The sequence below is a fragment of the Actinacidiphila polyblastidii genome (assembly GCF_036353415.1).
Classification (GTDB): Bacteria; Actinomycetota; Actinomycetes; order Streptomycetales; family Streptomycetaceae; genus Actinacidiphila; species Actinacidiphila polyblastidii.
On record NZ_JAZEWV010000009.1, the window covers coordinates 1 to 57671 of the forward strand.

The following is a 57671-nucleotide window of genomic DNA, read 5'->3' on the forward strand; positions in this document are numbered from 1 at the left end:
GGGGTTCGCGCTCTCCCCGCGCGAGGTCTTCGAGCACCGCACCGTCGCCGCCCTCGCCGCGGTGGCCGCGCCGCTGGCCGGCCCGGCGGCCCCGGCCGAGCCCGCCGGTGCGGCCGTCGGCCCGGTCCCGCTCACCCCGGCCGTCGCCGCCCTCGCCGAACTGGGCGGCCCGGTCGCCGGGTTCAACCAGTCGGCGGTCGTCGTCACCCCCGGCGGCCTGCGCGCCGAGCACGTCCGGACCGCCGTCGGTGCCCTCCTCGACCGCCACGACGCCCTGCGCACCCGCCTGTCGGGGGCCGACGGCACCTGGCACAGCGGGATCACCCCCGGCGACGGTCGGGGCGCAGAGGTCCACCGAGTCCCGGTCGCCGGGATGGCGGGCGCGGAACTCGCCGCCACCGTCGCCCGTGAGGGCGAGGCCGCCCGACTGCGCCTCGACCCCTTCGCGGGCGCGGTGCTCCACGCCGTCTGGTTCGACGCCGGACCGGCCGAGGGCAGGCTCCTGCTGGTCGCGCACCACCTGGTGGTCGACACGGTGTCCTGGCGGATCCTGCTTCCCGACCTGCACGCGGCCCTCGACGCGGCCCGCGGCGGACACGCCCCCGAACTGGCTCCCGTTCCGACCTCCTTCCGGCAGTGGGCGCTCGGGCTCGCGGACGCGGCGCGGGCGCGCACCGAACAGGCCGCCCTCTGGCGGGAGATGCTGGACGGTGTCGACGAACCACTTCTGGGCCGGGTGCCGTTCGATGCCGCCCGTGACACCCTGCGCTCCGCCGGGACCCTGCGCACCGTCCTCCCCGCGGACGTGACGAAGCGGCTGGTCACGGCCCTTCCGGTGGCTTTCCGCACCGGGGTGCCGGAGGCGCTGCTGACGGCGCTCGCCGCCTCCGTCGCCCAACTGCGCGTCCACCGCGGCGGTTCGGGGCCGACGGCCGTCCCGGTGCTGGTGGACGTCGAGGGGCACGGCAGGGAGGAGGGGCTGGTGCCCGGCGCGGACCTCTCCCGGACCGTCGGCTGGTTCACCACGACCTACCCGGTGGCGCTGACCCCCGGTGGCACCGACTGGCCCGCCGCGGGCGCGGGCGGCGCCGAAGGAGCGCGGCTGCTCAAGCGGACCAAGGAACAGCTGCGGGCCCTCCCCGAGAACGGCGCGGGGTTCGGCCTCCTGCGTCGGCTGAACCCGGACACCGCGCCGGCCCTCGCCGCTCTGCCCCGCCCGCAGATCGGCTTCACCTACCTCGGACGCACCGGCCCCGGCGGCGCGGACGTCGGCCCCCGCCCCCTCGGCGCGGACCTGGACATGCCGCTCGGCCACGCGCTGGAGATCATCGCGGAGACCCGCGAACTCCCCGACGGCGCACTTGCGTTGGAGGCCACCTGGGTATGGGCCTCCGCCCTCCTCGACACGGCTGAGGTGACCGCCCTGGCCGAGGTGTGGACGCGGGCCCTCACCGCACTCGCCGACCCCGACACGTACACCGCCCACGCCGGGCGGACCCCCTCGGACCTGCCGCTGGTCGCGCTCGGCGAGGAGCGGATCACCGCCTTCGAGGCGGAAGGCGCCCTCGACGACATCCTCCCGCTCTCGCCGCTCCAGCAGGGACTGCTCTACCACGCGCTGCTGGACCAGCGGGCCGACGACCCGTACGTCGCCCAGCTCACCCTGGACCTGGAAGGACCGCTCGACGCCTCGGCGATGGAGGCCGCGGCGCACGCGCTGCTGCGCCGACACCCCAACCTGCGGGCCGAGTTCCGCCAGCCCGCGGACGCCGACCCCGTCCAGGTCATCCGCACCCGGGTCCCGTCGCCCTGGCGTGCCGTCGACCTGCGCGGCCTGGACCCCGAGGCCGCGCACGCCGCCGCCGACCGGGTCGCGGACCTCGAACGCACCACCCGCTTCGACCCGGAACACCCGCCGCTGCTGCGGGTGGTGCTGGTCCGCCTCGCCGACGACCGCAACCGGCTGGTGCTCACCCACCACCACATCGTCCTCGACGGCTGGTCACTGCCCATCGTGCTCGGCGAGCTGTTCGCCCTCTACGAGCGCGGGGGGGACCTCGCGGGACTGCCCGCGGTCACCCCGTACCGCGACTACCTGCGCCGGCTCAGCCGGCAGGACGGCGCCGCCACCCGGGAGGCATGGGCCGAATCCCTGCGCGGACTCGACGGGCCCACCCGGCTCGCCCCCACGCCCGCCGGCCCGCCGGACACCGCGCCGGGCCGGGTCCGCCACGAACTCGGCGCCGAGCACACCGCCGCTCTCGACGCCCTCGCCCGATCCTGCGGGGTCACTCAGAACACCGTCGTCCAGGCGGCGTGGGCACTGCTGCTCAGCCGGCTCACCCAGCGCCACGACGTCGTCTTCGGCGGCACGGTGTCCGGCCGGCCCGCCGAACTGCCCGGTGTGGAGCGGATGGTGGGTCTGTTCATCAACACCCTGCCGGTACGGGTCAGGCTCGACCCCCACGAGTCCGTCGCCGCCCTGCTCGGCCGGGTCCAGCAGGAACAGATCCGGCTGCTGGACCACCAGCACGCGAGTCTCGCCGACATCCAGCGCGACGCCGGCCTCGGTGTCCTCTTCGACACCATGACCGTCTTCGAGAACTACCCGCTCGACGCCGTCACGGGCGGATCGCTGCCCGGCGGGCTCGCCGTGACCGGCTCCACCCACCACGACGCGACCCACTACGCGGTGTCCCTGGCCGTCCTGCCCTCCTCGCTGCCCGGCGGCCACGACGGACTCACCCTCCAACTCACCCACCGCCCGGACCTGTTCACACCGCAGGAGGCCGAGGCGCTGGCTGCCCGGCTCGCCCGTGCCCTCAGCGCGTTCACCGCGGCACCCCACGCCCCGGTGTCCGCGGTCGACCTGCTCTCCCGCGCCGAGCACGACGACCTCGCCCGGTGGAACGACACCGCCGCCCCCTTGCCCGGCCCCACCCTGCCCGCCGTCTTCGAAGAACGCGTCCGCCGCGCCCCGGACGCCGTCGCCGCGGTCTTCGAGGGCACCGCACTCAGCTACGCCGACCTGAACGCCCGGGCCAACCGGCTCGCCCGGCTGCTCGCCGCCCGCGGCGCCGGGCCGGAGACGGTCGTCGCCCTCGCCGTGCCGCGTTCGGCGGACGCGGTCGTGGCCCTGATGGCCGTCGTCAAGACCGGCGCGGCCTACCTCCCGGTCGACACCGCCTATCCCGCCGAGCGGGTCGCGACGATGATCGGCGACACCCGGCCGGTACTGGCGGTCACCACCGCCGCAGGCGGCCCGCTGCCCGGCGCGGGCCCCGCCGCCGTCGTCCTCGACGACCCCGCGACCGTCCGGGCGCTGGCCGTCCTCCCCGCCCACGACCTCACCGACGACGAGCGCACCGTCCCGCTGCTGCCCGGCCACCTCGCCTACGTCATCCACACCTCCGGGTCGACCGGCCGCCCCAAGGGTGTGCAGATCACCCACGAGGGCGTGGTCAACACCGTGGCGTGGATGCAGGAGGACTTCCCCCTCACCGGTGACGACCGCGTGATGCACAAGACGTCCTACGCCTTCGACGTCTCCGTGTGGGAGGTCTTCTGGACCCTGCTGTACGGCGCCGCCCTCGTCGTGGCCGTGCCGCACGGGCACATGGACCCCCGCTACCTCGGCCGTCTCATCCGCGGGGAACGCGTCACCGTCGTCCACTTCGTCCCGTCCATGCTCGGGGCCTTCCTCGCGGAGGCGGTCCCGGCCGACTGCGGCAGCCTGCGCCGGGTCATCTGCGGCGGCGAGGAGTTCCCGCTCTCCCTCGCCCGGCGGTTCTTCGACCTCTTCTCCCTCCCGCTGGCCAACATGTACGGGCCCACCGAGACCACCGTGCAGGTCACCGGCTGGAACTTCGAAGCCCCCCCGGCGGCCGTCCTCATCGGCGGCCCCACCCTCAACACCCGCCTGTACGTGCTCGACAGCGCCCTGCGCCCGGTGCTCCCAGGCACCCCGGGCGAGCTGTACGCGGCCGGCACCGGCCTGGCCCGCGGCTACGGCGGCCGCCCAGGACTGACCGCCGAGCGCTTCGTGGCCAGCCCCTTCGACCCCGGCGCCCGCATGTACCGCACCGGCGACCTGGTCCGCCGCACCCCCGGCGGCGCGCTGGAGTTCCTCGGCCGCGCCGACGGCCAGGTCAAGATCCGCGGCTTCCGCATCGAGATCGGCGAGGTCGAGGCGGTCCTCGAACGCCACCCCGCAGTGCTGCGTGCCGCCGTCGCCGTCCAGGAGGACGCCTCCGGCGACAAGCACCTGGTGGCCTGCCTGGTGCCGGCGGCGGCCGGTCCCGCGGCCGACGGGCCCGGGGGCGGCGCTCCGGGCGACGCGTCCGCGACGTCCGCGCTGGACCTCGCCGCCGTACGCGAGTTCGCCGCCGCGGTGCTGCCCGCGCACATGGTTCCCGCGTCGATGGCGGCCGTGGAGCGGCTGCCGCTCACCCCGAGCGGCAAACTCGACCGCCGGGCCCTGCCCGGCATGGTCCGGGCCGAACCCGCCCTGCCCGCGCGGGCGCCGGGGACGGAACTGGAGGCCCAGCTGTGCCGGATCGTCGCCGACGTGCTCGCCGCGCAGGACGCGGGTCCTGACGACTCGTTCTTCGAAAACGGCGGCACCTCGCTGTCGGCGATCCGGCTGGTCGCCCGCGTCCGTACCGCACTGGGCGTCGACCTCCCGCTGCGGGCCGTCTTCGAGGCGCCGACACCCGCGCTGCTCGCCGAGCGCGTCGCGGCCGCCCGGACCGCCCCCGCGCTGCCGCCGCTGCTCAGTGTGGTGCGGCCCGCCGCACTGCCCCTGTCGCCCGCGCAGCGCCGCCTGTGGTTCCTGGAGCGGCTGGAGGGCCCGAGCGCCCTGTACGGCATGCCGTTCGCCTTCCGGCTGCGCGGCGCACCCGACACCGCGGCCCTCGCCGCCGCGCTGCGGGACCTCGCCGCCCGCCACGAGACTCTGCGCACCGTCTTCCCCGACGTGGACGGCGCCCCCCGCCAGCACATCCTGCCGCCCGACGGCACCACCCCGGTCCTCACGCTGCGCGACGTCGCCCCCGACGAGCTGTCCGCGCGGCTCGCCGAGGCGGCGGGCCGGCCGTTCGACGTCCGGCGGGAGGTGCCGCTGCGCGCGGAACTGCTGAGCCTCGCCCCCGACGAGCACGTCCTGCTGCTGGTCGTGCACCACATCGCCGCCGACGGCCTGTCGATGGACGCGCTGCTCTCCGACCTCGCCGCCGCCTACCGGGCGCGGCTGGGCGGGCACGGCCCCGCCCTGCCCCCGCTGCCGGTCCAGTACGCCGACTACACACTCTGGCAGCGCGACGTCCTGGGCTCGGAGGACGACCCCGCGAGCCTGTCCGCCCGCCAACTGGACTACTGGAGGCGGCAACTGGCCGGCCTGCCGGAACGCCTCACCCTGGACACCGCTCTCGGCGGCGACCGCCGCACCCGGGCCGGCGCGGCGGGAGCCGGGGTGGAGGTACGGATCGGCGCGCGGCTCCACCACGGCCTGCGGCGACTCGCCCGCGCCGAGGGCGCCACCGTCTTCATGGTGGTGCACGCGGCCTTCGCGGCCGTCCTCGCCGGACTGGGAGCCGGCGGCGACATCCCCGTCGGCACGCCCGTGGCGGGACGGCCCGACGGGGCGCCCGACGGCCTCGTCGGCATGTTCGTCAACATGGTGACGCTGCGCACCGACGTCTCCGGCACCCCCACCTTCCGTGAACTGCTGGCCCGGGTGCGCGAGACCGACCTGGCCGGGTTCGCCCACCAGGACATCCCGTTCGACCGGGTGGTGGACGCCCTGCGCCCCGACCGGTCGGCGGCCCGGCACCCGTTCTTCCAGGTGATCCTCGCCTTCGGCGCCGCGGGCGCCGGGGAGTTCGCCCTCCAGGGGCTGGACGTGAGCGCCGAACCCCTGGAGGCCCGCACGGCCCGCTTCGACCTCGGCCTCAACCTCGCCGAGCGCTTCGGGGCCGACGGCGCCGAAGCGGGGATCGAAGGCCGTCTGCAGAGCGCCGCCGACGTGCTCGGCCCCGAGCAGGCCGCCGACGTCGTGGACCGGCTCCTGCGGGTGCTCGCAGCGGCGGCGGCCGACCCCGACCACCGCATCGACCTCCTGTCGCCGCAGGAGCGCCGGACCCTCACCGCCCCCGTCACCCCGGCGCAGGACCTGGCGCCCGCCACCCTGCCCGAGCTGTTCACCGCCCAGGCCCGCCGCACCCCGCAGGCCGTCGCACTCGCCGCCGGGGACGAGCGGCTCACGTACGCCGGACTCGACGACCGCAGCGACCGTCTCGCCGCCCTGCTCGCCGGGCGGGGAGCGGGCCCCGAGCGCGTGGTCGCGCTGGCGCTGCCCCGCTCCGGCGCGATGGTGGTGGCGATGCTCGCCACCACCAAGACCGGGGCGGCCTATCTCCCGCTCGACAGCGGGCAGCCCGCCGAGCGCGTCGCCCGGCTGCTGGACGAGGCCCGCCCGGCCGTGGTGGTCACCACCCGCGCCGGCGCCGCCCACCTCCCCCCGGAGGCGGCCGCCACCGCTCTGCTGCTCGACGCCCCGGGCATCCGTGAACTGCTGTCCTCCCGCTCCCCGGGCCCGCGACCCGCCGGCGTCCGGCCGCTCCCCGACCACCCCGCCTACGTCCTCCACACCTCGGGGTCGACCGGGCGGCCCAAGGGCGTCATGGTCACCCACCAAGGCATCACCCACCTGGTGCGCCGTCAGATCCGCGTCCTGGACGTCGGTCCCGGCAGCCGGGTGCTGCACCTCGCCTCACCGGGCTTCGACGCGGCGACCGGCGAGGTGTTCCGGGCGCTGCTCTCGGGCGCGACCCTGGTGGTCCCCCCCGCCGGCCCCGTCGGACCCGACCTGGTGCGGCTGCTCGCCGAGGAGGAGATCACCCACGCCTTCGTGCCGCCCGCCCTCCTCGGGGCGCTGCCCGCGCGGGCGGCCCGGAGCCTGCCCGCGCTGCGGACGCTGACCATCGGCGGTGAGGCCGGGAGCCCGGCGCTCGCCGTATGGGCCCACGGGCGGCGGATGTTCAACGGCTACGGCCCCACGGAGGCCACGGTCGTCGCGACCTACCACCGGGTCCTTCCCGAGGACGGCGCGCGGGACACGCCCTCGCTGCCGATCGGCAGCCCCCTGGACGGCACCGCGGCGTACGTCCTGGACGCCCGGCTGCGGCCGGTGCCCCCGGGGGTGACCGGCGAGCTCTACCTGGCCGGCGCCGGACTCGCCCGGGGCTACCTCGGCCGCCCCGGCCGCACCGCCGCCGCCTTCGTGGCCTGCCCGTACGATCCCGGCACCCGGATGTACCGCACCGGCGACCTCGTCCGCCGCGGCGCCGACGGCGCACTGCGGTTCCTCGGCCGCGCCGACGACCAGGTCCAACTGCACGGCGTCCGCGTCGAACTCGGCGAGGTCGAACACGCCCTGCGCCGCCACCCCGACGTCCACCAGGCGGCGGCCGCCCTCCACACCTCCCCGTCCGGCGCCCGCCACCTCGTCGGCTACGCCGTCCCCGGTCCGGCCGGCGCGGAGCCCGCGTCGCTGCGGGAGTGGTGCGCCGGCCTGCTTCCCGCCCGGACGGTCCCGGCGGCGGTCGTGGTGCTCGACGCACTGCCGCTCACCCGCAACGGCAAGGTGGACCGGCGGGCGCTGCCCGCGCCCGACTTCGCCGGGCGGGCAGCGCCGGGCCGGCCGCGCACCGCCCGGGAGGAAAGGACATGTGCGGTGTTCGCCGAGGTGCTCGGGCTGCCCGATGTCGCCGCCACCGACTCCTTCTTCGACCTCGGCGGCAACTCGCTGCTCGCCGTCACGCTCGTGGCCCGCCTCACGGAGGCCCTCGGCACCCCGGTGCCCGTCCGTGCCCTCTTCGCCACGCCGACCGCCGCCGGGATCGCCGCGGCCCTGCCGGAGCGGACGGCAGGCCCCGACGGCTTCGGGCGGCTGCTCCCGCTCAAGCCCACCGGCGGCCTGCCGCCGCTGTTCTGCCTCCCCCCCGCGGGCGGACTGAGCTGGTCCTACGCCGCGCTCGTCCGTCATCTGCCCGCGGACCGGCCGCTCTACGGGCTCCAGGCCCCGGGCCTCGCGGATGACGCGCAGCCGCCGCACAGCGTCACCGAAGCCGCCGAGGCGTACCTGCGGGAGATCCGCGCCGTCCGGCCCGAGGGCCCCTACCTGCTGGCCGGCTGGTCCTTCGGCGGCGTGGTCGCGCACGAGCTGGCGGTCCGCCTCCAGGAGGCGGGCGAACGGGTCGAGACGCTGGCGCTGCTGGACGCCTATCCCGGCGCGGCGGCGGACCTGCGGGACCCCGGACCGGAGGAGGCCGCACTCGACGGGCTGCTCGGGACCTCCCGGTCACCCGGCGACTGCGCCGAGCAGGAGGCGGTCCAGGTGGTCGGGGCGCCCATGCTCGCCGCGATGCGCGACCACGCCGACCTCGCACGGCGGGCGCAACGCGCCCACACGCCGCGCCTGTTCCACGGCGACCTGGTCGTGGTGACCGCTGCCCGCACCGCCCCCGCCGGCACGACCGGCACGGACCGGTGGGCGCCCTTCGCGACCGGCCGGATCACCGAGACCGTCCTCGACTGCGGCCACCACGACCTGATGCGGCCGGTCCGGTCGGCAGCCGTGGCGGGAGCCGTGCTCGGCGCGGCGGTCCCGGCGCCCGCGCCGGCCGCCGTCTGACCGCCCCTGCCCCGCACCCCTCCACACCCCCCCGCGCTCTGTCGCACCCCCGGTCCCCTCCAGCACAAGGAGCCCTGCCATGCCGCACCCGATCCTGTTCATGTGGAGCACCCCCCGCGCCCTGTCGACCGCCTTCCTGCGCATGATGGCCGAACGCGGCGACTTCCTCGTGGTGCACGAACCCTTCTCCAGCATCGTCGCCGAGGGCCACACCACGATCGACGGCGTACGTCTCCACCACTCGGCGGACGTGACCGACCTCCTCCGCGAGAAGGCACGGGAGACGGGGGTCTTCGTCAAGGAGGTGACCGACGCCCGCTATGACCTGCTGGACGACCCCGGCTTCCCCTACCTCGGGACGCACACCTTCCTGCTGCGCCACCCCGAGCAGACGATCGCCTCCCACTACGCGATGAAGAACGAGGTGACCTGCGACGAGATCGGCTACGGCCATCTGCTCGACCTCTTCGAGACCGTCCGGCCGCCCTTCGGCGACCTCCCGGTGGTCGTCGAGGCCGAGAACCTGATCACCGCCCCCGAAGCCGTGGTGCGCGACTACTGCCGGCGCACCGGCATCCCCTTCGTGCCGGAGGCGATGGACTGGTCCCCGCAGGACCGCCCGGAGTGGCAGCGCACCGCCGCCTGGCACCGTGACGCCGCCCGGAGTTCCGGCTTCAACCCGGTGGCCAAGCAGTACCCGGTGAACATCCACAACGACGGACGGCTCGCCGCGCTCTACGCGGCACACATCGGGGCGTACGAGCAGTTGCGGGCGTACGCGGCCGGTGCGGTCGGCACGGCCGTCCCGGCGCGCAGGCCGGAACGTCGCGAGATGACAGCGGCCGACGCGCGCTGACCGCTGTCACGGGCCGGGCGCCCTCGGCGCCGCGGTTCGTGCGGCGGCCCCGGATGCCGGTGGAGCGCCCGGCGACCCGTACGATCTGCTGTCGGCTCGGCCGGGCCTGCGTGAGCGTCAGCGGGGAGAAGCCGCTGATCGAACGAGTGAGGGTGGGGATTGTCCCAGCACAGATTGTCCAGAAAGGGCCGCTACATCGCCTGGAGCACGGCGGGAGCGGCCGTCGTGGCAGCGGGTGTGATCATGGCGCAGACGTCGATGGCCGCGACCACCTGGCCCGCGCAGAAGACGTTCACCGGGCGGGCCTTCGACGCCTGCTCGGCCCCGTCGCTCTCGGCGATGAAGGCGTGGAAGGGCGACGGCTACTACGGCGGCGCCGCCGTCTACGTCGGCGGCAGGAACCGGGGCTGCACGCAGGCCAACCTCACCGCGTCCTGGGTGAGGTCGGTCAGCGCGTCGGGGTGGAAGCTCATCCCGATCTACGTCGGCGCCCAGCCGCCGTGCCAGACCGGCTCCAGCAAGGAGAAGATCACCGCGGCCACGGCTGCCGCGCTCGGCACCGGTGACGGCAACGACGCGGTCGCCAGCGCCGCGGCGCTCGGGATGAAGGCCGGCTCCGCGATCTACCTCGACATGGAGCCGTACGCCCTCACGAACACGTCGTGCAACAACGCCGTGCTGACGTACGTGCGGTCCTTCACCAAGGCGCTGCGTGCCAGGACGTTCCGGGCCGGCTACTACGGCTTCGCGACGTCCAGCGCCAAGGCGGTCGCGACCGCGACGAACAGGACGGACCTGCCCGGCAACCTCTGGTACGCCCTGTACGACGGCAAGGCCAGCACGACCACGGACTGGCCGTGGGCCGCCGGCCTGTACACCGACCACAGTCGGGGCCACCAGTACACGGTCGACAGCAGGGAAACCCGCCAGGGGTACACCCTCACGGTGGACCGCGACGCCTGGGACGGCCCGGTCGCCGTCGTCGGCTGACCCGCCGGGCCGCCGGGCCCGCCCGGCCGGCGGCCCCGGCCCCGTCATGCGGACGGCCGACCGTCTGCCGCCTCGGCGTCAGGCGCGGGCCTGGCGGCGGGTGAGCAGGGCGGCGCGCCGTTCGTCGAAGCGCACCGCCTGCTCGTTGAGCCCGCTGATGAACAGCCCCAGCTCCTCCTGCGCGCGCAGCCCTTCGGGGCCGAGCCCGCCGCGGTCCGGCACCTTGAGATGGCGCAGCACCGGCAGCAGCACGTCGTCGTGGTGGACCCGCAGGTTGTAGATCCCCCCGATGGCCATCCGGGCCGCCGCCCGCTCGAACCCGGGCATCCCGTGCCCCGGCATCCGGAAGCCCACCACGACGTCGCGGATGGCGACGAGCGCCAGGTCCGGGGCCAGCTCCAGCGCCGCGGCCAGCAGATTCCGGTAGAAGACCATGTGCAGGTTCTCGTCGGTGGCGATCCTGGCGAGCATCCGCTCGCACACCGGATCACCGGACTCGCGGCCGGTGTTGCGGTGCGACACCCGGGTGGCCAGCTCCTGGAACGCCACGTACGCCACCGAGTGCAGCATGCTGTGCCGGTGGTCGTGCTCGAACCCCTCCGACATGTGCTGCATCCGGAACCGCTCCAGCTCGCACGGATCGACCGCCCGGCTGGCCAGCAGGTAGTCCCGCATCACGATCGCGTGCCGGCCCTCCTCGGCGGTCCAGCGGTGCACCCACGTCCCCCAGGCGCCGTCGCGGCCGAAGAGGGTGGCGATCTCGTGGTGGTAGCTCGGCAGGTTGTCCTCGGTCAGCAGGTTCACCACCAGCGAGATCCGGCCGACCTCGGAGACCTTGGACTGCTCCGGCGCCCACGCCTCACCGCCGAGCACACCGTCGAAGTTGCGGCCGTCGCTCCAGGGTACGTACTCGTGCGGCATCCACTCCTTGGCCGCCCCGAGGTGCCGGTCGAGTTCGCGCGCCACGACCTCCTCCAGGGCCTGGAGGAGACGTGCGTCGCTCCAGGAGTCGGAGGGGGCGAGGTACGGCGAAGTGAGGGGCACGAGGACTCCTGTGGGGGTGCGGGTTGGGCCGCGGTGGCGACGCGACGGAAGCGGACCTGCGGGTCGCAGCGAGCGCCGGCCTGCTTACGCAGCGCCGCAGTCTGGACCCGCGGCGAACGGCGGACCCTCCGCACACTATTACAGGATGTAGAAATACGGGATGGCGGCAGCTCGACCGCTGCCCGCGGGGCGAGCCGCTCCGGGGCCCGCGCCGCCCGCCCCGCCCCTCGCGGACCGCCGGCCGGCGGGCGGCGCGGGCGGCGCGGTCAGTGCGCGAGAAGCTCCGACAACTGGGGGGAGTAGGTGGCGTGCAGGACGAGCGCCGCGCCGCCCACCACGGCGGCGTCGGTTCCCAGCGCCGAGGGGACGACGTCGACGACCCTGATGTGGCGGGACAGCGGCCGGGCCGCCAACGCCGACGCGACGGTCCTGACGTATCGCTCCTCCACGTGCTGGATCCCGTGGCCCCCGAGCACGATGAGGTCGACGTCGATGAAGTTGGCGATACTGACGGCGACCGACGCGACGTGCTCGGCGGCCCTGTCGACGACCTCGGCGGCGACCGGGTCCCCGGCCCCGGCGGCCAGGCGGACGGCCGGGTGGTCCACCGAGCCGGGGTCGCGGGCGAACGCGTTCGCCAGCATGCCGCCGCCGCGGGGTCCCGCGGCGAGCCGCTGGTGCACCTCGGCGACGATCGCGGAGGGGTTGACGAGCAGTTCGAGGCAGCCCCGGTTGCCGCAGTAGCACTCCGGCCCGTCGGGCAGCACGCTGGAGTGCCCGAACTCGCCCGCGTTGAGCGAACCACCCCGGTAGACCTGGTGGTTGAGGATGAGACCGCCGCCGATACCGGTGCCGAAGAAGAAGTAGGCGAAGTTCGCCACCCCGCGGCCCACGCCGGACCAGCGCTCGCCGACGGCGGCCGCGGTGGCGTCGTTGTCCAGCGTCACCGGCAGGCCCGTGGCGTCGCTGAGCATCCTCTGCAGCGGCACCCGGGACCAGTGCGCGAGCTGTGGCGGGGCGACGATCATGCCGAGTTCCTGGTCTATCGGCCCCGGAGCGGCGAGGCCCAGCCCCAGGACCCTGCCGCGCGGGACCCCGGCTTCGTCCAGCGCCTCGTCGACCACGTCGGCCATCGCCTTCACGACGTGGGACGGGTCGGTGCCGGCGAGCGAGGAGCGCTTCTTGACGACCAGCGGCCGGCCCAGCAGGTCGACCACGGCACAGGTGAGTTCGACCGGGTCGAAGTGCAGGCCGACGGCGCAGCCCGCTTCCCCGTTGATCCGCAGGGTGGTACGGGGCTTGCCCCCGCCGGCGACCCGGCTGGCACCGTCCTCCCGGACGATCCCCTCGTTGAGAAGGCGGCGCACGATCCCGGAGACCGTCTGCGGGGTGAGGCCGGTGTACTGGGCGATCTCCACCCGGCTGATGCCGTCCGCCAGTTGGATCTGATCCAGGACCACCGCCCGGTTGTACCGTCCGACTCTCGGGAGATTGGCCCCTGCCTGCCGCACGCGCGGTCCTTCCTCGTGGTTCCCGGCAAACATACATCAGCTTCTCGCAGCGGCACCGGCGGCCGATCCTTCCCCGCGCCTGCCGGAAAGGGCGCACGCACGACTCCCCGAGAGGTCCGGAGGCGTCTCGGGGAGTGGCGGAAGGCTCTTGGGGGCGGCGGCCGGGTCTCTCCCCGGAGCTACTTGGTGAGCGGCGCCAGCTTGGGGTCGCTGGCGTAGGCCTCGGCGGCGTTCTCCTTGGTCACGATGACCGGCGGGAGGAGGTAGGACGGGACGACCTTGACGCCGTTGTTGTACGACCTGGTGTCGTTGATCTGCGGTTTCCCGCCCTTCTGCAGGGCCTTGACCATCTCCACCGTCTGCGCGACGAGCTTGCGGGTGTCCTTGTTGATGGTCGAGTACTGCTCCCCGGCCATGATCGACTTGACCGACTCGACCTCGGAGTCCTGACCGGTGACGATCGGGACCGGCTTGCCGGCGCTCTTCACCGAGGTGATGATCGCGCGGGCGAGGGTGTCGTTCGGGGACAGCACGCCGTCCAGCGTCTTCCCGCCGGTGTAGGTCGACGTCAGCAGCGAGTCCATGCGCTGCTGCGCGTTCTCTGCCTTCCACCCCTGGATCGCGGTCTGCTTGATGTCCTTCTGACCGGAGCCGATAACGATGTCACCCTTGTCGATGAGAGGCTGGAGCACGCTCATGGCGCCGCCGAAGAACACTTTGGAGTTGTTGTCGTCCGGCGAGCCGGAGAACAGCTCGATCGTCCACGGCCCTTGGGGCTTCTTCGTCTTCATGCCGTCCAGCAGGGCCTGGCCCTGCAACCGGCCGACCTTGTAGTTGTCGAAGGCGATGTAGTAGTCGAGATCCGGGGTGTTGGTGATCAGCCGGTCGTAGGCGATGACGGTCGCGCCGGCCTGCTTGGCCTGCGCCACCTGCGTGGACAGCTGCGAGGCGTCGGTCGCCCCGATCACGATCACCTTGGCGCCCTTGGTGACCATGGAGGAGATCTGCTCCTGCTGGTCGGCGACAGTGGTCGAGGCGCCCGCGTACGCCACGTCGGCCTTGAAGCCGGCGGTCTTCAGGTCGTGGGTGAAGAGGTCACCTGCCAGGACCCAGTTCTCCGAGGTCTTGGCCGGCAGGGCGACCCCGACCAGTGCGTCCTTGGCGAAGCCCTTGGCGTTGCCACCGGAGTCGCTGCCGGACCCCTCGCGGTCGTTGGAGCAGGCCGTGCCGACGGTGAGCAGCGCGACGGCGCCGATCGCGGCGATGGCCCGTGGAATGAATCTGCGCATGGTGAAGGTGCCCTTCTTGCCGATGGTCGGGGAAAAGGTGGGAGCCGGCAGGTCCCGCCGCCTTCGGCGGCGGGCGCTCAGCGAGCGACCGGAGCCTTGCCGGGATCGGACGTCGCGAAGGACTCCTCGACCGGGTCGCCTCGCTCGCCCTGCCGGAAGGGCCGCATCAGTGCCGCGATGACCGAGAAGCGCCCCTGGCTCTTGCTGTAGACGTCGAACGCGACCGCGAGGAGGAGGACCAGGCCCTTGATGATCTGGACCATGTCGGAGCCGACGCCCTCCAGTTGCAGGCCGTTGTTGAGCAGGGCCATGACGAGACCGCCGACGATCGAGCCGCTGACCGTGCCGAGTCCGCCCGAGACGGCCGCGCCGCCGATGAAGACGGCCGCGATGGCGTCGAGTTCCCAGCTCAGACCGTCCTGCGGCCCGGAGGCCGCGGAGCGGGCGACGAAGATCATGCCGGCCAGGGCGGCCAGAACGGACATGTTCATCATGACGAAGAAGTTGACCCGCTTGAGCTTGACGCCCGACAGTTCGGCCGCGCGGGCGTTGCCGCCGACCGCGTAGATGCGCCGGCCGCCCACGGTATTGCGGGTGTAGAAGGAGTAGCCCAGCACCAGGACGATCAGGATGATGCCGGAGATCGGCACGCTGGTGCCCACCCGGCCGCCCGCGAAGCGCAGCGTCGTGAAGACGACGATCCCGATCATCACCACCAGGCGCAGCGCGGTGATCCACACCGGCGCCATGTCGGCGTCCATCTCCCGCCGGGTCCGGCGTGCTCTCCACTCCCGCCAGAGCACCCCCGCGCAGGCGGCCACGCCGAGCAGGAGCGTCAGGTTGTTGTACCCGGTGTCGGGTCCCACCTCGGGCAGGAAGCCGGCGCCGATCTTGCGGAAGCCCTCGGGGACCGGGACGGTGTCGGCGTTGCCGATGTACTGGTTGCCCCCGCGGAACAGCATCATCCCGGCAAGGGTCACGATGAACGCGGGAACCCCCACGTAGGCGACCCAGAAACCCTGCCAGGCCCCGATCGCCGCACCGACGAGCAGGCCGAGCAGGATGCCCACCGGCCAGGCGAGCGAGTGCTCCTGCATCGCCTTGGCGACCACGATTCCGGTGAACGCCGCCACCGAGCCGACCGAGAGGTCGATGTGCCCGGCGACGATCACCATCAGCATCCCGATGGCCAGGATCAGGATGTACGAGTACTGGCTGACGACGGCTATCAGGTTGCCGGAGGAGAGGGTGAGGCCGTCGGTCCATATCTGGAACAGCACGACGATCGCCACCAAGGTGGTGATCATGCCGAACTGGCGGGCGTTGGAGGTCGTGCCCCCGAAGAGGCTCTTCCGGAGGTCTGTGAATCGGCTCATGAGGTCGGGCTCTTCTTCGTCGCGGTCATCTGCTTCATCAGGAGTTCCGGATCGGCGTCACGGCGCGCCACCTCACCGGTGATCGTGCCTTCGAACACCGTGTAGATGCGGTCGCACAGGCCGATGAGCTCGGGCAGCTCCGAGGAGATGACCACCGCGCCCTTGTGCTGGCTGACGAGCCGCTGGATGATCCCGTAGATCTCGTACTTGGCGCCCACATCGATGCCGCGGGTCGGCTCGTCCAGGATCAGCAGGTCCGGGTCGGTGAACATCCACTTCGCCAGGACGACCTTCTGCTGGTTGCCGCCGGAGAGCTTCACCACGCCCTCGTCGACGCTGGGGGTCTTGATCTTCAGGCTGCCGCGGTACTCCTCGGCGACCTGGTACTCGCGCACCCCGTCGACGACGCCTCGCGTGGCGATCTTGGACGGCTTGGCCGCCACGATCGAGGTCTTGACGTCGTCCAGCAGGTTCAGGCCGATCGACTTGCGGTCCTCACTGACGTAGGCGAGGCCGTGCGCGATGGCGTCCGCCACCGACTTCAGCTCGACCTCCTCGCCCTTGACGAGGACGGCCCCCGACACGTAGGTGCCGTAGGAGCGGCCGAACAGGCTCATCGCGAGTTCGGTCCTGCCCGCGCCCATCAGACCGGCGAGGCCGACGATCTCGCCCCGCCGGACGTGGAAGCTCGATCCCTTGCAGACCAGCCGCTCGTCCGACGCCGGGTGCCGTACCGTCCAGTCGCGGACCTCGAAGAACACCTCGCCGATGTCGGGCGTGCGTTCCGGGAAGCGGCTGCTCAGCTCGCGGCCGACCATCCCGCGCACGATGCGGTCCTCGTTGACGCCGTCCGCCTCGACATCGAGGCTCTCGATGGTGCGGCCGTCCCGCAGGATGGTGATGGTGTCGGCGATCGACTCGATCTCGTTCAGCTTGTGGGAGATGATGATCGAGGTGATGCCCCGCTCGCGGGTGCCGCGCAGCAGGTCCAGCAGGTGCTGGGAGTCGTGCTCGTTGAGCGCCGCGGTCGGCTCGTCGAGGATCAGCAGCCGTACCTCTTTGGCGAACGCCCGCGCGATCTCGACGAGTTGCTGCTTTCCGACGCCGATGTCCCTGATCAGCGTGTCCGGGTCCTCCTGAAGGCCCACCAGCTTCATCAGCTCCCGCGCCCGGCGCTGGGCGGTCTTCCAGTCGATCGCGCCGTGCCTGCGCGGCTCGTTGCCGAGGAAGAGGTTCTCGGTGATCGACATGTTGGGTGCCAGCGCCAGTTCCTGATGGATGATGACGATCCCGGCCCGTTCGCTGGCACGGATGTCGTGGAACCGCACCGGCTCGCCCCGGTAGACGATGTCACCGCTGTAGGTCCCGTACGGATGGACGCCGCTGAGGACCTTCATCAGGGTCGACTTGCCGGCCCCGTTCTCCCCGCAGACGGCGTGGATCTCTCCCTCACGCACGGCCAGGTTGACGTCGGCCAGCGCCTTGACGCCGGGGAAGGCCTTGGTGATCGATCGCATCTCCAGCAGGGTCGGTCCGCGGGTCACGAGCGGGGCTCCGCGCCGCGACGGCCGCCTCGTAAGCCGGTGCGGGGACATGCGGTGACGCGGCATGCGATGGACATCAACTTGCCTCCGATGGCGACGCGGTGGCTCATGGCCTCGGTGTGGCCTGCAGGAGGGGACATTAAATCCATTTGTTTTACTAGGTCAAGAGTGCGGTACGACCCGCGTTCGCACGCCCGCGGCCGAAGCTGACGGAGTGTCACAAGCGGTACAGCGGGGGCGTCGACGGCGTCATGGGCGCCGGGTGCGCCGAGGATGCCCGAGCGGCAGGCGGCCTCGTGCGCCCGCGACACGGCGGTTCCCCGGCGCGGGGCGTGGACCTGCGGTGCATCGCCGCTCTCGGCTGTTCGAATCTGTTTCTTCGTCGTGAGGGTTGACCTCAGAAGAAACACGAAAGCACACTGTGCACCATCTTCTCGGCGGGGACCTGTTGCGCAACCCCCTCAGTGACCGTGTGTCAGCCCGCAGCCCCCCGCGAAGGGCACCCCTATGCGACGACTCACGCGACTCGTCCCCCTCGCCCCCACCCGCACCTGTCGAGCAGCCCATCGTTCCGCACACGCGAGAGACCCGGCCACGCGCTCAAACAGCGGGGCACCCCCGCGACGAAGGAAAGATATGACGTATCACGTACCACCGCGGCCCTGGCGGCTGCTGCTGCCGGGGGAGCCGTAGCCCTGCCGGCGACGTCCGTCGGCGCCGGTTGCGTCGGCCGCGGCCGGCGGCCTCGCCGGGCCGGCAGCACCGGCGAACGCCTCGACGACGCCGCGTTCCCGACCACCCCACCCGACCCCCCCACCGGCCCTCTGGGACCGCAACGAGTTGAGGGAACATGAATCGGACCAGCACCTTGGTGAGTGTCGTCATGGCGTTGCTGCTCGGCCTGTTCTGGTCGACCGCCGCCAACGCCGGCAGCCCGCTTCCCCGAGCGGCCGCGGCCGCGGCCGTGTTCAACGTCAAGGACTACGGGGCCGTGGGCGACGGGCACGTCAACGACAGCCCCGCGATCCAGAAGGCGATCACCGCTGCCAACGCGGCGGGCGGCGGGATCGTGGAGTTCCCGGCCGGGAACTTCAAGTCGAAGAACACCGTCCACCTCAAGAGCAACGTGACGATCAACCTCGACGCCGGCTCCACCATCCTGGGCTCGGTCGCCGACACCTACGACAACGCCGAGCCCAACCCGTACGACGCCTACCAGGACTACGGGCACAGCCACTTCCACGACGCCATGTTCTACGGCGACAACCTGACCGACATCGGCTTCACCGGGTCGGGAACCATCGACGGCATGGGCTACCTGGTCACCGCCACCCGGGACCCGGGGCCCGGCGAGGCCGACAAGATCATCTCGCTGACCCGGTGCCACCACCTCACCCTCAGCGGGATCACGATCCGGCACGGCGGCCACTTCGCCGCACTGATCAACGACTGCGACCACGTCGTCTCCGACCACCTCACCATCGACACCGCCAGTGACCAGGACGGCTGGAACATCATCTCCACCACCGACGTCACCGTCACGCACGCGAACATCTCCGCCAACGACGACGCGCTGGTCTTCAAGAGCGACTACGCGCTCGGCGCCAAACTGCCCAGCGGGCATGTCACGGTGACCGACTCCACGCTGTCCGCCCGGTGCTGCAACGCGCTGATGTTCGGCTCGGAGACCTGCGGCGACTTCACCGACTACCAGTTCCAGGGCATCACGATCAACGGCGCGAACAAGTCGGGCCTGGGCATGGTCTCGATGGACGGCGCGAACATCTCCGACGTCCACTACCGCGACATCACCATGACCAACGTGCACTCGCCGATCTTCCAGAAGATCGCCACCAGAAAGCGCTGCGGCAACAACCCCGGCGTCGGGCACATCAGCGACGTCACCTACGACGGCATCACCGCGACCGGCAGCAGCCCCGGCGTCACCCCCACCCTGTGGGGCGAGTCGGGCGGCAACCACATCAGCAACGAGACGTTCACCAACGTCACCATCACCGTCCCCGGCGGCAGCCAGGCCGTCAACACCGCCCTGCCGACCAACAACGTCACCAACTACGACCCGACCAGTATCGGCACCCGCCCCTCCTACGGCTGGTACCTTCACAACGCCGACGACATCCACTTCGTGAACTCCTCGGTGCGCTTCGCGGCGAACGACAACCGCCCCGCGGTGATCGCCAACGGCGGCGGACCCGTCACGTTCGACCACTTCACCGCCCAGCGCGGCAGCGGCAGTTCCTACGACCTCGGCTTCCAGGCGGTCGCCGGCTACTGCGCGACCAGCAGCACCGACACCGCAGGCGGCGCCCTGCGCGTCAACACCACCAACTCCACCCGGAAATGCTGACCTGACCGCCTGACTCCTCCGCGAGAGCCCGGGACACGCAGGGCGTTCCGTGTGCGGCTGCACGGGCCGGGGAGCGCACCCCGGCGCAGATCCGCTCAGAGGCGGCCGACCGCCGGTGCACAGCGGCAGCGCCCGGCCGCCCCGAGGTGGGGGAGCCGGGCGCTGCCGGTGCGGGAACGCGCGCCGCAGGCGCGTCAGTCGGCGTAGACCTCGAACTCCGCGATCTGGAGGCCGGGGGCTCCGTTGTTGGCCGTGCCCTGGACGCGGACGTAGCGGCGCTCGGCGGTGGGGATCGCGATGTCGACGGTGTTGTTGTCGCCGGTCGGGTCGAAGACGTAGTCGGCCGCGGGGACGTCGGTCGTGAAGTGCTCACCGTCGCTGCTGCTGAGGACCTCCAGCCGCTGGGTGCGTCCGCCCCAGCCGCCGTTGAGCTTCAGCGTGACGCGGGAAGTGGCGACGGGGGCGCCGAGGTCCACGGTGAGGGACTGCGGGGCGGTGAGCGCCTCGCTCTCCCAGTAGGTGTTGGTGTCGGAGTCCACCGCGTTGGCGACGGGGAAGCCCTCGTGGGAGCTGCTCGCGGTGACCGGGCGGCCGGCGGCGAGGTTGCCGACGGTGCTGCTGACCACGCGGCCGCTGACGTGGACCTGGTAACGGCCCGCGGACGTCCCGTCGGACACGGTCAGCGAACCGTTGCGGTCGCCGCGCTGGGTGGGCGCGAAGCGGATGCCGACGGTGCAGGACGCGCCGGGTGCCAGGAAGGCGCCGCAGGTGTCGGCGAGGGTGTAGACGCCGGTGATGCTGATCGACGCGATCCGCGCGGGCCTCGCGGTGGGGTTGGTGAGGGTGACGGTCTGCGGGTCGCTGGTGCTGCCGACCGCGTCGGTCTGGAACGACAGGGTCTGGTCCAGGCCGCTGACCTGGAGCGGTCCGGGCGCGGGGTAGCCGCAGCGGCTGTCGGACCAGCCGTGGTCGCCGTGGCCCCGGGCGAGGGTGAAGCCGGAGCCGCAGTCGTACCGGCCGCCGGCGCCCAGGCCGAAGGCGTTCACGGAGTCGGCCTCCGCGGACCCCGGCGCGTTGAACTGGAAGGCGAAGGTGCCCGCGCGGGCCACCGTGTCGCGGGCGAGGTGCACGTGGTCGACCGAGGAGCCGAGGAACTGGACGGCCTCGTAGGCACTGTCCTGGATCACGTTGTCGTGCACCTCGACGTCGCCGTCCAGGGGCGCGTCGGCTGCCCAGAACCACAGGGCTCCCTCGCCGATGTGCGAGAAGAGGTCGAGCGTCCCGGTGCGCTGGAGCAGGTTGCCGGCGATGGTCGTGGTGCCGGACAGCGGGACGGCTCCGAAGCGGTTGCCCACGTGGATGCCGCCGCCCTGGACCAGGGTGTCGGAGACCGCGTTGCCGATCACCTGGTTGTCGCCGCCGCCGTACACGGCGATGTTGTTGGCGAGGGCGGGGTTCTTGACGGTGTTGTGCGCGAAGACGTCGCCGGTGTCGGGGTGCTGGTCGGACCACATCGCCAGGCCGTCGTCACCGGTCCCGCGGACGTAGCTGTCGGTGACCGAGGAGTGGGTGACGCCGTCGTGGAAGTTGACGCCGTCGGCGGTCTGGTCGAGGACGCGCAGGTGCGACAGGGCCAGCCCGTCGAACGGGCCGTCCATCCAGACGCCGACCTTGGTGTGCTGGATCCACAGGTCGTCGACGGTCGAGTGCGCCAGCGCGCCGCCGATGCCGTTGACCTGGTCGGCGTCGTCGCGCTCTGCGACCTCGCCGAAGAGCGCGAAGTCGGCCAGGTGGACGTCGGAGCTGACATCGGGCGCGTACCTGCCGTAGACGCCGACACCGTCGCCGCGCAGGACGCTGTACCACGGGCCGCTGCCGCGCACGGTGACCCGGTCGACGATCAGGTGCCGGGTGACCTTGTACGTGCCCGGCGGTATCCACACCGTCCGCCCGGTGCCGGAGGCGGTGTCGATGGCCTTCTGGATGGCGTCGCTCGCATCGGTCCTGCCGGTCGGGTCGGCGCCGAAGGACGTGACCGGCAGGGCGCCCCGGGGCTGCCGCGCGGGGGCGGCGACCTGCTCGAAGTCGGCGGTGTCGACGAGGTACCAGGGGGCGGTGTCGCCCTTGCCGATCTGGAGCCGCACGGTGCTGCCGGCCGGCAGGGTGCGGCCGAACATCAGCCGGGCGTCGTCGTAGATCTGCCGCCGACCGCCGTCCGCGGGGTCGTTGGACCACGGGTACTGGCCGTAGTACCAGCTGTAGCGCGAGGTCACCGGGAGGGAGGCGGCGAACCGTCCGTCGACGTAGGCGCCGAGCGTGGCGTCGATCCCCCGGCCGTCGGCGGAGTCCGGGACGCTGTAGCGGACGTTGACCGCGTCGGCGGCCTTCTTCAGGCGGAACTCCACGTACTGTCCGGGCTTCTCCAGCCGGACGGCCCGGCGGCCCACGGCTTCGGCCGCCGGCGTTCCGTAGGCCCAGTCGGGACCGATCACGGTGCCGTTGGTCCGCCCGTCCTCGGCCTGGTACTCCAGGAAGGGCACGCGGGCGCCTGCCCCGCCGCCCAGGTCCGCGCCGGACACGCCGTGAGCGGGCGCCACCGCGGGAGCGGGGCGCCGCGGGCTCAGCGCGTCGGCGGGTTGGGCGAGTCCGGCCAGAACGACGGCGACCAGCGCGGCCATCGGCGCGCGCATGCCTGTCCACCTCATCGTGAATGTCCCCAGTGGCCTAGTAGTTGGCGGGTCCCGCTTCACCTGGATCCCGGGGGCCGATCGCCGCCGGAAGACCCGCGGGTCTCCGGGCAGTCAAGCAGCGACGGGACGTGGCAACAAGATATCCATGAGGTTTCGCAAAATACTGACTTCTGCGCGACGGAAGCAGACGGTTGACGACGTACATCGGCGACAGCCAGTCGTGGCAACGCGTCCGCATCCCGCCGCGGGGAGCGTAGGAGTCCAGCCGGCTGATCCGCGGTCCCGGTGATTCGCCCGGCGGGCTTGCCCTGTGCCCGCATGGCGGCCAGGGTCGGGAGTGCGTCGCTGAAGGTGTGCCGGACACCACCGACGCCCCTACGAGGCCGTCGACGACCGGACCGTCCGGGTCCGGCTGCGCCGTCCCCGCTCCGCTGTTCCCCGCCGGACCGACCGGCCCCCGCGACCTGGACAGCTGCAAAGTTCTTCACCGAGCCGGGCTTCGGGCCCGGGAAGGGGCCGAGCAGCCGGGCGGCCGCGGGGACCGGCTGAGCGAACTGCGCGAGAACGGGGACCGGCACGGCGTCGCCACCCGGCTGGACATCGTCAACGGCGCCGGACGCAGCGACCTCGCCGTCCTCCCGACCGCGCCCTCCTTCCTGTCGGAACAGGTCGAAGGGTCGGCAGGCCGCCGACCCGCTCCGGCGAGCCCGCAGCGCTGACGAGGAAGCTCCCCGACACAGGGTCATGGTGTCGGGGAGCCTTCGGGGAGCTGTCCGGGCCCCGGACGTCTCCGGGCCCCGGCGGCCTCGGTCAGCCGACGAGCGTGGCGTACTGGTAGTAGGTGTTGCCGTTCTCGTCGCCGGAGTGCGAGCGTCCGACCAGGAGTTCGCCGGCGCCGGCCGTGGAGGAGCTGCTGCTCTCCCGGTAGGGGCCGACGGTGTGCTGGTTCTGCAGGCTCAGCTCCCTGCCCTGGTAGGTCAGGTACGCGGTGCGGTACTGCGTGTTGCCGTTCTCGTCGCCGGAGTGCAGCCGCCCGATGATGACCTCGTCCTCGGGAGCGGTGAAGGACGAGTTGCTCTCCTTCTGCGCGTCGGACCAGGGCTCGGCGTTGACCGTCACCTGGTAGCCGTCGATGAGGATGCGGGCGCAGTAGTACGTGGTGCCACCGTTCTCGTCACCCGAGTGCGCGCGGCCGATCATCACGTAGTTCGCCGGGCACTGGAAGGCGATTCCGCTGGATTCCTTGATCGTCTGCGGAACACCAGCGATGATCTTGATGGTGCTCGTGGTTCCTGCCGGCCGGGCGGTGGCGACGCCGGTGCCCATGGTGGCAGCGAGGACGCCGAGCACGCCGACTACGGCGGCGCGACGGCCCATGCGGGGCAGACTGGTCATGGTGGTCCCTTCTCGGACTTGCCCGGGTGGGTGGTGCCTCCAGAAGGATGGGCACGTCGGCATATTCGTGCCAGGACTTATCAGGCCGCCTGCAATTCCGCCGGCAACAATGCCCCGTTGTCTCGTTTGCTGGCCATTGACACGGCAAATGACGCCATGCGCGCGCAGCTCATTGCCCCTGCCGACCGGCGGAGCATAAATGCACTCCGGCGGGAATTCTTCGAAGCGGTGCCGAAATGCGCGTACGGAAATGGCGTGTTCCCGCCCTGCCGCGCACGGGCCGCCGGTCGTCGGCCGCCGCACCGGCTCGTGGCCGGGAATTCCCGGCCGGGCGACAACCGAAAGCGCCGCCCGGGACGGCCCGGCGGTCATCGGCCGCCCGCGGTCGGGCTCGCCTCGGGCCGGCAAGGACAGGCGCGCGCGAGGCCCTCAGGATGCGGCGGGACGGCCCGTAGGGGGCGGGCACGGCCGCGGCGCCGGCCGCCAGGGGGGCGAACCCGTCGCTCATCCGGCGGCGGCGGCAGCGGCGACGCGCCCGGTCTCGCCCGTGCAGATGCGTCCCGCACGGGGGATGACGCACTCCCGTGCGCTGGCTAGGCTCGGACCGGATGTGGGAGCGCTCCCATGCGCTCGTCCGCATCCGGCCCTCCCGCCGAGGGTCCTCTCCCCCCACGAGAGCACGGAGGACGACTGTGACACCCCCCATCGGCACCCCCCGCCCCGCAGCGGCGGCCGGACCGCCCACGCGCGGGTCGAGGCTGCGCAAGGCCGCAGTGCTCGGCCTGGCCGCGGGCCTCGCCGCCACCGGCATCGTGCTGGGCACCGAGGCCACCGCGGGCGCCGCGGCGCAGGGCAGCCTCCCGGCCGGGACCCAGCTCTACCACGACCCCCACTCGCAGGTCGCGCGCTGGGTCGCGGCCAATCCCGGCGACTCCCGCCAGCCGGTCATCGCGCGGCGGATCGCCTCCCAGCCGCAGGCGATCTGGTTCTCCAACTACACCCCCTCCACCGTCACCAGCGACGTCAGGACGGTCACCTCGGCCGCGGCCGCCGCCGGACAGGTGCCGGTGCTGGCCGTGTACGAGATCCCCAACCGTGACTGCGGCGGCGCGTCCGCCGGCGGTGCGCCGGACCTGGCCTCCTACGACGCCTGGGTGCGCGACTTCGCCGCCGGGCTGGGCAGCGGCCAGTCGGTCATCATCCTGGAGCCCGACTCTGTCTCCCTGACCACCTGCCTGTCCGCGCAGCAGCAGGCCGACCGCTTCGCCTCGCTCTCGCGGGCGGGCGCCGCCATCCACTCGGCCGCGCCCCACGCGAAGGTCTACCTGGACGGCGGCCACTCGGCCTGGAACAGCGCCTCGGAGCAGGCCAACCGGCTGCGCAGCGCCGGTATCCTCAGCAACGCCGACGGCCTGTTCACCAACGTCTCCAACTTCAACACCACGGCGAACGAGGTCGCCTACGCCAAGAACGTGCTGGCCGCGCTGGGCAACCCGTCCTCTCTGCACGCCGTGGTGGACACCAGCCGCAACGGCAACGGTCCGGCCGGCGGGGGAGCGTGGTGCGACCCGGCGGGCCGGGCGATCGGCGCCTACCCCACGACCAGCACCGGAGACGCGGCGATCGACGCCTTCCTCTGGGTCAAGCCGCCCGGCGAGGCGGACGGCTGCGCCGGAGCCGCGGGCACCTTCCTGCCGGACGTGGCCTACGCCCTGGCGTCCGCCGGCGCGTCGGACCCCACTCCGCCGACGTCGACCCCGCCGACCACCCCGCCCACCAGCACCCCGCCGCCGACCACCCCGCCCACCAGCACGCCGCCGCCGACCACGCCGCCCACCACCACCACTCCGCCGGCGAGTGGGGCCTGCGCGGTCACGTACAAGGTCGCCAGCGCCTGGACGGGCGGCTTCACCGCGGACGTGACCGTGCGCAACACCGGCGGCAGCGCGGTCAACGGCTGGTCGCTCCGCTGGACCTTCCCCGCCGACCAGAAGATCACCAGTGCGTGGAACGCCGGGACCACCCAGTCCGGCGCCACCGTGACGGCCACGGATCTCGGCTACAACGCGACCGTCCCGGTCGGCGGTTCCACCGGCTTCGGGTTCCAGGGGACGGGCTCCGGCGCGTCCTCGCCCGCGGCGTTCACCCTCAACGGCGCCGCGTGCAGCGTGGGCTGACGCCGGCCCGGACGGGTGGTGCCGGCCGGCCCGGAAACGTCCGGGCCGGCCGGCGGCCCGGCTCCCGGCCAGGGCGCGCGGGGCCGGCGGCGGGTGCCGGAGTACGCCGGCACCCGGCTCAGCCCTGCGCGCGTTCCGCCACGGGCTGCCACTTCTCCCACAACGCGAGACGCTGCTCGTAGTCGGCCTTGGCGATTCCGAGCGGCGCCGCACCGAAGAAGCAGCGCAGCGGCGGCTCCTCGGCGTCCACGATCTCCAGTACGGCCGCGGCGGACGCGGTCGGATCGCCCGGGGTGCCGACCCGCTTGCGCCGCTGCTCCTGGACCTCCTTGTGGAAGTCCGCGTACGCGGGCAGCGGCTCGGACGTGCTCGACGAGGACCCCGCCCAGTCCGTGGCGAACCCGCCGGGCTCGATCAAGGTGACCTTGATGCCGAACTGCGCGACCTCCTGTGCCAGCGCCTGGCTCATGCCTTCGAGCGCCCACTTGGACGCGTGGTAGATCCCGACCAGCGGGAAGGCGCTGATGCCTCCGATGGAGGAGACCTGGAGGATGTGGCCGCCGCCCTGCTCCCGCAGGAACGGCAGCGCGGCCTGGGTGACCCACAGGGCCCCGAACAGGTTGGTCTCCAGCTGGGCGCGCGCCTCCGCCTCGGTCAGCTCCTCGACCAGGCCGAAGTGGCCGTAGCCGGCGTTGTTGACCACGACGTCGAGCCGCCCGAACCGCTCGTGCGCCTGGCGGACGGCCGCGAAGTCGGCTTCACGGTCCGTCACGTCGAGACGCAGGGGCAGCAGCCGCTCCCCGTACTTCTCGCGGAGGTCGGCCAGGGTGGACAGGTCGCGCGCGGTCGCGGCCACCGAGTCGCCGCGTTCCAGAGCGGCGACGGCCCACTCCCGGCCGAAGCCGCGCGAGGCACCGGTGATGAACCAGATCTTCTGCGTCATGGTGTGCTCCTCAAGGAAAGTCGTCACCTGTACGGTCGGTCACGCCTCGGTACTTCTTCCACCAGCCAACACCTTGGAGTGGACTCGAAGGCAACTGACATGGCGCGCCGGCGTCGGTCACTTCCGCGAGGCCGGGCGACGCGTGGGTGCGGGTGCTCTCCCCGGTCAGCGGCGCCCGGTGGCCAGGATGACGAGGAACTGGCCGCCGCCCGGCTGGATGTCCGCGGTCACCGGCAGTCCCGGCACCAGCCGGGAGAACCGGTCCACCAGCCAGTCCGCCGCCTCCTGGGCGTCGCGGCGGGTCGGGCAGCGGCCCACCATCTCACGGCCCCCCTTGCGCTCCAGCCTCCCGGCGACGGTGAGCAGCGTCGCGGGCTCGACCACGTACAGCCGGTCCGGCCAGGCGATGACCGCCTCGACCGCGCCCTTGCGGGTGTTGCACCCGCGGTGCGCGAGCCGCTCGGCGACCTTGGCCTTCCGGTCGGCGGTCCGGCTGTCCACGCTGGGCCCCCGCGGGTCGTTCACCGACATCTCGGGGTCGACCGGCTCGTCGCACACCCAGCACCGCCAGCCGTCACGCTCGGCCACATCATCAAGGAGACTCACCCGAGCAAACTACCGCGCCGGGCCGTCGCCCCCGCAGGGGCTTGTCGTGCGCCGCGTGGGCGGCCCGTCGGCGGCGCGATCAGCGGTGCCGGGAGCCGCCGTCGACGTGGACCGTCTCGCCCGTCACCCACCCCGCACCGAGGAGCCACAGGGCGGCGTCGGCGACGTCGTCGAGCGTCCCGACCCTGCCGGTGAGGGAGGCCGCGGCGGCGCCGTCGTACAGGGCGAGGCGGCGCTCGTCCGGAAGCCGGTCCCAGGTGCCGGAGTCGGTGATGCCGGGGGCGAGGGCGTTGACCCGCAGCGGCGCGAGCTCGACGGCCAGGTGGGTGACCAGCGCGGCCAGGGCGGCGTTCGCGGTGCCCTTGACGACGGTGCCGGCCTTGGGGCGCCATCCCACGATGCCGGAGAAGAACAGGAACGATCCGCCGGCGGGCATCCGGGGGGCGAAGTGCTTGGCCAGCAGCAGCGGGCCGATGACCTTGGCGGAGAAGGCGGCCTGGATCTTGTCGTGTTCGAGGTCGGGAAGCGGCACGTCGTGGTGGGCCGACGCGGTGGAGACCACGTGGTCGAAGGTGCCGAGTGACCGCGCGGCCCGCGCGATGGTGGTCTCGTCGGTGACGTCGATCCGGACGTGGCCGGGGCCGGACCGGGTGGCGACCACGACGTCGGCGCCGTCCTGCGCGGTGCGCCGTACGACGTCGGCGCCGATGCCACGGGCGCCACCGACCACCAGGATGCGTTTGCCTGCCAGGTTCTCGCTCATGACCAGCACGGTATACATTCGCTACCGGTATCTTCAACGCTACCGGGAGGACACTCGTGGGCACTGCGTACAACGTCATGGCGGCGACCTGCCCGAGTCGCACCGTGCTGCACCGCATCGGGGCGCGGTGGACCGTGTTCGCCGTCAACGCACTCGAGGACGGGCCGATGCGCTTCACCGAGCTGAAGGCGCACATCCGGGGGATCACCCCCAAGGCCCTCACCGAGACGCTGCGCGCCATGGAGACCGACGGCCTGCTCACCCGGACCGACCTGGGCGGCAACCCGCCGCACGTCGAATACGCGCTGACCGACCTCGGCCGCTCCCTGCTGGTGCCGCTGCGCGCCGTACGGCAGTGGGCCGAGGCGCACGTCCCGGAGATCCTCGCGGCGCGCGAGCGAGCAGGCGTCGAGGACGGCTCGAACTGACGGTTCCTGCGCGGGCGCTTCGGCATCTCGAAGTCCCGCGTGCCAGCCGGCCCGGCCAGTCGTTGCCGCGGACTGTCAGTCAGTCGACGGATGCGTGGGCGGTGGTGCGGAGTGGACGCTGTGGTGGTCAGTCCCGCACCGCGAGAAGAGGTTCCCGTGTCCCACGACCTTCCCGACGTCCCGGCCGGCCGGCGGCCGTCCGCCCGCACGACGTTGCTGTCCCTGCGCGTCCACTGGATCGTCCACCCGCGCAACCGGGTGCCGATGCGCGCCGACTTCCGCTACGACCCGGGGGCGCCGCTCATCGTGTCCCTGGACCTGCACCCGCCGCAGGAGGCTTCCCTCACCTGGGAGATCTCCCGTGACCTGCTCTACGAGGGCGTGCTGGGACCGAGCGGCACGGGAGACGTGCGGGTGTGGCCGGTGTCCGGTTCCGCCCGTCCTGCGGTGTTCCTGCGCCTGTCCCACGGCAACGCCGCCGCCCTGTTCGAGATCGGGCGGATCGGGCTGGAGGACTGGCTGCACGAGACGTACGACCTGGTGCCGCCGGGCACGGAACTGGACGGTCTCGACTGGGACGCCGCGGCGGCGGAGCTGAGCGCGGACCGCTGAGCGCCGCCCCCGGCCCCGGCGGCGCCGGCCCGGCCGGGCCGGCGCTCGCGGGCCACCGGTCCGGCGGCGGGCGATCAGAGGGTCTTCACCAGACCGCCGTCGATGGTGAAGTCGGAGCCGGTGACGTTGCCGCTGCGCTCGCTGCCGAGGAGGAGGGCGAGGTCGGCGACTTCCTCGGGGCGGGTGAAGCGCCCGGTGGCGATGCCGCCGAGGCCGGTGACGATCGCCTCCCGCGCGGCCTCGCGCTCGATGCCCATGGCCTGGGCGACGGTGTCCGCCATGCCGCCGGAGGCCAGCCAGATGTCCGTCTCCACCGGGCCGGGGCTGATGGTGTTCACCCGGACGCCCTGCGGACCGACCTCCTTGGAGAGGGACTTGGCGAAGCTCGCCAGCGCCGCCTTGGAGGCCGCGTAGTCGACGATGCCCGGGTCGGGGAGCACCGCGTTCACCGAGCCGATGTTGACGATCGCGCCCCGGTTCTCCAGCAGGTGCGGCAGCGCCGCGCGGCTGGCCCGGACGGCGCTCAGCAGGTTGATCTGGAAGGTGCGCGTCCACTCCTCGTCGGTGATCGACAGGAAGCCGCCGAGGCGGGGGGTCACCGCGCCGACGTTGTTGACCAGGACGTCCACCGTGCCGAAGTGCGTGACCGCCGCATCGACGAGGGCGGCGGCGCCGTCCGCGGTCGCCAGGTCCACGGCCATCGGCAGCACGTCGTACCGCTCTGCGAGCGAGGCCAGTTCGGCGCCGGGGGTGCGGGCGCCCGCGGCGACGTGCGCGCCCTCCTGGGCGAAGGCGCGGGCGACGGCGAGTCCGATGCCGCGGCTGGCACCGGTGACGACGACGGTCTTGCCCGTGAGCTGCAGGTCCATGAGGGAACCCTTTCTGGATTGATCGATACATATACTGGGTGTGCGAACAGGACCGCCGGGCCGGGGCGCTCGGTCCCGGGCGCCCGGTCCTGGGCGCTCAGTCCAGGGCGCGGAGCGCGGTGTCGATCGCGTCCTCGGTGAAGGCGCGGTCGGCGCGGGCCTGGCCCATCACGCGCAGCCCTTGGATGAAGGTGGTGAAGAAGCGGGCGAGCGCGGCCGGCTCCTTGTCGGAGGCCAGCTCTCCCCGGGCCCGCGCCCGTACGAGGGCCTCGGTCAGCGCCGACTCGACGCGCCGCATGGTGGCGGAGACGCGGGCGACGGTGGCGGGGTGGCCGGCCCGCTCGGTGGCCGAGTTGACGAGCAGGCAGCCGCGCTCGGGGGCGGCGAGATCGGCCTCCATCAGCCCGGTGAGCAGCGACCTGAGGGCCGGCCGCACCTCCTGCGCCTCCTCCAGGTTCCGCACCAGCTCGCCGGCCTGGCCGGTGCAGTACGCGGCCAGGGCGCGTTCGTAGAGCCCTTCCTTGGAGCCGAAGGCGGCGTAGAGGCTTCCGCTTCCGATGCCGAGTTCCGCGGTCAGGTCCTGCAGCGAGGTCGCGGCGAAGCCTTGGCGCCAGAACAGGTCCATCGCGCGCTCGACCGCCCGGTCGGTGTCGAACTCTCGTGGTCGTGCCATGTCCTCACTGTAACCATTATGGATTGAACAATCAAATACGGATCGGGTGGCCTGGCCCACGCCCCGGCACCGCGGGTCGGCGCCACGCCGTAGTCGCCCTACGCAAGCGCCGCGGGCCGCCACTCGGCCATCGTGAGAGCCCACCGCAACGAAAAGGAGCACCGACATGAACCCGACCGCCGGACGCCCCGTCGTCTTCATCCACGGCCTGTGGCTGCACCCGACCTCCTGGAACCCGTGGGTCGAGTTGTTCCGGGAGCGCGGCTACGCACCCGTCGCCCCCGGCTGGCCCGGGGTGGCCGCCTCGGTGGAGCAGTCCAGGAGCGATCCCGACAGCATCGCCGACCAGGGCATCGACGACGTCGTCGCGCACTACGCGCGGATCATCGACGGCCTCACCGAGCCGCCGGTCCTCGTCGGGCACTCCTTCGGCGGGATGATCGCCGAGAAGCTCCTCGGGCAGGACCGCGCGGCGGCCGCCGTCGCGATCGACGCCGCCCAGATCAAGGGAGTGCTGCCGGTCCCGCTGTCCTCGCTGCGGGCGACGCTTCCCGTCTTCCGCAACCCGGCCAACAGGCACCGCGCCGTTTCGCTCACCCCGGAGCAGTTCCGCTTCGCGTTCGGCAACGCCGTCTCCGCCGAGGAATCGGCCGGGCTCCACGCCCGGTGGACCATCCCCGCTCCCGGCAAGCCGCTCTTCGAGGCCGCGGCCGCCAACTTCTCGCCCCACTCGCCGGCCGGCGTGGACACCGGCAACGCGGGCCGCGGGCCGCTGCTCCTCGTGATGGGGGGCCGGGACCACACCGTCCCCGAGGCGATCACCAAGGCCACCCTCAAGCAGTACCGGGGCTCCGGCGCGGTGACCGACCTGATCGAGTTCGCCGACCGCGGGCACTCCCTCACCATCGACAGCGGATGGCGTGCGGTCGCGGACGCCGCCCTGTCCTGGCTGGCCGAGCAGGGGCTGTAGTCCGGCGGACCGGGGCGGTGACGGTCGCGCGCCGACACGTGGTCGTGCGCCTCCCACCCGGAGATGGGAGGCGCACGCCATCCGTCAGCTGTGCGTGGCGAGCAGGCTGACGTTGCCGAAGGTCCAGTTGCCCGGCGGGGTCGACCAGCCGCGGGTGAACCCGGTGAAGGTGCCGGAGGCATCGGGTCTGGCGGTCCAACTCAGCATGGCCACCGAGCCGTCCGCGTAGCCGTACATCGCTGCGACGTCGTCCCTGCCGTCGCCGTTGTAGTCGCCCGTGACCACCTTCATGTTGGGGTAGTACATGTTGTCCGGCGGGATGGTCCACGCCTGGTAGGGCGCGTTGAAGCCGCCGGAGCCGTCGGACTTCGCCGTGAGGGTGTGCAGGGCGTCATGGCCATCCGCGGCGTCATACCAGATGACCATGTCGTCCTTGCCGTCACCGTTGAAGTCCCCGGCCTGCGGGAAGGCACGGACGAAGGTTCCCCAGGTGGCGCTGGTCCAGGACGGTTTGGGGGTCTGGAACCCGCCGGTGGGGCCAGCCAGGAAGCTGAACGTCGTCAGATGGCCGTCGTTGTAGCCGTAGAGCGCGCCGATGTCGTCACGGCCGTCGCCGTTGAAGTCGCCGGTGACGAACTTCATGCTGTTCACGTCCCAGTTGCCGGGCGTGGCGGACCAGGACTCGAACGGCGCGTTGAACCCGCCCTGCACGGTGGCGGTGAAGGTGAACAGGCCGTCGGAGCCGTCGGCGAAGTTGTACCAGGCGGCGACGTCGTCGCGGCCGTCGCCGTTGAAGTCACCCGACTGCACGCTGACGTGATCGAAGTACCACTGCCCCGGCGGCACGCTCCACGACGCGGTCGGAGTCTTGAAGCCGCCGGTGCCGTTGTTCAGCGCGGTGTAGAGCTTCACCGAGCCGTCCTGGAACCCGTACAGGAAGGCCGCGTCGCCCAGACCGTCGCCGTTGTAGTCGCCCGTGACGAGCTTCATGTGCGGCCCGTACCAGATGTCGGCCGCCGAGGTGTACGAGGCCGACGGGGTGGTGAGGGTTCCGTCGGAGAGGGCCGAGAAGGTGTGCATGCCGTCGTGGCCGTCGGCGAAGTTGTACCAGTCGGCGACGTCGCTGCGCCCCTCGCCGGTGTAGTCGTGGCGTGCCGCGGTGCCGCTGCTCCACTGCGACTGCCCCTTGACGTTGTAGACGACGAGGCTTCCCCGGTCCTGGAGCAGCGCGTACCCGCCGGCCTGGTGGGTTTTGGACGACCACAGCGCGGTGCTGCCGTCCGGCTTGTACAGCACCAGGTTGCCGTCGGCCTGCATGACCGCGGTGGCACCGGGGTTGCCGCTCGTCCCCGTCGACCACACCGTCGAGCCGCTGTTGTTGGTGATCACCAGGTTGCCGTCGGTCTGCATCGTGAGCTTGACCGAGCGGGACGCGAAGCCGGCGCCGGAGGTCAGAGTCGTGCCGGCCGGGATGCGGGTGCCGCCCACGACGCCGTCGATGCTGAACTGGGCGCCGTAGCCGGTGAGGGTGTTGCTGGTGTACTTCCCGAACCAGCCGACCATGGTGTTGTCGGCCTTGCGGGCCCACAGGTCGGGCTTCCCGTCGTTGTCGAAGTCGGCCGCGCCGAGCGCCGCGTACGCCGCGGTCAGTCCGCTGCCGACCTTCACGCGCTGCGCCGGATCGCCCCACGTGGTGGGGTCGACGACACCGGGCTGCTCTCCCGTCCTGCCGAGAGCGCGCAGCAGGTCGCCGCTGGTGGTGTCGCGCAGTAGCAGGTCGGGCAGCCCGTCACCGTTGAGGTCGCCGGGGGCGATGACGGTGAACTTGTTCCAGTCGTTGCCGCCGACGACGACCGGCTCGCCGTGGATGTCCAGGCGCTTGGTGGCGCGGTCGCCGTAGTAGGCCCACAGGAGCTTGCCCTCCTTCACCAGGAGGTCCGGGGCGCCGTCGCCGTTGAGATCGCCGGGGGCGATGATCTGGTCGGCGTCGTGCCAGTGGTCGTCACCCGTGGTGCACCCGTCCGGATTGTCGTCGGTGGGTTCGGTGGCGGCCGGGCAGGCGACCGTCAACGCCTGCTTGCCGCCGTCGATGCCGGAGACGGTGGCGATGCCGGAGCCGTTGTTCGGGTACTCCCACAGGTCCTTGGCGGCCCCGGTCGCGGCGGGTTCGAGGGTGACCAGGTCGTTGTAGCCGTCCTGGCCCCAGTCCCCGCGCGAGGCGACCTGGGCGGCGTCGAACGACTGGCCGCCGTTGGTGGCAGAGGAGAAGTCCCCGTCGCCCTGACCGGCATAGGTGAGCAGGGTGCCGTTGGAGTCGACGTTCCAGATGTCGTCGTTGCCGTCGCCGTTGAGGTCCGCGGGAGCGTCACGTACGCCGGAGCCTGCCGCGTAGTACACGTACGTCGCCGTGTCCGAGCGGTTGCCGGCCGCGTCGATGCTGAAGGCGTACATGAAGTGCGGGCCGTACCCGGGTGGCGTGACCGGCACGGTGGCGGTGGCGCCCCCGGGCGCGGGGACGTAGTTCACCTGCGGGTCGTAGTCGGTGTACCAGCCGTACTCGGCGGCGTCCTTCACACCGTTGGCAGCGATGGTGAAGTCTGCTGTGGCGCGCGCCTTGCCGGTGTTCGCGGGCCATCCCGCGTCACCGGGTGGGAAGACCGTGGAGTTGATCCGCGGGGGCATGGCGGGCCGGGTCCGGTCGACAGAGAAGGTGCAGGTCTGCGACCACTGCGAGGTGGCGTTCATCGGGTCGGTGGCATTGGCCTTCCAGGTGTAGCTGCCGGTGGGCAAGTTCGCGTCGGGTACCACGAGCGTGGCGACCCGCCCCTTCAGGGCGGGGATCGTCTGGTTGACCACCGCGGTGCTCGACCCGGCCGGGAACACCTGGAACCGGGCGGTGAGGTTGCCCGCGTCCTGGTCATCCACCGTCGCGTGGAGGCTGACGGTCGTGTTGCCGATCAGACCGCCGGCGGTGCAGCTTGTCTTGGGGTTCGTGCCCAGACCGTTGGGCTGACCGGGGGCGTGGTTGTAGGTGGTCTCCAGGACCGCGGTCTTGGGATCGAACTTCTTCCAGCCGTAGGTGTCGGCCTCGTTGCCCGCGTAGAGGCCGAGCGTGACGCTGGAGTTGGCGTGCGCCGCGGCTTCCTTGATCTTCGGGGTGAGATCGAACTCGAGGTTGCCCGCGGGCACGTCGCCCCAGCCCTTGGCGTCGACGACGGTGGCCAGGGGATCGGACCCGATCCTGGCCGGTTGGTGGTTCCAGGTCGACTTCGAGGAGATCGGCCCGGTCTGCCAGAGGTCCACCGGGGTCTTCTGGGGGGACCAGGACCACACGTTCTTGATCCGGAACGTCGAGGAGATGACCGCGGCGTGCTCGATGTTGGAGATGTCCCACTGGAAGAAGGAGCGGGACAGTCCGTAGGTCTCGTTCTCGTACCCGACGCGGGCGACCTCGTTGGCGTTCCAGTACGAGGTGTTGGGGTACTTCTTGTAGACCCGGGTCCAGTTCTGGCGTTTGCCCCAAGCCCAGGACGGGTCGATGTAAACCGGGTACCGGGTGTCGGCGCCGGTCAGCAGTGACTGGTCGGGTGTGATCGACAGCGTCGAGCCGTTCACCGAGGTGGCCATCTGGGCGTCCTGCGCGCCGGGGGGCGGCTCGAAGGTGTCAGCCGGAGTGCCGTCCGCGGTGTCGGCCGGCTCAGCTGCGGCCGCCTTCGTCCACGCCGTCCTGGTCGCGCTCGGTGCCGTCCCGTCACTGGACTGCGTGGTGGAGTCCCACATCAGCGGGGTGGGACTGGTGAACACGCTCTGCCCGGCGGGGTCGGTGGCGGTCACGCTGCCGGTGTCCGTGTCGGTGGCCACGGTCAGTCCGACCGTGCTCATGGTGTAGCGCAACGTGGCCAGCGCCGGGTTCTGCGCGGCTTCGGCCGTCTTGACCACGATGAGCTGGGAGAAGCCCTCGACCTCGGCTTTCAGTTGGAGGTCGACGCCGGGAAGGATGTCGGAGTAGGTGGCCACGTTGCCGTCGAGCACCGGCACCGGCAGCGCGGTCGGCCACGACAGGGTCAGCGTGCGGCCGTCCTTGACACCGGACAGCAGCGGGCCGCTGCCCCCGCCGGAGAAGGTCACCGCGACCGTCGCCGCCTTCGGGACCACCGAGCCGTCGGGTGCGAAGACCAGCGTCGGGTCGGTCGGCACCCATGCGCCGCCGCGGAAGACCCGTACGGGGGAGCCGTAGCGCCTGACGGAGAAGGTGCCTGACGGGTTGGCCCACTCGTCCGACAGCTCCGTGCGCGCGGAGACCACTTCGGCCGGCTGCCCGGTCGACTGCGCCTGCTGCAACGCCTTGTCCTCGTCCGACACCGAACCGTCGTCGGCGCTTCCGGAATCCGCGGCCCCCGCCACTGTCGCAGCGGAATGCGCGACATTGCCCGGAAGGGGACTCCGCGATGCCGCCGAAGCGGCCGCAAGCGGAAGGAAACCGGCCGCCACGGTCGCCGAGGCGACCGTGGCGGCTATCGCCGCAAAACCTCGGAATCGCCGTCGCGGCGCCGCCCCACCGGGCTTTATTCGGAACATCGCATTCCTTTTTCTCGTCCTTGCATGCCGCAGGGACTCTATAGGGGCGCACCGCGTCGGTGCAGGACGCGGTCAAGACCTTCGCAGGTGACGGTAGGCGATGCCGCGTGACGGCAGGTGCGCGCGGGGCGGTCGGGAAGCCGCGTGCGGCGGGTGGCGGACATGCGCACAGACCTGAATCGCCATTTGTCCGTTTTGCAGATACTTGACGAAATGCGTCATGTAGGTTATTGCGCGCGGTGGCTTATTTCGGCACGGGTGATTCGGAAATACTTTTCGACGCGGTCGATGCTGGTCGCTCGGAAGAGTGTGGTGCTAATGTCGGCCGTCAATTGCTGACAGTTGCTGACCGGGCAAGGGGTGGGGGCGGCGTGAGCTGGTTCGGTGTGCGTTCGGCGGCGGTGTCCGCGGTGGTCGCACTCGCGGTGGGGCTGCTGCCGGCGGTGACCGTCGCGGACGCCTCGTCGGGGCTCTCGCTTCCGGGCGTGAGGCAGCCGAAGGCGGTACCGGTGACACCGGTGGCCTTCGGCGGCGGCACGGCGCGCCCGGATGCCGCGGCCGCGCCGTGGAAGGCGCCGAAGGTCGTCTGGCCGGGCGCCGGCCAGGCCGAGGCCGACCTTTCCGGGACCGCGGTGCGGGCAGGGCGCCTCCCGGTGCACGTCGGGTCGGTGGGCCGCGCCCTGCGGGCGGACACCGCACGGCCGTCCAGGGTCCGGGTGACGGTCGCCGACCGCAAGACCACCCAGCAGGCGGGTGTCGACGGCGTACTGCTGTCGGTCGGCCGCGCGGACGGCGTCGAACAGCCGGGGCCGATGAAGGTCCAGGTGGACTACGGGCAGTTCAGGAACGCCTACGGCGGTGACTGGTCCGCCCGGCTGCGGCTGGTGCGGCTGCCCACGTGCGCCCTGACGACGCCCGGCCTGGCCCCCTGCCAGCTGCGCACACCCGTTGCGACCACCAACGACCCGAAGGCCGCCACGCTTTCGGCGCAGGTGACCGCACCCGCTTCCGGCGCGACGGTGCTGGCGGCCGAAGCGGGCGCGTCGGGCTCCTCGGGAACGTACACGGCCACGTCGCTCGCACCATCGGGCTCGTGGAGCGCCGGGGGGTCGACCGGCGCCTTCGGATGGGCCTATCCGATGGCGGCGCCCGCCGTGCCTGGCGGCCTGCAGCCCTCGGTCGCCCTGGCATACAACTCGCAGGCCGTCGACGGCCAGACGGCCGCGTCGAACAACCAGCCGTCCTGGGTCGGAGACGGCTGGTCGTACGCGCCCGGCTCCATCGAACGCCGCTACAAGTCCTGCAACGACGACCAGGACGGCGGTACCAACTCCGCCAAGGTCGGCGACATGTGCTGGTACAACGACAACGCGACGCTGTCGCTGGGCGGCAAGTCCACCGAGCTGGTCTACGACGCGACCCACGGCTGGCACCCGGCTGACGACTCCGGCGAGAAGGTCGAGAAGCTCACCGGGGCGGTCAACGGCGACCAGGGTACGGCAGGGGTGGACGGCGCCGGCGAGTACTGGAAGGTCACCTCCACCGACGGCACGCAGTACTTCTTCGGCCTCAACCGGCTGCCGGGCTGGACCGGATCGTCGACACCGGAGACGAACTCCACCTGGACCGTCCCGGTGTTCGGCAACCAGTCCGGCGAGCCCTGCTACAACGCCTCCTTCGCCTCGGCCTGGTGCCAGCAGGCGTGGCGCTGGCAGCTGGACTACGTCGTCGACGTCCACGGCAACGCGATGGCGTACTACTGGGACAAGGAGACCAACAACTACGGCCGCGACGTCAGCCTCACCACCGGCAACGCCACGGTCACCCCGTACACCCGCGGAGGCTACCTGGACCACATCGACTACGGTCTGCGTTCGGACGCGGTCTACTCCGCCAAGGCCATGGGCAAGGTCACCTTCGCCACGTCCGAGCGGTGCCTGAGCGCTTGCGGAACCTTCGACACCGACCATGCGACGAACTGGCCCGACACCCCGGTCGACCAGTACTGCAAGGACGGCTCGACCAAGTGCGCCGAGCAGTTCTCCCCGACGTTCTGGTCGCGCAGGCGCCTGACGAGCGTGACCACGCAGGTACTGACCGGCGGCGCCTACAGGAACGTCGACTCCTGGCAGCTCGACCAGGGATTCCCGCCGGCCGGCGACGGCATCTCGACCCCGATGTGGCTGAACTCCATCACCCGCGGCAGCACCGACGCCACAGGGAAGTTCACCGCCCTGCTTCCACCGGTCACCTTCGGCGGCGAGCAGCACGCCAACCGGGTCGACAAGACCGGTGACGGGCTCGCCCCGTTCGTCCGGCTGCGGATATCGCAGATCACCACCGAGACCGGCGGCACCATCGGGGTGTACTACAACGACCCCGGCTGCACCGCCACGTCGCTTCCTGCCGCCGACGCCACGAACACCACGGCGTGCTACCCGGTGAAGTGGGCGTACGAGGGCGACACCGCGAAACTGGACTGGTTCAACACCTACACCGTCAGGCAGGTCGTCGAAGGCGACGACCTGTCGGCCACTCCGGACAAGGTCACCTCGTACACGTACCTGCAGGGCGCGGCCTGGGCCAAGTCGACCGACGAGTTCGCCAAGGCCGACGACCGTACGTACTCGATGCAACGCGGCTACGGACTGGTCCAGACCCGCACCGGCGCCGGGTCCGACCCCAGGACCCTGAGCGAGACACGGTACTTCCGTGGCATCGACGGCGCCGCCGTCATGGACTCCACCGGCGCCGCGGTGACCGACCGCGAGCAGTTCGCCGGCATGCCACGCGAGACCGCCACCTACGACGGCGACGACACCTCCCGGCTCGTCACCGCGACCTCGTACACCCCCTGGCGGTCCGGCGCGACCGCCACCCGCGCGCGCACCGGGCTGCCGGACCTGTCCGCCTACCACACCGGCACGTCCGATCAGCGGATCCGCACCACCGTGACCGGCGGCACGCGCACGACCGCGACACACAGCACCTTCGACGCCTACGGCATGGTCGCCACGTCCTCCTCCGCCGGCGACACCGCCAGGACCGGCGACGAGTCCTGCACGACCACCACCTACACCCGCAACACCGCGGAATGGCTGCTCGACAAGGTCGCCGAGCTCAAGACCGTCGACCGGACCTGCGACGTGACGCCCGCGCTCCCCGCGGATCTCAACGCCGACACGCGCACCTACTACGACGGCGCCACCGCGCTCACCACGGCGCCCACCAAGGGCAACGCCACCAAGGTCGAGCAGATCAACGGCACCGGATCGGGCTACGACCAGGTGACCGCCACCCCGGTGGCCTCCTTCGACATCTACGGCCGGCCGCTGTCGGTGGCCGACGCGTACGGGAAGTCCACGACCACCGCCTACACCCCCGCCACCGGCGAGGTCCCCACCCAGACCGTGGTCACCAAACCGCTGAGCCTGGTGGTCACCACCACCTACGATCCGCGCCGCGCACAGCCGTTGACGGTCACCGACGCCAACTCCCGTGTCACCAGCCTGACGTACGACGCGCTGGGCCGCACGACCCAGCTGTGGACACCGGCGCACACCCAGGCCGCGTACCCGAGCACCCCCTCGGAGAAGTTCAGCTACACGGTACGCAACGACGGCCCGATCGTGGTCACCACCGACACGCTCAACTACGCGGACGTCTACCAGCCCTCCTACTCCTTCTACGACGGCATGCTGCGTCCCTACCAGACCCAGGCGCCCTCGCCGGACGACTCCGGGCGGCTGGTGACCGAGACGCTGTACGACACGCGCGGCCTCGCCTGGCGCAACTCCGGCACCTACTACGCCGACGGCGAAGCGGAAGCAGCCCCGGTCACCGGGCAGGAACTCAAATACCCCGCGTCCACGGACACCTTCTACGACGGCGCCGGCCGCGTCACCCAGTTGCTCAACCGGAGGTTCGGCGACCCCGCGGAGAGCAGCACCACCACCTACACCGGCGACACCACCACCGTGATACCCCCGCTCGGCGGCACGGCCACCACCACGGTCGTCGACGCGCTCGGCCGCCCCACCGAGCTGAAGCAGTACACGGATCCGGCCCGTACGCACGCGCAGTCCACGGTCTCCAGCTACGACGCCCACGGCCGGCTCTCCCAGGTCCAGGACCCCACGGGCGCCCAGTGGACCTACGGCTACGACACCCGGGGCCGGCAGACCAGCGCGACCGACCCCGACAAGGGCGCGTCGACCACCGCCTACGACGGCGGCGACCGGGTCACGGACGTCACCGACGCACGCGGCTACAAGCTGCACACCACGTACGACGACCTCGGCCGCAAGACCAGGCTCACGTCCACCTACCAGAGCGCCACGACGACCCTGTCGGACTGGACCTACGACTCGGCCACGGGCGGCAAGGGCCTGCCCGCGAAGGCCACCCAGTACATCGGCGGCCAGCCCTACAGCAGCGAGGTCACCTCCTACAGCACGCTGTCGCTGCCCGCGATCACCCAGGTGACCGTCCCGGGCACCGGCGGCCTGGCCGGCACCTACAAGTGGACGACCGCGTACTACGCCACCGGCCAGGTCAAATGGACCCGCCAGCCGGCGATGGGCGGACTGCCGCAGGAGGACATCACCCCGCTGTACACGGCGAACTCCGCCCTGCCCGTCACCCTCGCCGCCGGCTCCGACCCGATCGTCTCCCAGACCGTCTACGACCACTACGGCCGTGACGTGCGCGAGGAGTACGGCGCCTTCAGCCGCAAGGTCTACAGCTCCCAGCAGTACGACGAGCACACCGGCGCCCTCACCGACCAGATCGTCGACCGGGACACCGCACCCGAGCGCATCGACACCAGCCACTACGCCTACGACCAGGCCGGCAACGTCACCTCGATAGCGGACACCACCGGCCAGGACGCCGCCGCGGTCACCGACACCCAGTGCTTCACCACCGACGCCCTGCGCCGTATCACCCAGGCCTGGACGACCGGCACCGACAGCACCTGCGCCCAGGGCGCCTCGGCCACCACGGTCGGCGGCCCCGACGCGTACTGGACGTCCTACGGCTACGACGCGGTCGGCGACCGCACCACCGAGACCCAGCACACGACCGCCTCCGGCCCGGCGACCGACACGGTCCGCACCTACGCCCAGCCCGCCGCGGGCACGCACAACCTGCCGAAGGTCACCCAGACCGGAGCCGCCCCCGGCACCGACGACTACACCTACGACGCCGACGGCAACACCGCCACCCGCACCCTGGGCGGCAGCCCCCAGCAGACCCTGAACTGGGACCCGCAGGGCCACCTGGCCTCGGTCACGCAGGCCACCGGAACCGTCGCCTCCTACACCTACGACACCGACGGCAACCGCCTGACGGCGAAGGACGCCTCCGGCGTCACCCTCTACCTCCCCGGCGGCAACGAACTGCTCCTGAAGCCGGACAACAGCCTCGTCGGCACCCGCTACTACGGCTACAACGGCAAAGCGGTCGCACTGCGCACCGCCGGACTGATCAGCTACCTGATCGCCGACCCACACGGCACCGCCACCACCCAGATCGACGCCCTCACGCAGGCCGTCACCCGCCGCCAGACCACCGCCTTCGGCGCCCCGCGCGGCACCCCCGCCCAAGGCTGGCAGGGCACCAGGGGCTTCGTCGGCGGTACCACCGACTCCTCCACCGGCCTCACCCATCTCGGCGCCCGCGAGTACGAACCCGCCACCGGCCGCTTCATCAGCGTCGACCCGCTCCTCGAATTCGACAAACCCCAGAGCGTCGGCGGCTACGCCTACGCCGAGGACAATCCCGTCACGCAGAGCGATCCCAGCGGTCTGGAATCCTGCTATCCGGTCTACTGCGGCGGCGACCACGGCACCTACGGCAACCTGCCCCCGGTCCCGCCGCCGTCGAGCGACGGCGCGGGTGGCGGCGGTGGCGGCACCGGTGGCGGTGGGGGCAGCGGTGGCGGTACGGACCCGTGCGCCAACGCCGCGACGGTCTTCTGCTCCCTCGGGCTGCCGGAACCGAACCACAACCTGGCCAAGCCCAACTTCTCGCAGATGATCCAGAACGAGATCGACGTCTGCACGGCCACGTACAGCGCGTGCGGAGCCCACGACGACCGCGAGCTCTGGAACTCCGCGATGCAGATCGCGGATGCCTTCGTCGAACTCGGCCTGCGCAACGGCGTGATCGTCCGGCACGGCCAGGTGCTCACCCCCAACGCCCGGCACACCTTGCCGACGGAGGTCGTCGAAACCCTCACCGGAGGTCCGGGCCTGGGGTCGATGATCGTCGCTCTCGGCGGCGGGGAACTGCCGCCGGTGGGAACGCTCTTCTCGAAGATCGGCGGTGCGGCGAAGCTGCGATCCGCCCTCCCGAGATCCGCGGCGTTCTGCAGCTTCGATCCCAAGACACCGGTCCTCATGAAGGGCGGAAAGACCAAGCCCATCGCCGAGATCGAACCCGGTGACCGGGTCGCCTCCGCGGACCCCGGCACGGGGCTTCGGCAGGGCGACCGCCCGGTGACGGCCCGACTGGTGCACCACGACGACGACTTGGTCGATCTCGTCCTCCGCAGGACCGACGGCAAGCCGGCCACCGTGCACACCACGTCACGCCACCCCTTCTGGGACGCCGGCACCCACACCTGGACCCCGGCCGCGGAGCTCCTCCCCGGCCACCTGCTCGCCACCGCCACGAACGGACGAGCGTCGGTCGTGGCGGTCCACCCGCTGCCGGGCTCGGCCGACATGTACAACCTGACCGTCGAGGATCTGCACACGTACTATGTGCTGGCGGGAAACACGCCGGTGCTGGTGCACAATGCGGGATGTGATGAGTGGGCGGCGAAATTCCAAATCAGGAACGGTGGTGAAATCAAGACCTTCTTCGGCCCCCGCGAGGACCGAGCGATGGGTCCGTACAGGCCCAAGGGACCAGGTACCCCGATGCTTAATGAGGAGTGGTTCTATCACACCGTGGTGGTCAAGGATGGCAAGGTCTATGATCAGTGGCATCAAGGTGGTATAGATGCCGACGATTACAAGACGCGATTCGACTACGGCGACGATATGGAATTCGGGTTCTGACCATGACCATGCCGCTTTCTGAGTTCATGCCCGAGCTGAGAAGGCACCACGGCATCTATGTGATGCGGAAAACCTACGAGGGGACCTGCGCCTTCTTGACTGGATACGAGCTGGGCTCGGAGCGCCCCGCGCTCAAGGCATTCCACAACTGGCTCGTTCCCCGAGGCAAGGGGCGCCCCGAACTCTACTGGCCGCAACTCGTCCTCTGCGAGATCTATGAGGACGGTGCCCTGCCGGACATTCGCTATCTCACGCCAGAGGAAGATGAGCGCGCAATCGAGGTTCTGTTCGAATTGCTCGAAGAGTACTTTGCGTCATGCTCGGCAGCGTGATCGTGAGGCCGGCGCGGAGATGGGCTGGGCGGGACTCCCGTTCGGTCCACCCCTTCGGGGTCGGGGCGGGTGGCGACCGCTCAGGTGTCGAGATGCTGCGGCAGGGCGAGCCAGTCCGACCAGGAGATTCCGCGGCCGAGGAAGCGTGGCCGCTCGAACGGCCATGCGGCGGTGATCCACTGCGGCACCAGCGCGTCGAGGGCCTGCTCGACCTCGCCGCCCACCAGCTCGTCCACCACCCACCAGGAGATCTCGCCGTCCGCGCCGGCCTTCTCGGGTGGGTCGATGTAGACGCAGCCGAGCAGAGCCGTCTCCGCCGCGTCGAACAGCGCGTAGTTGAAGGACTGGTGTGCGGCGATCTCCTTCTCGTGGCGCAGCAGGTCGGCCTGGTCGGCCTCGTACGTCATGGTGGCCGACGGCCAGCCCCAGGCCGGGCCGAAGATGGTCCACAGCCGCTCGCGTGAGCCCATCACCGCCGGATAGTCGAGCGGGGTGTCCGACTCCCGGATCGGCCGCAGGTGATGAGCGCCGCCCGGCAGCGGAATCAGGACGGGGTGGACGAAGTCATCGGGAAGCCAGCTCATGGAGCCCGACCGTAGCAGCGCTCCGCCGTCGGCTGCCCCGGATCGGTCCGCCCGGGCGGCTTCGGGCCCGAGGAGCAGCGGGCTACGGCAACTCGACGCAGCCCCTGCTGTCCTCGTAGACGCGTATCCGGCGTGCCTGGTCGCCCCCGGCCTCGTTCGCCGCGCGGTTCGGGTCGGCCACGTCGATGGTCCACGGCCGGCTGCTCTGGTTCCAGCTCTCCGCCCGCGGTATCGGCATCACCGCGTGGGCGTGCTGGCCCCAGGACTGCGAGAGCGCGAGGATGGAGCGGTCGCCCTGCTCGAAGGCGTCGCGGCTGCGCTCGGACGCGCCGACGGGGTCGTGGGTGCTGCCCTCCGGGAACTGCTCCACCAGGTAGGACAGCGACTCCCCGCCGACCTGGTAGCCGTGCTTGATGTTGATCTCGTCGTCGGTGTCCATCGCAGAAGCCGTCACCGCGCGGGCCGCCCCGACCGGCTCTCCTCGTGCCGCCTTCCGGCGGTCCCGGCGTCGACGGTTTCCTCGTCGTAGAGGTCCTGCACCCAGTTGCTCTGATAGACGGTGTCGAGGTACCGCTCGCCGAGGTCGGGCGCGATGGCGACCGCGGTCAGTTCGCGGGCGTCCCTGCGGGCGAGCCAGTTCATGGCGCCGCTGACCACGGTGCCGGTCGAGCCGCCGAACAGGAAGCCGCGCCGGGCCATGCGGTGGCAGGTGCGGACGGTCTCCGCCTCCTCGACGAGAAGTGCCTCGTCCACGAAGGACTCGTCGAGCAGCGGCGGCCGGATGCTCATGCCGAGGCCGGGGATCATCCGGCGCCCGGCCGGTCCGCCGAAGGTCACAGAGCCGGCGCTGTCCACCGCGACGATCCGCACCGGCCGGTGCCAGGCGCGGAACCAGCGGGCGCACCCCATGAGGGTTCCCGTGGTGCCGGCCCCCACGAACAGCACGTCCAACTCGGGGAAGGCGCGGGCGATGGCCGGCGCCGTCCTGCGGTAGTGCGCCTTCCAGTTCGCGGGATTGGTGTACTGGCTCAGCCACACGCAGTTGTCGTCGCGGGCGCAGAGGTCGCGGACGTAGTCGAGCCGCGCGCGCAGGTACCCGCCCGGCGTCTCCCGCGCCGGGACGACGTGCACCTCGCTGCCCAGCGCCTCCATCATCAGCCGGGTCGTGAGGTTGCAGCGGGAGTCCGTCACGCACAGGAAGCGGTAGCCCTTGCTCGCGGCGATCATGCTCATCGCCACGCCGAGGTTGCCGGACGAGGACTCGACCAGGAGCGATCCGGGGGTCAGGGTTCCGTCGCGCTCGGCCGCGTCGACCATTTCACTCGCCGCTTTCAGCTTGATGGAGCCGGCGAAGTTCAGCCCCTCGCATTTGAGGAACAGGGACCGGCCGAAGATCGGCTGGAGGTCGACGTAGAGGTCTTCCTCGTTGAAGGCGTGGGGGACGGTGATGGTCGTCACGGTTGTCTCCTCCTTTGGTGGAGCACCTCCGGGAATCCCACCGGCGGGGCCGGATTCCCGTCCGGCCGCCGGTGCGGCCGGACCGGGGGAGCGGGCCCTCACCCGTAGCGGTGTCGTTCGTGGAAGAAGTCCTCGATGACCTGGAGCTCTCCGCTGCGGGCCACCTCGTCGTACACGTACCTGCCGACCGCGAGGTCGAGCACGCCGAGGCCGAACGGGGAGAAGACGGCGGGCCGGTCCGCCGGCACGGTGACGCGGCCCGCCCTCACGTCGTCCAGCGTGCCGTGCAGGAAGTCGCGGTTGCCGGTGAGCTGTTCGGTCAGGTGGGTCGAGGTCGCGGCGCGCAGGCAGTGCTCGACGTCGTCGACGATGTTGGTCGACGCCAGGAGCACCTCGGGGGCGAGGTCGCGCAGGGAGATGTGGAGTACCACGGGGTTGTGGGCGAACCAGGAGGGATCGGTGAGGTGCGGTTCGCCGGCGACCGTGGCGAGGACCACGAGGTCGCTGCGGCGGATCAGGTCCTCGGGGGAGTGGTGCACGGTGATCCGCGCGGCGGTGCCCGACTGTTCGAGGTAGGTGCGGAAGCCGGCCGCGCTGTCCGCGGACAGGTCGTGCACGCCGATGTCGTCGAACGACCAGCCGGTGCCTTCGAGGAAGGTGTGGACGTAGCGGGCGATCAGCCCGGTGCCGAGGAACCCCACGCGGGGCGGCCGCGGGCGGCCGCGGCTGAGCCGGTCGGCTGCCGCCACCGCTGATGCCGCCGTTCTGCTGGCGCTGATGATGGAGCTTTCCAGGCAGGCGAACGGATAGCCGGTGACGGGGTCGTTGAGGATGAGCACAGCCGAGGCGCGGGGGATGCCGGCGGCGACGTTCTCGGGGAAGCTGGAGATCCACTTCAGGCCGTCCACCCGGTCCGGTCCGCCGAGGGAGGCGGGGAGCGCGATCATCCGGGAGGACGCGCGGTCGGGGAAGCGCAGGAAGGAGGACGGCGGGTTGACGGTGTCGCCGGCGCCGTGCAGCCGGTAGGCGTCCTCGACGACCTCCACGAGGTGCTTCTCGCGGCCCCGCAGCGTGTGCTGGACCTGGTCGCCCGGGATCACGGCGAACGGCGGCGCGGTGCGCTGCCCGGTTGCCGCGGGCCTGGCGGCCGGGGCGTGAGCGGTGGTCATGAGGGGTTCACCTCGATGGTCGGTGAGCAGTCGGCGACCCGCCGGGGTGCGGCCATCGCGACGGCCACCTCCCGCGGTCCCGTGAAGGGTTCCCTGCTGTGGGCGGTGCGGATGTTGTCGACGAGCAGCAGATCGCCCGCCAGCCACGGGGTGCGCGAGGTGTGCGCCTCGTAGACGCGGTTGATCTGTTGCACGGCGTCCTGGGTGAGGGGTTCGCCGTCGCCCCAGAACGTGTTGAACGGCAGTCCGTCGGCGCCGTACTCGCCGATGAGGTACTCCCTGATGTCGGGGTTGATCGTCCACTCGTTGAGGAAGGCGATCTGGTTGAACCAGCACCGGCGGCCGTCGACGGGATGGCGCAGTACGGCGCTGCGCCGCTGCCGGGTGCGGAGGGTGCCGTCATGCTGCCAGGAGACGTCGATGCCGGCGGCCCGGCAGTGGCTGTCGACGGCGTCGTGGTCGTCCGTGCCGAACGCCTCCGCCACGGAGGCCCCGATCTCGCCGTTGTAGCTGCGGGTCAGGATCCATCCCTGCCGTTCGAAGCGCTCGACGAGGCCGTGCGGCAGCGCGTCCACGACGGCCGAGGCGTCGGCGACGGCGGTCGCGCCGCCGTCGGTGGGCGCGGTGAGGCAGGCGAAGAGCAGCAGGCCGGGGAAGTCGAGGTTGTAGCTCAGCTCGTGGTGCATGCACATCGGCTCGTTCTGCGGCCACTTCGTGGCGGGGTACACGCCCTCGGCGTAGGGCTGCCGGGGTGCGAAGGACTCCTGCTCGGTGACCGGCGGGACCTCCAGCTGCTCCAGGACGAGGGCGACGTGCTCCGGGGTGCGCAGCCGCAGGCCGCGTACCAGGACCGATCCGTGCGCGGCGACGGCGGCCAGCAGCGGATCGCGGTGGGAGCGGACCCACTGCTCCGGGTCGGCCGGGGGCCGGACGTGCAGCATGGGCGGTCGGCCGTACCGGCGATCCGGTTCGACCGGTGCGATCAGCGGTGTTGACGGCATTGCGGCGTCCTCTCGTGGTTCGGTCGCTGGTGGTGGACGGGGTTCAGGCGTCTGTCCTGACCGGCGGGCCTTCGGCCGCGTCCGGTCCGCGTCCCGGTGGGTGCGTGTGCGGGCGTTCGCCGGCGGCTCGGGCGTCGACCAGGTCGGCGAGGTCGGCGAGGACGGGGTGGTCGGCCATGTCCTTCGGCGAGACGGCCCGGTCCAGGCGGATCGCGACCCTGACGGCCGACAGTGAGGTGCCGCCGAGGTCGGGGAAGCGGTCGTGGCGGCCGATGCGGTCCGGCGCGATCTCCAGGGTCGCGGCCCAGGCCGCCGCCAGCCGCTGCTCGGTGGGCGTACGGGGTGCGGCCGGCCGGTCGTCGCCGATTCCGCCGCTCCACCCGCTCTCGCCGCTCCCCTCGGGGTCGACGTCCGCGGCACGCGCGGCCAGGGCCTTCCTGTCGACCTTGCCGTTCCCGGTCAGCGGCAGCCGGGCGAGCCACTGGAAGGCCGTGGGGACCATGTAGGCGGGCAGCGATCTGCCCAGACGGTCGCGCAGCGCCTCCGGTGCCAGCGGGCGGGGGCCGGTGTAGAAGGCCACCAGGGTGTCCCGGCCGGAGCTGGGGGAGACCACGACGGCGCCGTCGTGCACGAGCGGGTCGGTCAGCAGCGCGTTCTCGATCTCCCCGGGTTCGATCCGGAAGCCGCGGAGCTTGACCTGCGCGTCCCCGCGGCCGAGGAAGGCCAGTTTGCCGTCCGGCTGCCAGCGGCCGCGATCGCCGGTGCGGTACAGGCGCCGGCCGCGGTGGTGCGGGTCCGCGGTGAAGGCGGCCCGGGTGCGCTCGGGGTCGTTGACGTAGCCGCGGCCGACGCAGATCCCGGAGAACACGATCTCGCCGGGGGCGCCGAGCGGCACCGGCGACAGGTGGTCGTCCACGACGTACGCGTGCACGTTGGCGACGGGAGGGCCGAGCGGGATGTCGGCGGTGTCCGGCACCCGGTCCATCACCTCGTGGTGGGTGTCGTCGCAGGTCTCGGTCAGCCCGTAGGCGTTCACCAGGGGGACCCCGGGCAAGGCGGCGAACCAGCGCCGGACCAGCTCCTTCTTCAGCGCCTCGCCGGTGACCGACAGGCACCGCAGGTCCGGCAGGCGCCGGGGCGCGCGCTCCAGCTGGCCCAGCACGACGTCGAGGTAGGACGGGACCAGTTGCACCACCGCGGCCCTGCCGCCGGCGATCGTGTCGAGGAACCTCCCGACGTCGAGGATCGCCGCCTGCTCGACGAGCAGCGTCCGTCCGCCGGCCAGCGGCGCGGCCAGCAGCTGCCACAGGGAGATGTCGAAGGACTGCGGCGCGCACTGGGCGACGACGTGCTCCTCGCGGATGCGGAGGTCGTCGATCTTGGCGTAGAGGTGGTTGAGCATCCCCGCGTGCTCGCACATCGCGCCTTTGGGCTCGCCGGTGGAGCCGGAGGTGAAGAAGATGTAGGCGAGATCGTCCGCGCCGACGGCGATCCCGGGGTCGTCCTCGGCTTGGTCCTCCCCTGCCGTGTCGAGGAACAGCACCCGCGCCCCGGGCCGGGTGGCGACGGCCGCGACGGCCGACTCGCCGGGGCCGCGCTCGGCCAGGACGAGGTCGCAGCCGGCGCGGGAGAGCATGGCGGCGACACGATCGGGCGGCAGGTGCGGCTCGACGGGCAGGTAGACGCCGCCCGCCTTCCACACGGCGACGACCGCGGCCATCCAGTCCAGGTCGCGCTCGGCCGCCACCGCGACGACGCCCTGCCGCCGCAGCCCGGCCGCCAGCAGTCCGTGCGCCAACCGGTTGGCGCGCACGTTGAGTTCCCGGTACGTCGACCGCTGGTCGCCGTGGATCGCCGCGACACGGTCGGGGTGCGCTCGCACCCGCTCCTCGAACAGTTCGTGGAATCGCGCGTCCGGCAGCTTGCGGTGCGGTCCGGCGAGCGCTTCGACCTGGAAGAGGCGTTCGCCTTCCGAGAGCAGGCTCTGCCGGTCGTGCCCGGCGTCCGGGTCGGCCGCGATCAGGGTGAGCGCGGTGAGATGGTAGCGGGCGATCCGGGTCGCGCAGTAGGCGTCGAGGACGTCGGTCCGGTAGCGCAGTCGCAGCAGCCGGCGGCGGCCCCCGCCTGCGACGGCCACGTGCAGCACGCTCTCGTCCGCGGGCGCGCTCGTGCCGACCGGGTCGAAGACGGCTTCGGGCGGGGGCGCCGGGAGGTCCCTCCCGCGGCTGCGGCGCTCCGCAGGGGAGCGCGGGCTCGTCAGGACCCTGGACACGGCCTGTTGGGCGGCTTGCAGCAGGGCGCGCCAGGAGCCGGGCGCGACGGTCACCCGGCAGGGCGGCGGCCGGTCGCCGGCCGCGGCGGCGTAGCCGGTCACGACCTCGCGCTCCCCGGTGAGGACCGCGAGCACCTTGGCGTGGGCGCTCACCATCAGCGCGTCGAGCGTCACGCCCGTCGCGTCCGCGACCTGTTCCAACCGCGCCAGGATGTCGTGCGGGATCGCCACGACCTGTTCGGCGTTGCCCGGCCGCGGTGCGGAGGTCCAGCGGGGCAGCGCTGTGGGCCGCTCGCCGGTGGATTCGCCGGTGCGGTGGCCGTCGCCGGCCGTCGCTTCGCGTGCTGTCGCGTTCACCTGGTTTCACCGTCCTCGGCGGATCGCAGGGGGTGCGCCGGATTTCCTCCCCAGCGGGCGCCCGGCGGCACGGTCTCGCCCTTCATGAGGAAGGAGTCGGGGGCGATCACCGCGTTGTCGCCGACGGTGACGCCGTAGTGCACGAGAGCCCCTACGCCGACGGTGCAGCCCGACCCGACGACGCTGCGCTCGGACTTGAAGGTGCCGTCCTCCTGGGAGTGGCACTGGATGACGCTCCCGGTGTTGAGCATGCAGTCGTCACCGATGGTGACGAGGGTGCGCTCGGTCAGGTAGCAGCCGTCGTCGAAGACCCGCTTGCCGAGGTGGACGCCTTGCAGCCGCCAGATCAGGTTCTTGTACGGGGTGCCGTTGAACACCCGCAGATGCGTCTCGGACGGCACCTTCCAGAAGCGCTCACGCCGCCAGAAGCGGGCGTCGTAGATCGAGCAGAACAAGGGGCTCAGCGGATGGAGGAAGGTGACGACGCGTTCCACCAGGACGAAGTACGCGGCGCTGAGAACGACCGCGGTGACGTTGGCCAGCGCGACGGCGGTCACGCCGAACGAGCCGTAGAGGTCCGCGGCGACCCAGAAGAGCAGGGCGACCATCACGAAGTACACCCAGCGCACCAGCAGGTACCACGCCATCGTCGCGGCGTTGTGCCGGTTCTTGGCGGGCAGGCGCCGGCGCAGTTCCTCGGCGCTCTTGAGCCGGTCGAAGCTGCTGTCCCGCAGGACGGACCTCGGGATCTCGAAGCTGGGCGAGCCGAGCAGTCCGACCCCCTCGCGGACCTCCCCGTCGACCGGGACCATCACCTTCGTCGCGAGCAGGCAGTCGTCGCCCGCCCTGCTCCGCGTGGGGTAGGCGATGCGGTTCCCCAGGAAGCTGCGGGAGCCGACGCGCGTACGGTGCACGCGGAAGGAGGTGCTGGAGAAGTCGGCGTTGTTGACCGAGAGGCCGTCGGCGATCATCGTGCCGCGTCCGACGGCGCTCATGAACGGGGACTCGTGCCGTACCTCGGTGCCGAAGTTCGAGCCGGTCTGCTCGACCCGGGACAGGTCGTACCCCAGCCTTCGCAGGTAGTGCACGATGGCCGAGCTGTCGCCGAACAGCCGGTTCAGGAACCTCCTGTTGGTCATCAGCGCGATCGCGCGGTGCACCCCGTAGTGGAAGCCGTAGAGGGGGTAGACCCGGTCCGCGGTGAGCGCCCGGTTCAGCAGACGCGGGACCGTGGCCATCGCCAGCAGACCGACCGCGAGGGCGCCGAAGAAGAGCACGGTCGACACCGCCACGGCCTCCCCGTAGAAGCTCCCGCGGCCCAGCGCGCTGGGGCCGGGCTGGGCGATCGACGCGAGCTGGGGGGCCTGGGCGAGCAGGATGCCGATGCCGCCGGCCGTCAGCGGTACGTAGACGAGCAGCACGCTCAGCAGCTGCACGACGCTGTGCAGGGCCCTGCGCAGGGAACCGCACGGGGCCGCGGCCACCGCCTGGAAGTCCGCCGTGGCGCGCTGCGCCGGCGACCCGTGCCAGTGCTCGCCCGCGGGTACCGCCTGTCCTCGGTGCAGAGACGAGGCGTGCCCGAGCTGGGCCGCGTCGCCCATCCGCGTGTCGATGTCGAGCACCGTGGCCTCGCTGACGACCACGCCCGCTCCCAGGGTCACCGACCCGGTCTGTATCCTCCCGTCGCGCGCCCGGTAGCAGGTGAAGAAGGCGTCCTTGCGGATGACGCTTCCGGAACCCACGGTGAGCAGGTCGGTGCACACGGGCACCGTGCGCGAGAAGATCGTGACGCCACGGCCGATCCTGGCGCCGAGAGCGCGCAGATAGAGCGAGTACAGCGGTGAGCCGGCGAACAGGACCAGCGGGTCGGAGCGGATCAGTGTCCTGACGATCCAGAACCGCACGTAGTCGAGGCTCCAGACGGTGAACCGCCGTGGTGTCCATCGGCCGACGAGCACCCACTTCGCCACGACGGGAAGGGCGCACAGAGCGGCGAAGGCGACCAGTCCGAACACCACCGCCCGCAGATACACCTGCGCCGCGCCCGACCCGGCGTCGATCCATCCGTAGCCCCGCACGGTGAGCAGCGCGATCAGATAGGAGTAGCCGAGGAACGCCAGCAGTTGCAGGACGCCGCACAGCACGTACCGCGCCCTGCCGGAAGAAGCGGCGGGCGGCCTCTCCTGCTGCTGTCCGCTTCCCCGGTCGTGATCCTCCGGCTGCCGGACCGGTACGGCGGGGGCGGCGTCCACGAGCGCCGCCGCCAGACCTGCGAGGGTCGGGTGCCGGTAGACGTCCTTCATGGACACCGGCGGCAGGTGCTCCGACTTCCTCACCCGCGCGCAGAAATGCGCCATCACCATGGAGTCGGCGCCCAGATCGTCGAAGAAGTGATCACCGGGCGCCACGCTGCCGACGTGTGTCACCTCGGCCAGCAGCGCACCGAATTCCCTCTCGACCGTGGCGACCGTGGCGACACCGGCAGCCCGGGCGCCCCGCGTGTCCTCTGCCGAGGCGCCGCCCGCCACGTCAGGTGGCAGCGTGTCGATCTGCTTTCCCATGACCGGGTCTCCTTGGGGGAGTGCGGACGTTGTTCCGTGTCGGTCGTCGATGTCTCGCCGTCCCCCTCACGGCAAGCGGTGCTCTCGCAGCACTCCCCTTATTCGGGGGCGCCGCGCCAAACCATTGGCGAAAGGAAGGAAAGTCCCACAGTGCGGGCATCGGTCTCATATGGCGGAATTCATCGATCGGCGCGCGAGGGTCCGGCTGCGGGCGCGCGTGCCGGCGGTCGCGTCTTCGGCGTGCGGCGCAGGTCGATGAGTGGTGCCATGGGAAGTGCGCCGTGTTCCGGCGACCCGCTCAGGGACCGTCCAGCGGACGAAGTGGGTGATGACGCGTGGCGCACAGCGACAGCGCCGATTTCGCCTCCACCCCGGACGACCTGGACAAGCTGATGGCCCGGGTCGCGGGTGGCGACCGCAATGCCTTCGAGCCGCTGTACGACCTGGTCAGCGGCCCCGTGTTCGGGCTGGCACTGCGGATCGTCCGGGACGCCGCGCAGTCCGAGGAGGTCATGCAGGACGTCATGGTGGAGGTGTGGCGTACCGCGGGACGTTTCCGCCCGCAGCGCGGCAACGCGCGGGCATGGATCATGACCGTCGCGCACCGCCGCTCGGTGGACCGGGTCCGCTCCGCGCAGTCCTCCGCCGACCGGGAGGTGAGAGCCGCCCGGCTCGGCGCCGAGCGGCCGTTCGACGAGGTGAGCGAGCGGGTCGAGCAGCGGATGGAGCAGCGGCGGGTGCACGGCTGCCTGCAGCGGCTCACCGAGATCCAGCGCACCTCCGTGGTCCTGGCCTACTACAACGGTCTGACCTGCGCCGAAGTGGCACAGACCCTGTCCGTGCCGCAGAGCACCGTCAGGACGCGGCTGCGCGACGCCCTGATCAGGCTGCGCGACTGTCTGGGGGTGGCGTCGTGAGCGAGGCGGGGGTGCACACCGCAGCCGGGGCGTACGTCGTGCACGCGCTGTCCGACCGGGACCGCGAACTCTTCGAACGGCACATGGAGCACTGCGAGCCGTGCCGCCGCGAAGTGGCCGAGATGGAGGCCACCACGGCCGAGCTGGGAGTTGCCGCCGCGGTCGCGGCCGCGCCGCCGGATCCGGCGGCGGCGAAGTCCGAGGTGCTGCGCCGCATCGCCTCCACCAGGCAGCAGAGACCGCCGCGCGTGCGGCAACCCGTCCGATGGTTCCCGCGGCGGTCGGCCAGGCTCGTGCCGGCCGCCGCCCTCGCCGCGGCCGCGACGTTCGGAGGGCTGGCCGCATGGCAGCACCAGGAGGCCCTGGCCGCCAGGTCCGGCCAGCACGCCGCCCAGCACCAGGCCGCGAGCCGGCAGGCCGCGATCGCGGACGTCCTGTCCGCTCCCGACACGAAGCTGAGCGCGCAGCGGCTGAGCGACGGGGCGGTCGCGACCGTGGCCGCCTCCCGCAGCCGTGACGCCGCGGTCTTCATCGCGGACGGTCTGCGCACACTGCCGAAGGGCCACGAGTACCAGATCTGGTTCACCGGTTCCGGCGGACCGCGCTCGGCCGGCCTGCTCCCCGGCAACGACACCCAGCAGCTGAGCCTGCTGAACGGCCCGGTGGCCGGCGCGAAGGACGTCGCCGTCACGATCGAGCCGGCCGGAGGGTCGCAACAGCCGACACCCCCGTTGCTGGCGACCATCCGGCTCCCGAGCTGACACCCGCGGACCCAGGTGGGCCAAGGGGGACCTGGGCGGACCCGGGAACCGAGGACGACCTACCTCCCGTTGACCACCGCGAGCCTGCGAGCGGTCTGCCAGGTGACCCACCGCGCGCTCGAACGGCTCCGGACCCTCGGCCCGGACGAACCCGTGCTCGCGTTCGGCGACGTGCCCCACGTCCTCCACCGCGGACCGTTGCCGCTCGACCTCTTCCAGGAGCTGCCGCGCCACACGCCTCGCTGACCCCTTCGCAGCGTCAGCGTCATGACCTGCGGCCGGTGGCGCGGGCAGCGGTGAGGATGAGGGCAGAGATGTGCGGGTCTCCCGCTGCGGCCTGGGTGATGACCGCGCCGCCGTAGGAGTGCCCGACCAGCACGACGGGGCCGTCGACAGAGGCCAGCACGGCGCTGAGGCGGGCGGCGTCCTGAGGCAGGCCGCGCAGGGGGTCGGCGGGGGCGATGACGGTGTAGCCGGCGGCTTGCAGGGTGGCGGCGACGCCGTTCCAGCCCGACGCGTCGGCGAAGGCGCCGTGCTCCAGCACGATGGTCGGCTTGGGGGCGGTTGCGAGGTGGCTGGTGTGGGCGGGGCCGGCGGCTGCCGTGGTGAGCGGTGCGCAGGCCAGGGCGGTTGCCAGGGCGAGCGCGGTGATCGCGCTGCGGCGGCGTGCGGTGCGGGGCATGGTGTCCTCCTGTCGACCGGGTGTCCCGCCGCCGGTGGCGGCGGGACGTCGGGTGCGGGGGGTGTCAGGCGTTGATGAAGGCGAGGAGGTCGGCGTGCGATCAGGGCCGCGCCATGATGGAACTCGCGGACGCCGCCCGAGCCGCCGGCCGCATTCCCGAGGCCCGCACCATCCTGGACCGCCTCGAACCCCTCGCCGCGCACACCACCGCGGCGGCGTTCCACATCTCCCTCCACCACGCCCGCGTCCACCTCGCCCCCGACGACCAGATCGAGCCCCTCCTGGCCGCCGCACTCGCCGCCCCCGGCCTGGCCGACTGGCCCTACCACCGCGCCCGGCTCCACCTCACCTACGGCCGGCACCTGCGCCGCACCCGCCGCGCCGGCGAGTCCCGCCGCCACCTGCGGCTGGCCCTCGACCTCCTGCAACCCCTCGGCGCCGCCTACTGGGCCGACCAGGCCCGCGGCGAACTGCGCGCCACCGGCGATCCCTCACCGGAGACCGCCCCCGGCCCCGCCACCCTCACCCCCCAGGAGGCGCGCATCGCCCGCCTCGCCGCCCAAGGTCTCACCAACCGGGACATCGGCCGGCACCTCCACATGTCCCACCGCACCGTCGGCGCGCACCTGTACAAGATCTTCCCCAAGCTCGGCGTCACCTCCCGAAACCAGCTGCCCCGGGCCCTCGACGCGTAGAAGCCACCCCCGCGGCGTTCGCGGCGGGACGGTCCAACTGCCCAGCCGCCCGACGGCTTTTCGCGCGGACTTGATCGTTTCTCACACTGGCGTGACGCCGTGTCCTACGGGAGTGCGACGGGAAATCAGCCGGGACGCACGTTTCGCCGGCCGGAAGCCGCTCGGAGACCCTTGGGAAGTGTGCGAGCGGATATTCTCAGGGCCGCGGCGTCGGACAACGGCCCGAGGGGGTGGGGGATGCAGATCAAGCCACGCCAGCACTTGCTCGACATTTGGCAGGCGGTGTCACGCCATTCGTTCGAGAGCGGTCAATGGGACTGGGGCGAAGAGGGCGGTCTCAGCAGCGTCGCCGACGCCGAGCGACTGTTATGCCTGATGAACCCGGCCACGGAGATGGTCGAACTCCGGCTCGACGACCCGGACACCATCGAACGCGACGTGCACAGCGCGCTGAAGGACATCGGCGGCCGGCAGGAGATTCCGCTGAAACTGCTGCGTGTCCTCGCGGATTTCATGGACGCCCACACCACCGAGGAGGAGGGGCCGAGTTTCGCGGGCGGCCACTGCTTCGAAGCCTGCGACCCCGACTTTGAACTCAGCGTGGAACAACGGGGTTTGGGCGTCATCGACTCGTTCTCGACGTCGATCACCCTTTGCCTGGACACTCTCGGCTTCCTGCAAGTGTACGAACGCAGGACCCGGAGCGCGGATGCGCAGGCCCTCATCCACAAGCTGAGAGCGGCCGCGCAGGTCAGGCTCACCGCCGCCATGGTGAGCCTGCTGCGCTCCTTCACCGTCCAGGTCTTCGACCCCGACGATCCACGGGGGAGTGCCCTGTGCGAGGTCCTGAGCCCGGGGCGGCTCTCCGGAGGTGACGTGGTCGGGCGGTTCCGGCGACGCTTCGGAGCACTGCGCGCGACCATCGGCGAGCGCCTCGTGCTGGGCATCGACATCGCCGACCGACTCCGGGACGAGAGCCAGCTCTTCGAATGCGGATGGGCCTGGACCCTGGTGGAGAACTCGCCGCCGGTCCGCACCACCGAGCCCATCGGCCGACAGGCCGCCGGCGTCGCCGCGCCCGTGCCCAACCTCTACTTCACCGCCGTCGCCCTCGACGGCATCCAGGAACTGTTCTCCGAGCGCACGCTCACACTCGGCCTGCTCACCCACGAGCAGCAGCGGCTCGCCGAGGCCCTGCGCCTGCGGTGGGAGATCGCCCAGCAGTACTGGTCCGGCCTCGCCAGGTTCGATGACCCCTGGCCGCTGGAGGACATCCCCTGGCGCACGACCGGACCGCGTATGGAATCCGAACACCTCTCCCTGTCGGCGGCCTCGATCGTGGTCCACGACCTGGTGCGCCGCCGCGCCACCGACGAGGACCTCACGCGTACCGTCGCGGTGTTGGAACGGCTCGCCGAACGCAGCCGGATCACCAGCCGGA

At 71.9% G+C, this 57671-nt stretch carries 37 protein-coding genes (1 of these 37 running past the window's edge); 16 read left to right on the forward strand and 21 right to left on the reverse strand.

Annotation, left to right across the window (positions count from 1 at the left end; genetic code table 11):
• The first annotated feature begins 61 nt into the window (after positions 1 to 61).
• The 3 genes from V2S66_RS13625 to V2S66_RS13635 all read left to right on the forward strand — a co-directional run bounded on the left by V2S66_RS13625 (position 62) and on the right by V2S66_RS13635 (position 10538).
• Complete coding sequence (locus V2S66_RS13625) at positions 62 to 8692, forward strand: amino acid adenylation domain-containing protein (protein ID WP_330795061.1); 8631 nt, start codon at positions 62 to 64, stop codon at positions 8690 to 8692.
• 79 nt (positions 8693 to 8771) lie between these two features.
• Positions 8772 to 9548 (forward strand): sulfotransferase-like domain-containing protein, encoded by a 777-nt coding sequence (locus V2S66_RS13630; RefSeq protein ID WP_330795062.1) that lies wholly within the window; start codon positions 8772 to 8774, stop codon positions 9546 to 9548.
• Between the two features lie 159 nt (positions 9549 to 9707).
• Entirely contained in the window at positions 9708 to 10538 is an 831-nt protein-coding gene (locus tag V2S66_RS13635; protein ID WP_330795064.1) for a glycoside hydrolase domain-containing protein, read from the forward strand.
• Between the two features lie 78 nt (positions 10539 to 10616).
• Here V2S66_RS13635 and V2S66_RS13640 read toward each other — a convergent pair whose 3' ends face one another.
• The 5 genes from V2S66_RS13640 to mmsA all read right to left on the reverse strand — a co-directional run bounded on the left by V2S66_RS13640 (position 10617) and on the right by mmsA (position 17275).
• Positions 10617 to 11582 (reverse strand): acyl-ACP desaturase, encoded by a 966-nt coding sequence (locus tag V2S66_RS13640; RefSeq protein ID WP_330795065.1) that lies wholly within the window; start codon positions 11580 to 11582, stop codon positions 10617 to 10619.
• A 266-nt stretch (positions 11583 to 11848) separates the two neighbouring features.
• Positions 11849 to 13042, reverse strand: coding sequence for an ROK family transcriptional regulator (locus V2S66_RS13645; protein WP_330795066.1), 1194 nt, complete (start codon positions 13040 to 13042; stop codon positions 11849 to 11851).
• A gap of 230 nt (positions 13043 to 13272) precedes the next feature.
• Positions 13273 to 14382 carry a sugar-binding protein gene (locus V2S66_RS13650; protein WP_330795067.1) on the reverse strand — a complete coding sequence of 370 codons (1110 nt, stop codon included), beginning with the start codon at positions 14380 to 14382 and terminating at the stop codon, positions 13273 to 13275.
• A gap of 77 nt (positions 14383 to 14459) precedes the next feature.
• Positions 14460 to 15758, reverse strand: coding sequence for a multiple monosaccharide ABC transporter permease (mmsB, locus tag V2S66_RS13655; protein ID WP_330795069.1), 1299 nt, complete (start codon positions 15756 to 15758; stop codon positions 14460 to 14462).
• The gene (mmsA, locus tag V2S66_RS13660) at positions 15755 to 17275 is read right to left on the reverse strand and encodes a multiple monosaccharide ABC transporter ATP-binding protein (protein WP_330795355.1); all 1521 of its coding nucleotides are present in this window, start codon (positions 17273 to 17275) and stop codon (positions 15755 to 15757) included. Before mmsA ends, mmsB begins: the two co-directional genes overlap by 4 nt.
• 898 nt (positions 17276 to 18173) lie before the next feature.
• On the opposite strand from mmsA, the gene V2S66_RS13665 reads away from it, so the two are divergent.
• Positions 18174 to 19670, forward strand: coding sequence for a glycoside hydrolase family 28 protein (locus tag V2S66_RS13665; protein WP_330795071.1), 1497 nt, complete (start codon positions 18174 to 18176; stop codon positions 19668 to 19670).
• Positions 19671 to 19864: 194 nt separating this feature from the next.
• On the opposite strand, the gene V2S66_RS13670 is transcribed toward V2S66_RS13665, so the two are convergent.
• Complete coding sequence (locus V2S66_RS13670) at positions 19865 to 22360, reverse strand: discoidin domain-containing protein (RefSeq protein ID WP_330795072.1); 2496 nt, start codon at positions 22358 to 22360, stop codon at positions 19865 to 19867.
• Positions 22361 to 22713: 353 nt separating this feature from the next.
• Between V2S66_RS13670 and V2S66_RS13675 the strand changes: the two genes are divergently transcribed.
• On the forward strand, positions 22714 to 23079 hold the full coding sequence (locus tag V2S66_RS13675; RefSeq protein ID WP_330795074.1) for a hypothetical protein: 366 nt from the start codon (positions 22714 to 22716) through the stop codon (positions 23077 to 23079).
• A 91-nt stretch (positions 23080 to 23170) separates the two neighbouring features.
• On the opposite strand, the gene V2S66_RS13680 is transcribed toward V2S66_RS13675, so the two are convergent.
• Positions 23171 to 23755, reverse strand: a complete 585-nt coding sequence (locus tag V2S66_RS13680; RefSeq protein WP_330795076.1) for a hypothetical protein — start codon at positions 23753 to 23755, stop codon at positions 23171 to 23173.
• Positions 23756 to 24447: 692 nt separating this feature from the next.
• On the opposite strand from V2S66_RS13680, the gene V2S66_RS13685 reads away from it, so the two are divergent.
• Positions 24448 to 25932 (forward strand): glycoside hydrolase family 6 protein, encoded by a 1485-nt coding sequence (locus tag V2S66_RS13685; RefSeq protein WP_330795078.1) that lies wholly within the window; start codon positions 24448 to 24450, stop codon positions 25930 to 25932.
• A 118-nt stretch (positions 25933 to 26050) separates the two neighbouring features.
• On the opposite strand, the gene V2S66_RS13690 is transcribed toward V2S66_RS13685, so the two are convergent.
• From V2S66_RS13690 to V2S66_RS13700, 3 genes are all read right to left on the reverse strand, one after another.
• Positions 26051 to 26875 (reverse strand): SDR family oxidoreductase, encoded by an 825-nt coding sequence (locus tag V2S66_RS13690; protein ID WP_330795079.1) that lies wholly within the window; start codon positions 26873 to 26875, stop codon positions 26051 to 26053.
• Between the two features lie 165 nt (positions 26876 to 27040).
• Positions 27041 to 27481, reverse strand: a complete 441-nt coding sequence (locus V2S66_RS13695; RefSeq protein ID WP_330795081.1) for a hypothetical protein — start codon at positions 27479 to 27481, stop codon at positions 27041 to 27043.
• A gap of 79 nt (positions 27482 to 27560) precedes the next feature.
• The gene (locus V2S66_RS13700) at positions 27561 to 28244 is read right to left on the reverse strand and encodes an SDR family oxidoreductase (protein ID WP_330795083.1); all 684 of its coding nucleotides are present in this window, start codon (positions 28242 to 28244) and stop codon (positions 27561 to 27563) included.
• Positions 28245 to 28300: 56 nt separating this feature from the next.
• On the opposite strand from V2S66_RS13700, the gene V2S66_RS13705 reads away from it, so the two are divergent.
• A complete protein-coding gene (locus V2S66_RS13705) occupies positions 28301 to 28672 on the forward strand; it encodes a winged helix-turn-helix transcriptional regulator (protein WP_330795085.1) in 372 nt (123 codons plus the stop codon).
• Between the two features lie 156 nt (positions 28673 to 28828).
• On the forward strand, positions 28829 to 29284 hold the full coding sequence (locus tag V2S66_RS13710; RefSeq protein ID WP_330795086.1) for an SsgA family sporulation/cell division regulator: 456 nt from the start codon (positions 28829 to 28831) through the stop codon (positions 29282 to 29284).
• A gap of 74 nt (positions 29285 to 29358) precedes the next feature.
• Here V2S66_RS13710 and V2S66_RS13715 read toward each other — a convergent pair whose 3' ends face one another.
• Both V2S66_RS13715 and V2S66_RS13720 read right to left on the reverse strand, forming a co-directional pair.
• Positions 29359 to 30153, reverse strand: a complete 795-nt coding sequence (locus V2S66_RS13715; protein WP_330795087.1) for an oxidoreductase — start codon at positions 30151 to 30153, stop codon at positions 29359 to 29361.
• Positions 30154 to 30250: 97 nt separating this feature from the next.
• The gene (locus V2S66_RS13720; RefSeq protein ID WP_330795088.1) at positions 30251 to 30826 is read right to left on the reverse strand and encodes a TetR/AcrR family transcriptional regulator; all 576 of its coding nucleotides are present in this window, start codon (positions 30824 to 30826) and stop codon (positions 30251 to 30253) included.
• Between the two features lie 166 nt (positions 30827 to 30992).
• Between V2S66_RS13720 and V2S66_RS13725 the strand changes: the two genes are divergently transcribed.
• Positions 30993 to 31796, forward strand: a complete 804-nt coding sequence (locus V2S66_RS13725) for an alpha/beta hydrolase (RefSeq protein ID WP_330795089.1) — start codon at positions 30993 to 30995, stop codon at positions 31794 to 31796.
• 84 nt (positions 31797 to 31880) lie between these two features.
• On the opposite strand, the gene V2S66_RS13730 is transcribed toward V2S66_RS13725, so the two are convergent.
• On the reverse strand, positions 31881 to 36158 hold the full coding sequence (locus tag V2S66_RS13730) for an FG-GAP-like repeat-containing protein (protein WP_330795091.1): 4278 nt from the start codon (positions 36156 to 36158) through the stop codon (positions 31881 to 31883).
• Between the two features lie 587 nt (positions 36159 to 36745).
• Here V2S66_RS13730 and V2S66_RS13735 point away from each other — a divergent pair.
• On the forward strand, positions 36746 to 43441 hold the full coding sequence (locus V2S66_RS13735) for an RHS repeat-associated core domain-containing protein (protein WP_330795093.1): 6696 nt from the start codon (positions 36746 to 36748) through the stop codon (positions 43439 to 43441).
• Positions 43442 to 43443: 2 nt separating this feature from the next.
• On the forward strand, positions 43444 to 43773 hold the full coding sequence (locus V2S66_RS13740) for a hypothetical protein (protein WP_330795095.1): 330 nt from the start codon (positions 43444 to 43446) through the stop codon (positions 43771 to 43773).
• Between the two features lie 80 nt (positions 43774 to 43853).
• On the opposite strand, the gene V2S66_RS13745 is transcribed toward V2S66_RS13740, so the two are convergent.
• The 7 genes from V2S66_RS13745 to V2S66_RS13775 form a co-directional block, all read right to left on the reverse strand.
• The gene (locus tag V2S66_RS13745) at positions 43854 to 44357 is read right to left on the reverse strand and encodes a GNAT family N-acetyltransferase (protein ID WP_330795097.1); all 504 of its coding nucleotides are present in this window, start codon (positions 44355 to 44357) and stop codon (positions 43854 to 43856) included.
• Between the two features lie 82 nt (positions 44358 to 44439).
• Positions 44440 to 44796 (reverse strand): hypothetical protein, encoded by a 357-nt coding sequence (locus tag V2S66_RS13750; RefSeq protein ID WP_330795099.1) that lies wholly within the window; start codon positions 44794 to 44796, stop codon positions 44440 to 44442.
• A gap of 11 nt (positions 44797 to 44807) precedes the next feature.
• Complete coding sequence (sbnA, locus tag V2S66_RS13755) at positions 44808 to 45815, reverse strand: 2,3-diaminopropionate biosynthesis protein SbnA (protein ID WP_330795101.1); 1008 nt, start codon at positions 45813 to 45815, stop codon at positions 44808 to 44810.
• Positions 45816 to 45913: 98 nt separating this feature from the next.
• Positions 45914 to 46984 carry a 2,3-diaminopropionate biosynthesis protein SbnB gene (sbnB, locus tag V2S66_RS13760; RefSeq protein ID WP_330795103.1) on the reverse strand — a complete coding sequence of 357 codons (1071 nt, stop codon included), beginning with the start codon at positions 46982 to 46984 and terminating at the stop codon, positions 45914 to 45916.
• Positions 46981 to 47985 (reverse strand): TauD/TfdA family dioxygenase, encoded by a 1005-nt coding sequence (locus tag V2S66_RS13765; RefSeq protein WP_330795105.1) that lies wholly within the window; start codon positions 47983 to 47985, stop codon positions 46981 to 46983. The genes sbnB and V2S66_RS13765 overlap by 4 nt, the downstream gene beginning before the upstream one ends.
• A 43-nt stretch (positions 47986 to 48028) precedes the next feature.
• Entirely contained in the window at positions 48029 to 50614 is a 2586-nt protein-coding gene (locus V2S66_RS13770) for a non-ribosomal peptide synthetase (protein ID WP_330795107.1), read from the reverse strand.
• Entirely contained in the window at positions 50611 to 53175 is a 2565-nt protein-coding gene (locus V2S66_RS13775) for a Pls/PosA family non-ribosomal peptide synthetase (protein ID WP_330795108.1), read from the reverse strand. The genes V2S66_RS13770 and V2S66_RS13775 overlap by 4 nt, the downstream gene beginning before the upstream one ends.
• Positions 53176 to 53510: 335 nt before the next feature.
• Between V2S66_RS13775 and sigK the strand changes: the two genes are divergently transcribed.
• The 3 genes from sigK (at position 53511) to V2S66_RS13790 (ending at position 55099) form a co-directional block, all read left to right on the forward strand.
• Positions 53511 to 54092: an ECF RNA polymerase sigma factor SigK gene (gene sigK, locus V2S66_RS13780; protein ID WP_330795110.1), complete on the forward strand. Its 582-nt coding sequence runs from the start codon at positions 53511 to 53513 to the stop codon at positions 54090 to 54092.
• Complete coding sequence (locus tag V2S66_RS13785; RefSeq protein ID WP_330795112.1) at positions 54089 to 54853, forward strand: anti-sigma factor; 765 nt, start codon at positions 54089 to 54091, stop codon at positions 54851 to 54853. The genes sigK and V2S66_RS13785 overlap by 4 nt, the downstream gene beginning before the upstream one ends.
• Before the next feature lie 69 nt (positions 54854 to 54922).
• The gene (locus V2S66_RS13790) at positions 54923 to 55099 is read left to right on the forward strand and encodes a hypothetical protein (protein WP_330795114.1); all 177 of its coding nucleotides are present in this window, start codon (positions 54923 to 54925) and stop codon (positions 55097 to 55099) included.
• Positions 55100 to 55118: 19 nt separating this feature from the next.
• On the opposite strand, the gene V2S66_RS13795 is transcribed toward V2S66_RS13790, so the two are convergent.
• The gene (locus V2S66_RS13795) at positions 55119 to 55535 is read right to left on the reverse strand and encodes an alpha/beta fold hydrolase (RefSeq protein WP_330795116.1); all 417 of its coding nucleotides are present in this window, start codon (positions 55533 to 55535) and stop codon (positions 55119 to 55121) included.
• 113 nt (positions 55536 to 55648) lie between these two features.
• Here V2S66_RS13795 and V2S66_RS13800 point away from each other — a divergent pair, with 113 nt between their 5' ends.
• Together V2S66_RS13800 and V2S66_RS13805 are read left to right on the forward strand one after the other, a co-directional pair.
• Positions 55649 to 56230, forward strand: coding sequence for a helix-turn-helix transcriptional regulator (locus V2S66_RS13800; RefSeq protein WP_330795118.1), 582 nt, complete (start codon positions 55649 to 55651; stop codon positions 56228 to 56230).
• A 237-nt stretch (positions 56231 to 56467) separates the two neighbouring features.
• Positions 56468 to 57671 carry the 5' portion of an SCO2524 family protein gene (locus tag V2S66_RS13805; protein ID WP_330795119.1) on the forward strand. It continues 635 nt past the right edge of the window, so only the first 1204 of its 1839 coding nucleotides appear in the window; the start codon lies at positions 56468 to 56470; its stop codon lies off the right edge, out of view.

Excerpts from the sequence above, each read along its gene's own strand:
- V2S66_RS13690 (WP_330795079.1), bottom strand. The coding sequence starts at position 26,875 with ATGACGCAGAAGATCTGGTTCATCACCGGTGCCTCGCGCGGCTTCGGC.
- mmsA (WP_330795355.1), bottom strand. The coding sequence starts at position 17,275 with ATGCGATCGATCACCAAGGCCTTCCCCGGCGTCAAGGCGCTGGCCGAC.
- V2S66_RS13800 (WP_330795118.1), top strand. The coding sequence starts at position 55,649 with ATGATGGAACTCGCGGACGCCGCCCGAGCCGCCGGCCGCATTCCCGAG.
- V2S66_RS13630 (WP_330795062.1), top strand. The coding sequence starts at position 8,772 with ATGCCGCACCCGATCCTGTTCATGTGGAGCACCCCCCGCGCCCTGTCG.
- mmsB (WP_330795069.1), bottom strand. The coding sequence starts at position 15,758 with ATGAGCCGATTCACAGACCTCCGGAAGAGCCTCTTCGGGGGCACGACC.
- V2S66_RS13715 (WP_330795087.1), bottom strand. The coding sequence starts at position 30,153 with ATGGACCTGCAGCTCACGGGCAAGACCGTCGTCGTCACCGGTGCCAGC.
- sbnB (WP_330795103.1), bottom strand. The coding sequence starts at position 46,984 with ATGACCACCGCTCACGCCCCGGCCGCCAGGCCCGCGGCAACCGGGCAG.
- V2S66_RS13745 (WP_330795097.1), bottom strand. The coding sequence starts at position 44,357 with ATGAGCTGGCTTCCCGATGACTTCGTCCACCCCGTCCTGATTCCGCTG.
- V2S66_RS13725 (WP_330795089.1), top strand. The coding sequence starts at position 30,993 with ATGAACCCGACCGCCGGACGCCCCGTCGTCTTCATCCACGGCCTGTGG.
- V2S66_RS13650 (WP_330795067.1), bottom strand. The coding sequence starts at position 14,382 with ATGCGCAGATTCATTCCACGGGCCATCGCCGCGATCGGCGCCGTCGCG.
- V2S66_RS13765 (WP_330795105.1), bottom strand. The coding sequence starts at position 47,985 with ATGCCGTCAACACCGCTGATCGCACCGGTCGAACCGGATCGCCGGTAC.
- V2S66_RS13700 (WP_330795083.1), bottom strand. The coding sequence starts at position 28,244 with ATGAGCGAGAACCTGGCAGGCAAACGCATCCTGGTGGTCGGTGGCGCC.
- V2S66_RS13750 (WP_330795099.1), bottom strand. The coding sequence starts at position 44,796 with ATGGACACCGACGACGAGATCAACATCAAGCACGGCTACCAGGTCGGC.
- V2S66_RS13680 (WP_330795076.1), bottom strand. The coding sequence starts at position 23,755 with ATGACCAGTCTGCCCCGCATGGGCCGTCGCGCCGCCGTAGTCGGCGTG.
- V2S66_RS13720 (WP_330795088.1), bottom strand. The coding sequence starts at position 30,826 with ATGGCACGACCACGAGAGTTCGACACCGACCGGGCGGTCGAGCGCGCG.
- V2S66_RS13740 (WP_330795095.1), top strand. The coding sequence starts at position 43,444 with ATGACCATGCCGCTTTCTGAGTTCATGCCCGAGCTGAGAAGGCACCAC.
- V2S66_RS13775 (WP_330795108.1), bottom strand. The coding sequence starts at position 53,175 with ATGGGAAAGCAGATCGACACGCTGCCACCTGACGTGGCGGGCGGCGCC.
- V2S66_RS13795 (WP_330795116.1), bottom strand. The coding sequence starts at position 55,535 with ATGCCCCGCACCGCACGCCGCCGCAGCGCGATCACCGCGCTCGCCCTG.
- V2S66_RS13670 (WP_330795072.1), bottom strand. The coding sequence starts at position 22,360 with ATGCGCGCGCCGATGGCCGCGCTGGTCGCCGTCGTTCTGGCCGGACTC.